The organism is Acetomicrobium flavidum (assembly GCF_900129645.1).
Classification (GTDB): domain Bacteria; phylum Synergistota; class Synergistia; order Synergistales; family Acetomicrobiaceae; genus Acetomicrobium; species Acetomicrobium flavidum.
In genome coordinates this window covers 1,450,001-1,507,671 of the sequence record NZ_FSQZ01000001.1, presented here as the reverse complement: position 1 = coordinate 1,507,671, position 57,671 = coordinate 1,450,001, and the positions used below count along the sequence as shown (strand labels likewise).

The 57,671-nt window shown below is 46.1% G+C and carries 55 protein-coding genes, 2 tRNA genes and 2 rRNA genes (2 of these 59 running past the window's edge); 13 read left to right on the top strand and 46 right to left on the bottom strand.

All coding sequences use genetic code 11. The features are described 5' to 3' along the window. Positions 1-1,575: the 5' portion of a translational GTPase TypA gene (gene typA / locus BUQ78_RS07515; protein ID WP_074199799.1), read on the bottom strand. The gene continues 297 nt to the left of window position 1, outside the view; the window shows 1,575 of its 1,872 coding nt (coding positions 1-1,575); its start codon is at positions 1,573-1,575; its stop codon lies off the left edge, out of view. Positions 1,576-1,784: 209 nt separating this feature from the next. Between typA and BUQ78_RS07510 the strand changes: the two genes are divergently transcribed. The 3 genes from BUQ78_RS07510 to BUQ78_RS07500 all read left to right on the top strand — a co-directional run bounded on the left by BUQ78_RS07510 (position 1,785) and on the right by BUQ78_RS07500 (position 3,785). Beyond that, positions 1,785-2,207 carry a PaaI family thioesterase gene (locus BUQ78_RS07510; protein WP_074199798.1) on the top strand — a complete coding sequence of 141 codons (423 nt, stop codon included), beginning with the start codon at positions 1,785-1,787 and terminating at the stop codon, positions 2,205-2,207. Positions 2,208-2,313: 106 nt separating this feature from the next. After that, positions 2,314-2,994, top strand: coding sequence for a GntR family transcriptional regulator (locus BUQ78_RS07505; protein ID WP_014807488.1), 681 nt, complete (start codon positions 2,314-2,316; stop codon positions 2,992-2,994). 260 nt (positions 2,995-3,254) lie between these two features. After that, a complete protein-coding gene (locus BUQ78_RS07500) occupies positions 3,255-3,785 on the top strand; it encodes a YdcF family protein (protein ID WP_318259578.1) in 531 nt (176 codons plus the stop codon). A 13-nt stretch (positions 3,786-3,798) separates the two neighbouring features. On the opposite strand, the gene BUQ78_RS07495 is transcribed toward BUQ78_RS07500, so the two are convergent. From BUQ78_RS07495 to BUQ78_RS07425, 16 genes are all read right to left on the bottom strand, one after another. After that, the gene (locus tag BUQ78_RS07495) at positions 3,799-5,148 is read right to left on the bottom strand and encodes a replication-associated recombination protein A (RefSeq protein ID WP_084532291.1); all 1,350 of its coding nucleotides are present in this window, start codon (positions 5,146-5,148) and stop codon (positions 3,799-3,801) included. After that, on the bottom strand, positions 5,145-6,134 hold the full coding sequence (locus BUQ78_RS07490; protein WP_404792106.1) for an HAD family hydrolase: 990 nt from the start codon (positions 6,132-6,134) through the stop codon (positions 5,145-5,147). The genes BUQ78_RS07495 and BUQ78_RS07490 overlap by 4 nt, the downstream gene beginning before the upstream one ends. Further along, positions 6,118-6,318 (bottom strand): hypothetical protein, encoded by a 201-nt coding sequence (locus BUQ78_RS10000; RefSeq protein ID WP_143228355.1) that lies wholly within the window; start codon positions 6,316-6,318, stop codon positions 6,118-6,120. Before BUQ78_RS10000 ends, BUQ78_RS07490 begins: the two co-directional genes overlap by 17 nt. A gap of 51 nt (positions 6,319-6,369) precedes the next feature. Continuing rightward, positions 6,370-6,822, bottom strand: a complete 453-nt coding sequence (locus BUQ78_RS07485; protein ID WP_074199797.1) for a hydrogenase maturation protease — start codon at positions 6,820-6,822, stop codon at positions 6,370-6,372. 6 nt (positions 6,823-6,828) lie between these two features. Then, positions 6,829-8,256 carry a Ni/Fe hydrogenase subunit alpha gene (locus BUQ78_RS07480; RefSeq protein ID WP_074199796.1) on the bottom strand — a complete coding sequence of 476 codons (1,428 nt, stop codon included), beginning with the start codon at positions 8,254-8,256 and terminating at the stop codon, positions 6,829-6,831. Between the two features lie 20 nt (positions 8,257-8,276). Continuing rightward, positions 8,277-8,816 (bottom strand): NADH-quinone oxidoreductase subunit B family protein, encoded by a 540-nt coding sequence (locus tag BUQ78_RS07475; RefSeq protein ID WP_014807494.1) that lies wholly within the window; start codon positions 8,814-8,816, stop codon positions 8,277-8,279. A gap of 28 nt (positions 8,817-8,844) precedes the next feature. After that, the gene (locus tag BUQ78_RS07470) at positions 8,845-10,923 is read right to left on the bottom strand and encodes a 2Fe-2S iron-sulfur cluster-binding protein (RefSeq protein WP_014807495.1); all 2,079 of its coding nucleotides are present in this window, start codon (positions 10,921-10,923) and stop codon (positions 8,845-8,847) included. Positions 10,924-10,945: 22 nt separating this feature from the next. Then, a complete protein-coding gene (nuoF, locus tag BUQ78_RS07465) occupies positions 10,946-12,739 on the bottom strand; it encodes an NADH-quinone oxidoreductase subunit NuoF (protein WP_014807496.1) in 1,794 nt (597 codons plus the stop codon). Positions 12,740-12,751: 12 nt separating this feature from the next. Then, positions 12,752-13,123, bottom strand: a complete 372-nt coding sequence (locus BUQ78_RS07460; RefSeq protein ID WP_041459810.1) for a (2Fe-2S) ferredoxin domain-containing protein — start codon at positions 13,121-13,123, stop codon at positions 12,752-12,754. Further along, positions 13,116-13,688: an ATP-binding protein gene (locus BUQ78_RS07455; protein WP_074199795.1), complete on the bottom strand. Its 573-nt coding sequence runs from the start codon at positions 13,686-13,688 to the stop codon at positions 13,116-13,118. The genes BUQ78_RS07460 and BUQ78_RS07455 overlap by 8 nt, the downstream gene beginning before the upstream one ends. Positions 13,689-13,694: 6 nt before the next feature. Further along, on the bottom strand, positions 13,695-14,171 hold the full coding sequence (nuoE, locus tag BUQ78_RS07450; protein ID WP_041460006.1) for an NADH-quinone oxidoreductase subunit NuoE: 477 nt from the start codon (positions 14,169-14,171) through the stop codon (positions 13,695-13,697). A 96-nt stretch (positions 14,172-14,267) separates the two neighbouring features. Next, entirely contained in the window at positions 14,268-15,002 is a 735-nt protein-coding gene (locus BUQ78_RS07445) for a PHP domain-containing protein (RefSeq protein ID WP_084532388.1), read from the bottom strand. Positions 15,003-15,022: 20 nt separating this feature from the next. Then, positions 15,023-15,358 carry a hypothetical protein gene (locus tag BUQ78_RS07440; RefSeq protein ID WP_014807501.1) on the bottom strand — a complete coding sequence of 112 codons (336 nt, stop codon included), beginning with the start codon at positions 15,356-15,358 and terminating at the stop codon, positions 15,023-15,025. Beyond that, a complete protein-coding gene (locus BUQ78_RS07435) occupies positions 15,355-16,653 on the bottom strand; it encodes a [Fe-Fe] hydrogenase large subunit C-terminal domain-containing protein (RefSeq protein WP_318259574.1) in 1,299 nt (432 codons plus the stop codon). The genes BUQ78_RS07440 and BUQ78_RS07435 overlap by 4 nt, the downstream gene beginning before the upstream one ends. A 26-nt stretch (positions 16,654-16,679) precedes the next feature. After that, entirely contained in the window at positions 16,680-17,114 is a 435-nt protein-coding gene (locus tag BUQ78_RS07430) for an ATP-binding protein (RefSeq protein WP_014807503.1), read from the bottom strand. A gap of 1 nt (position 17,115) precedes the next feature. Next, complete coding sequence (locus tag BUQ78_RS07425; RefSeq protein ID WP_074199792.1) at positions 17,116-17,481, bottom strand: transcriptional regulator; 366 nt, start codon at positions 17,479-17,481, stop codon at positions 17,116-17,118. Between the two features lie 223 nt (positions 17,482-17,704). Here BUQ78_RS07425 and glgP point away from each other — a divergent pair, with 223 nt between their 5' ends. From glgP to BUQ78_RS07405, 4 genes are all read left to right on the top strand, one after another. Beyond that, entirely contained in the window at positions 17,705-19,468 is a 1,764-nt protein-coding gene (gene glgP / locus BUQ78_RS07420; protein ID WP_084532289.1) for an alpha-glucan family phosphorylase, read from the top strand. A gap of 30 nt (positions 19,469-19,498) precedes the next feature. Further along, complete coding sequence (locus tag BUQ78_RS07415) at positions 19,499-20,974, top strand: glycogen synthase (RefSeq protein ID WP_318259573.1); 1,476 nt, start codon at positions 19,499-19,501, stop codon at positions 20,972-20,974. 173 nt (positions 20,975-21,147) lie between these two features. After that, on the top strand, positions 21,148-22,422 hold the full coding sequence (glgC, locus tag BUQ78_RS07410; protein WP_074199791.1) for a glucose-1-phosphate adenylyltransferase: 1,275 nt from the start codon (positions 21,148-21,150) through the stop codon (positions 22,420-22,422). A 41-nt stretch (positions 22,423-22,463) separates the two neighbouring features. Continuing rightward, positions 22,464-23,372, top strand: a complete 909-nt coding sequence (locus tag BUQ78_RS07405; protein WP_014807508.1) for a tetratricopeptide repeat protein — start codon at positions 22,464-22,466, stop codon at positions 23,370-23,372. Positions 23,373-23,457: 85 nt separating this feature from the next. Here BUQ78_RS07405 and BUQ78_RS07400 read toward each other — a convergent pair whose 3' ends face one another. Next, positions 23,458-24,210 (bottom strand): 2-phosphosulfolactate phosphatase, encoded by a 753-nt coding sequence (locus tag BUQ78_RS07400; RefSeq protein ID WP_245529544.1) that lies wholly within the window; start codon positions 24,208-24,210, stop codon positions 23,458-23,460. Between the two features lie 71 nt (positions 24,211-24,281). Here BUQ78_RS07400 and ptsP point away from each other — a divergent pair, with 71 nt between their 5' ends. Both ptsP and BUQ78_RS07390 read left to right on the top strand, forming a co-directional pair. Then, positions 24,282-26,003 carry a phosphoenolpyruvate--protein phosphotransferase gene (gene ptsP / locus BUQ78_RS07395; RefSeq protein WP_074199790.1) on the top strand — a complete coding sequence of 574 codons (1,722 nt, stop codon included), beginning with the start codon at positions 24,282-24,284 and terminating at the stop codon, positions 26,001-26,003. Beyond that, on the top strand, positions 26,000-26,815 hold the full coding sequence (locus BUQ78_RS07390) for an alpha/beta hydrolase (protein WP_084532285.1): 816 nt from the start codon (positions 26,000-26,002) through the stop codon (positions 26,813-26,815). Before ptsP ends, BUQ78_RS07390 begins: the two co-directional genes overlap by 4 nt. On the opposite strand, the gene BUQ78_RS07385 is transcribed toward BUQ78_RS07390, so the two are convergent. Continuing rightward, positions 26,804-27,577 (bottom strand): prepilin peptidase, encoded by a 774-nt coding sequence (locus BUQ78_RS07385; RefSeq protein ID WP_074199789.1) that lies wholly within the window; start codon positions 27,575-27,577, stop codon positions 26,804-26,806. The two genes, BUQ78_RS07390 and BUQ78_RS07385, sit on opposite strands and share 12 nt — an antisense overlap. Positions 27,578-27,643: 66 nt before the next feature. Continuing rightward, a complete protein-coding gene (locus tag BUQ78_RS07380) occupies positions 27,644-28,738 on the bottom strand; it encodes an outer membrane protein assembly factor BamB family protein (protein WP_074199788.1) in 1,095 nt (364 codons plus the stop codon). Positions 28,739-28,964: 226 nt separating this feature from the next. Between BUQ78_RS07380 and BUQ78_RS07375 the strand changes: the two genes are divergently transcribed. Continuing rightward, entirely contained in the window at positions 28,965-31,076 is a 2,112-nt protein-coding gene (locus BUQ78_RS07375) for a glutamine synthetase III family protein (RefSeq protein WP_074199787.1), read from the top strand. A 78-nt stretch (positions 31,077-31,154) separates the two neighbouring features. Continuing rightward, the gene (locus BUQ78_RS07370) at positions 31,155-31,649 is read left to right on the top strand and encodes a universal stress protein (protein WP_014807516.1); all 495 of its coding nucleotides are present in this window, start codon (positions 31,155-31,157) and stop codon (positions 31,647-31,649) included. 20 nt (positions 31,650-31,669) lie between these two features. On the opposite strand, the gene BUQ78_RS07365 is transcribed toward BUQ78_RS07370, so the two are convergent. The 24 genes from BUQ78_RS07365 to BUQ78_RS07250 form a co-directional block, all read right to left on the bottom strand. Beyond that, positions 31,670-32,008, bottom strand: a complete 339-nt coding sequence (locus BUQ78_RS07365) for a hypothetical protein (RefSeq protein WP_014807517.1) — start codon at positions 32,006-32,008, stop codon at positions 31,670-31,672. Between the two features lie 24 nt (positions 32,009-32,032). Further along, a complete protein-coding gene (locus tag BUQ78_RS07360; RefSeq protein WP_014807518.1) occupies positions 32,033-32,983 on the bottom strand; it encodes an NAD-dependent epimerase/dehydratase family protein in 951 nt (316 codons plus the stop codon). 205 nt (positions 32,984-33,188) lie between these two features. After that, complete coding sequence (locus BUQ78_RS07355) at positions 33,189-34,532, bottom strand: alanine/glycine:cation symporter family protein (RefSeq protein WP_074199786.1); 1,344 nt, start codon at positions 34,530-34,532, stop codon at positions 33,189-33,191. Positions 34,533-34,744: 212 nt separating this feature from the next. Next, positions 34,745-34,832, bottom strand: a tRNA-Leu gene (locus BUQ78_RS07350). Between the two features lie 37 nt (positions 34,833-34,869). Further along, on the bottom strand, positions 34,870-36,039 hold the full coding sequence (locus BUQ78_RS07345) for a pyridoxal-phosphate-dependent aminotransferase family protein (protein ID WP_074199785.1): 1,170 nt from the start codon (positions 36,037-36,039) through the stop codon (positions 34,870-34,872). A gap of 152 nt (positions 36,040-36,191) precedes the next feature. Next, positions 36,192-36,267: transfer RNA gene (locus BUQ78_RS07340), tRNA-Thr, on the bottom strand. Positions 36,268-36,281: 14 nt separating this feature from the next. Continuing rightward, complete coding sequence (locus tag BUQ78_RS07335; RefSeq protein ID WP_074199784.1) at positions 36,282-36,578, bottom strand: PG0541 family transporter-associated protein; 297 nt, start codon at positions 36,576-36,578, stop codon at positions 36,282-36,284. Next, positions 36,575-39,673: an efflux RND transporter permease subunit gene (locus BUQ78_RS07330; RefSeq protein ID WP_074199783.1), complete on the bottom strand. Its 3,099-nt coding sequence runs from the start codon at positions 39,671-39,673 to the stop codon at positions 36,575-36,577. The genes BUQ78_RS07335 and BUQ78_RS07330 overlap by 4 nt, the downstream gene beginning before the upstream one ends. Continuing rightward, positions 39,670-40,821 carry an efflux RND transporter periplasmic adaptor subunit gene (locus BUQ78_RS07325; protein ID WP_074199782.1) on the bottom strand — a complete coding sequence of 384 codons (1,152 nt, stop codon included), beginning with the start codon at positions 40,819-40,821 and terminating at the stop codon, positions 39,670-39,672. Before BUQ78_RS07325 ends, BUQ78_RS07330 begins: the two co-directional genes overlap by 4 nt. After that, a complete protein-coding gene (locus BUQ78_RS07320; protein WP_074199781.1) occupies positions 40,818-42,185 on the bottom strand; it encodes a TolC family protein in 1,368 nt (455 codons plus the stop codon). Before BUQ78_RS07320 ends, BUQ78_RS07325 begins: the two co-directional genes overlap by 4 nt. Positions 42,186-42,190: 5 nt before the next feature. Continuing rightward, complete coding sequence (locus BUQ78_RS07315; protein WP_074199780.1) at positions 42,191-42,754, bottom strand: TetR/AcrR family transcriptional regulator; 564 nt, start codon at positions 42,752-42,754, stop codon at positions 42,191-42,193. Positions 42,755-42,965: 211 nt separating this feature from the next. Beyond that, the gene (rpsI, locus tag BUQ78_RS07310; RefSeq protein ID WP_074199779.1) at positions 42,966-43,361 is read right to left on the bottom strand and encodes a 30S ribosomal protein S9; all 396 of its coding nucleotides are present in this window, start codon (positions 43,359-43,361) and stop codon (positions 42,966-42,968) included. Positions 43,362-43,440: 79 nt separating this feature from the next. Continuing rightward, entirely contained in the window at positions 43,441-43,878 is a 438-nt protein-coding gene (gene rplM / locus BUQ78_RS07305; protein ID WP_074199778.1) for a 50S ribosomal protein L13, read from the bottom strand. Between the two features lie 131 nt (positions 43,879-44,009). Then, on the bottom strand, positions 44,010-45,044 hold the full coding sequence (locus BUQ78_RS07300; protein ID WP_074199777.1) for a nicotinate phosphoribosyltransferase: 1,035 nt from the start codon (positions 45,042-45,044) through the stop codon (positions 44,010-44,012). A gap of 5 nt (positions 45,045-45,049) precedes the next feature. Continuing rightward, a complete protein-coding gene (gene secG, locus BUQ78_RS07295) occupies positions 45,050-45,283 on the bottom strand; it encodes a preprotein translocase subunit SecG (RefSeq protein ID WP_074199776.1) in 234 nt (77 codons plus the stop codon). Between the two features lie 108 nt (positions 45,284-45,391). Beyond that, on the bottom strand, positions 45,392-45,985 hold the full coding sequence (rdgB, locus tag BUQ78_RS07290; protein WP_084532384.1) for an RdgB/HAM1 family non-canonical purine NTP pyrophosphatase: 594 nt from the start codon (positions 45,983-45,985) through the stop codon (positions 45,392-45,394). 28 nt (positions 45,986-46,013) lie between these two features. Then, on the bottom strand, positions 46,014-46,649 hold the full coding sequence (locus BUQ78_RS07285) for a GerMN domain-containing protein (RefSeq protein ID WP_074199774.1): 636 nt from the start codon (positions 46,647-46,649) through the stop codon (positions 46,014-46,016). Positions 46,650-46,680: 31 nt separating this feature from the next. Then, positions 46,681-48,300, bottom strand: a complete 1,620-nt coding sequence (locus tag BUQ78_RS07280; protein ID WP_074199773.1) for an N-acetylmuramoyl-L-alanine amidase family protein — start codon at positions 48,298-48,300, stop codon at positions 46,681-46,683. Next, the gene (locus BUQ78_RS07275; protein ID WP_074199772.1) at positions 48,278-49,645 is read right to left on the bottom strand and encodes a TldD/PmbA family protein; all 1,368 of its coding nucleotides are present in this window, start codon (positions 49,643-49,645) and stop codon (positions 48,278-48,280) included. Before BUQ78_RS07275 ends, BUQ78_RS07280 begins: the two co-directional genes overlap by 23 nt. Continuing rightward, complete coding sequence (gene ltaE, locus BUQ78_RS07270) at positions 49,642-50,664, bottom strand: low-specificity L-threonine aldolase (RefSeq protein WP_074199771.1); 1,023 nt, start codon at positions 50,662-50,664, stop codon at positions 49,642-49,644. The genes BUQ78_RS07275 and ltaE overlap by 4 nt, the downstream gene beginning before the upstream one ends. Next, positions 50,639-51,556 carry a PHP domain-containing protein gene (locus BUQ78_RS07265; RefSeq protein WP_318259566.1) on the bottom strand — a complete coding sequence of 306 codons (918 nt, stop codon included), beginning with the start codon at positions 51,554-51,556 and terminating at the stop codon, positions 50,639-50,641. The genes ltaE and BUQ78_RS07265 overlap by 26 nt, the downstream gene beginning before the upstream one ends. Continuing rightward, entirely contained in the window at positions 51,557-52,057 is a 501-nt protein-coding gene (locus tag BUQ78_RS07260; protein ID WP_074199770.1) for a chemotaxis protein CheW, read from the bottom strand. It abuts the gene before it with no gap. Positions 52,058-52,072: 15 nt separating this feature from the next. Further along, positions 52,073-52,627 carry a phosphodiesterase gene (yfcE, locus tag BUQ78_RS07255; protein ID WP_014807537.1) on the bottom strand — a complete coding sequence of 185 codons (555 nt, stop codon included), beginning with the start codon at positions 52,625-52,627 and terminating at the stop codon, positions 52,073-52,075. Positions 52,628-52,633: 6 nt separating this feature from the next. Then, entirely contained in the window at positions 52,634-53,650 is a 1,017-nt protein-coding gene (locus BUQ78_RS07250) for a homoserine dehydrogenase (protein WP_014807538.1), read from the bottom strand. Positions 53,651-53,779: 129 nt separating this feature from the next. Here BUQ78_RS07250 and BUQ78_RS07245 point away from each other — a divergent pair, with 129 nt between their 5' ends. Together BUQ78_RS07245 and BUQ78_RS07240 are read left to right on the top strand one after the other, a co-directional pair. Next, complete coding sequence (locus tag BUQ78_RS07245; RefSeq protein WP_014807539.1) at positions 53,780-54,583, top strand: oxygen-binding di-iron domain-containing protein; 804 nt, start codon at positions 53,780-53,782, stop codon at positions 54,581-54,583. A 98-nt stretch (positions 54,584-54,681) separates the two neighbouring features. Next, positions 54,682-55,440, top strand: a complete 759-nt coding sequence (locus BUQ78_RS07240; protein WP_318259565.1) for a methyl-accepting chemotaxis protein — start codon at positions 54,682-54,684, stop codon at positions 55,438-55,440. A 97-nt stretch (positions 55,441-55,537) separates the two neighbouring features. Here the strand turns inward: BUQ78_RS07240 and rrf are convergent. Together rrf and BUQ78_RS07230 are read right to left on the bottom strand one after the other, a co-directional pair. Then, a 5S ribosomal RNA gene (rrf, locus tag BUQ78_RS07235) occupies positions 55,538-55,653 on the bottom strand. Positions 55,654-55,706: 53 nt separating this feature from the next. Continuing rightward, positions 55,707-57,671, bottom strand: a 23S ribosomal RNA gene (locus BUQ78_RS07230) (it continues 1,032 nt past the right edge of the window).

Here is a 57,671-nt window from a genome sequence, read left to right as displayed (position 1 = left end):
CAGTGTACCTCTATGCTGCAGGCTGTCAAGTTGATAGCTTGTAGCTTCACCAGTATCCATGCTCACCATAGATCCACGGTTTCGCCCCGTTATCTCTCCTCGCCAAAGATCATAACCTATGAAGCGGGACGACATTATTCCAAGACCTCTGGTATCAGTCAAAAATTCTGTGCGATAACCTATGAGCCCTCTTGTAGGGATGTTGAACTCGAGGCGCAAAAGACCAGTCCCCAAGTTTTGAACGCTCACGAATTCGCCCTTTCTCCTTGAGATCTTTTCTATGACAACGCCTTGATACTCTTCAGGAATATCTATGATCAGCTGCTCTACGGGTTCCAGCAGGTTGTGTTCTTCATCGTACTTGGTTATCACCTCGGGCCGCGAGACGCAAAATTCCATACCCTCACGGCGCATCTCCTCTATCAAGATTGCAAGGTGTAGCTCGCCTCTGCCCGAGACCTTGAGGCCATCTGGTCGTCCGATGTCCTCAACCTTAAGGGCAACGTTGACCCTTGCCTCCTGAATTAACCTGTCCTTTATCTGCCTTAACGTGACGGGTTTCCCCTCCTTGCCGGCAAAGGGCCCATTGTTTACCAGAAAAAACATCGATACCGTTGGTTCTTCTATGTCCAAAGGTGCAAGTGCTACATCAGAGTTTTCCTCAGCAGACAAGGTATCTCCAATCAATATGTCCTCCGGGCCTGAAATCCAAACCACGTCTCCGGCCGATGCCTCATCAACCTCAACCGGCTTTAACCCCTGCATCATCCAAAGATGGCTTACCTTCGCGATCTCCTGTCCGGTTACATTCCATTCTCCCTTATTTCTGTCAAGCCAAGCAGTGCTCGTCCTTACAATTAAGTCGCCTTTTTTGATCTTCCCCTGAAGGATCCTTCCACACCCTACGCGACCTATGTAATTGTTCCACGTAAGCGTTGTGGCCTGCATGAGAAACGGCTTTCGGATGTCGCCAACAGGTGCAGGAACATAACTTATTATCGTCTCAAACAAAGCGTCCATGCCTTCTCGTTTGTCATGTTCAAGGTCTTTAACGAACCATCCATCAAGACCGGAACCGTAAAGAACCGGAAAGTCTGCCTGCTCATCGGTGGCGCCGAGCTCCAAAAACAGGTCAAAGGTCGCATTAAGCGCCTCCTGCACGTTCGCATTCGGCCTATCTACCTTGTTTAACACTACTATGGGCTTAAGGCCTGCCTTTAGTGCTCGCATCAATACATACCTGGTCTGCGGCATTGGGCCCTCGTTTGCGTCTACCAAAAGCAAAACAGAATCGACCATATAAAGAATGCGTTCCACCTCTCCTGAAAAATCCGCATGCCCGGGAGTGTCTATGATGTTTATCAAGTATCCGTTCCATTGGACAGAACAATGCTTAGATCGTATCGTTATGCCGCGTTCTCGCTCTAATTCGTCGCTATCCATGATGCGTTCTTCGACTTTTGCATTTTCTCTGAACAATCTGGTCGCCCGAAATACCGAGTCCAACAAGGTTGTCTTGCCGTGGTCAATGTGAGCTACAATGGCCACATTGCGTATCTTGGAAATATCGTTCATGGTGCAATTCATTCCTTCTTCCCAAAACAGTCTATGTCCGACCCCATCGGTTCGAACAGAAGGATATTATACAACAATGGGCCAAGAAATACTGCCAAAATCAGTGAAACTGTATAAAACTGCCTTATGTGTTGGTGTTAAACTTGGCGCTATAATGATTAATATCCTGATGCAATTTGTAATCATTATAACCAAATGGGGGTCAATTCATGAGCCTAAAGGTTTTACCCGGAACTCCTTCGTGTTTCGTTTGCGGAGATAAAAAAGAAAACTCCAGGTCTCTTGAACTTAATATCTGCTGGGATGAGGATGACGAACATACATCCATATCATTCGTTCCAGACGGCAGCTGGTGCGGTTATGAAGGAATCGTTCACGGGGGAATTCTGGCAGCGATATTGGATGATGCCATGGCCTGGGCGATCAAAGCGCTTGATGACAGAACATATGTAACTGCAAAAATGAACGTCACCTTCAAAAGGCCGGTTCAGCTGCAGAGGCATTATAGTGCCAGTGGGTTTTTGGACAGAAAGGAAGAACGTAGGGCATACACTTCGGCACTCATACAAGACGAAGATGGAAATACCTGCGTAGAGGCTAAAGCCGTTTTCGTGCTGACAAAGGCTATATAGTTTTTACATGTTACATGCCTTAGTAATGTTTACAAACAGTGATTTACAAAGCGGCAAGGATTAAGTATACTTTGTGGAAAAACACGACAACTAGGAGGTCAATTTCATGGCAGATAATCCTTTAACGCCGGCAGAGAGCACCGATTTGAGACAAATAGTGTATAACAAAATAAGGGATGCAATAATAATGGGCATAATTAAGCCGGGAGACAAGTTATCCGAGACTGAACTGGCCCAAACATTGGCCGTGTCCCGAACCCCCATAAGAGAAGCCATACGACAATTAGCACAGACAGGCATCGTAAAGCTCATCCCAAGAAAGGGTGCTTTCGTGACACTCCCGACGGAAAAGGACGTTAACGATCTTTACGAAGTTAGGATTGCATTGGAATCAATAGCAGTAAGAAACATCTGCAAAAATCCGCCTAAGGAAAAGCTCCTTTCCTTTAGGGAATATTTTTTATCGGTAGACGAGAATACCGATTCAAACGAATTTCTAGAGCAAGATACAGCCTTTCACTATTTTTTGCGCATGTCCTGCGATAACCGCTTCTTAAACCAATTTTTGATGGAAACTTTCGACCTCATTCAGCTTTACAGGCACTACTCGATAATGGGAGTTAATCTAAAGGAGTCCGCCATGGAACATGTAAAGATTATTGATGCCATCCTAGAAAGAGACGAAGAAGAAGCAACGCGACTGCTCCAGAAACATCTGGAAGGGGCTCGGGACGATTTGCTTTCCTTTTTGAAAAGCGATGCGTTTGATCTAAACAAGCTAATTTAGTAACTAATCCGGTTAAATTTGACATGCTTTTTGCTATCTATAAAATAGCCGGCGCTTTCGTGGCGCCTCCGGGAATATTTATAACGCTAATCATCATCGCTTGCCTTTGGGCATTAAGAAGGCCAAGAAAACCCTTGCTTTTTATTTATCTATGTATATTAGCATTATTTTTTTATTTTATAAGCATACCATTCACGACAAGATTGTTATTGGCTCCTTTGGAAAATACGACCAAACCGTCACTGCCCGAAGGTAACGCCGTGGTTGTCGTACTAGGAGGAGGGCAACGGCGAAGCATCGATCCGGCAAAACTAGATCCCTCTCCCCATAGCCTTGTGCGCCTGATCGGGGCTTTGGAATTGTCTATTGAATTTAATTGGCCCATCATAGTTTGCGGAGGTTCTTATTCAGGCGAGATACCGGAGGCAGTTGCAATGGCCAACAAGGCAAGAAGACTTTTTCCTAATATAACGATTTATGAAGAAGCACAATCCAGGACGACGTGGGAGAACATAAAAAATACAATCCCGATTCTGAAATCCCTTGGCGTCAAAGATGCCATACTCGTAACACACGGTTATCATATGTTCAGGGCGATCATGACCGCCAAGGAGATGGCTCCAGAAATCAATTGGTATCCGTACCCCGTGGGAGAATCAAGAGATCTCGTACCGCTATCTTTAATGGACTTTTTGCCAAAGGCATCGGACTTTCAAATTAATAGCATTGCATTGAGAGAATATCTCGGAATAGTTGCGTATAAAACCAGATTACTGCTGAGATTGACTTAAAGAATAAATATGCCTATCCACGATCCACGTCGTCTTTTTGTGAGAACCTCTTCCAGAGGCCTTGCAACCTCTCCACGATAATCCTCTCGTGACCTTGATTGCCAGGAAAATAAAAACGTTTGGAGGAATTCATATATTTTTGTGGAACCCAATGTCGCGGGTCATCATGAGGATATACATACCCTTCACCGTGAGATTTCAAATGCAACGGCACCTCTTGGACATTTCCCTTATTCAATTCCTCAAGTGCCAGATCGATTGCCCTGTAGGCGCTGTTGCTTTTTTCGGCACAGGCAAGATAAATGGCACATTGGGATAATATAATCCGTCCCTCGGGCAAGCCGACATGATCCACCGCGCCTGCAGCGGCCTCTGCAAGAACGAGGGCAAAGGGATCCGCCAACCCAACATCTTCAGAAGCAAATATCAACATCCTCCTAGCTATAAACCTGACATCCTCGCCGCCTGCCAACATTCTTGCAAGCCAGTAGACGGCGGCATCGGGATCTGAGCCTCGCATACTTTTTATAAAAGCCGATATAACATCGTAGTGCTGATCTGCTGCCCTATCATACCTTTGTAGGGACTTGGGTGCAAGCTGTCTCGCGTCTTCGAGGGCGATCTTTTCCTTTCCGACTGCAACAGAGGCAAGCACGACTGCTTCCAAGCGCAAAAGGGCTTGTCTCGCATCTCCGCCTGCAGTCTGTGCGATAAACGATATCAACTCGTCACTGACATTCAGGTCAAACATGCCAAGACCTTTTTTCTTGTCGTATATGGCCCTTCTTAAGATGCGCTCGAGGTCTTCCGCAGTGAGGGGTTTTAATTCAAATACGATGGCACGGGAAAGGAGAGTTTTATTTATCTCAAAATAGGGATTTTCGGTCGTGGTGCCAACAAGTATCAAATCGCCTCTTTCCACGGCAGGAAGCAAAACGTTTTGCTGTTGTTTATTAAAATGATAGATCTCATCGATAAAGACCATTGCCGAATGACCAGTGCTTCTCTTTATACCTTTAGCCAAATCTACAATTTCTCGAAGTTGTGACACCTTGGCAGTTACGGCGTTGATCTCGAGCAACTTTCTCTTTGTAACGTTAGCCATGACCCTTACCAACGTAGTCTTGCCCGTTCCGGGAGGCCCATATAATATGCTGTTTGGAACCTGACCGGCTTCCAGTAATCGCCTTAAGGGCTTGCCCTCGCCCAACAAGTGGCTTTGTCCTACGAATTCCTCCAAGCTTGTGGGGCGAACCCTTTCAGGCAAAGGAATCTCAAAGACACTCCGAAGATCTCGGCCTCCGCTGGCTTTGCCCGTTGAATCAAACGATTCCTCAAAAAGCTCCTGTTGCTCTTGACTCATGAAGAAATCTGCTCCTCCACAAGCGTCAGGTCTTGTCCTGGATTGCCGGATAAGACCAGGATATTCTTGGCTTCGTCATCTTTTATCACGCAAGCCAGGGGAAAACGCGCTTTTAAAAAACCCTCTACCGCTTTATCCAATGGCTCCCAGAGAAATTTAGGCTCTAATAATGGAGACCTTCTCCATAGATCCGCTTCGAGCTTACCATCTGGAACAGAGAAACCGCCAATTCCCCAGCTTGCAAGTCGTACGATAGTCTCGAAAAAATCTTCCTTAGGCAATCTAACGGTCAAACTGAAGGCTTTCTCTAGCCAACGCAACCCTCTTTGTTTTACTACAGGCTGATATTCCCATGGCACCAAAGGGAGGGGGTTTTTCAATATATCCACTAATTCGAAAACTTCGTTACACGCTATATCTGCCCACTCTCTCCATGGTTCGTTGGCCCTTCTGACAAGAATGGCCCTCATGCTGGCTCTCCTTGCTCCTACAATATCATATAAAAAATCTCCAACCGCCACGCACTCAAAAGGCGTTTTACCGAGCATTTCGGAGGCCTTCAAGAAAACCCGAGGATCAGGTTTAAGCAAACCATCATCTCGCGTAATCACAACAGATGGCAATTTTATAGATGCCACTTTTGCGGCAAGTTCAACGCACTGTCTTGTATTGCGGCTAACTATAGCCCAGGGGATGTTGTGGCTTTCAAGCCAAGATATTAACTCCAGCGATCCATTAACGGGCCTAGCCCTTTTTGCGCCTTCCATCTCTATGTCGTATATAGCTTTGTAAATTAATTCACGTCGTGCTTCCGGGAGTTTGGAAGCTTCCTCGAGTATCATAACCCTTTTTCCGTCAAAAAAACGTTCGTAAATGGGCGAAAAATCTAAATCAGTTTCAGCCAAAACGCCGTCCCAGTCGAGTATAAAAGCACTTTTATTTACGGGATGCCAATAGGGACCATCTAGATTAAACAAGTTGCTCACTCCCATAATATCGAAAAAAAGATACTACAAAACCCCGCAATGCCGTGCCAAGAAGGCCTTGACCCGATCCCCACTTAGTGGTGGAGGCCTCCCCGTCCTTAGCCTTGGTGATCACGAAGATCTCCTCAGCCGGACAGGAGTTAGCCTCGATCGGATGTTGTGTTGGCTCAAGGCTCTTCGCCATAGCACGAACACCGCAGGGTTTTTGTAGCTATATTATAGCACATAAAGCTTGCTAAAAAATATGTGCAAAGTATTTTTTGAAGCTCTCCAGTGCATTGTTCATTCTTTCCAAACACAGCTTGCTTAAAGAGTCTCCAAAATCGAAGTTAGCACCTGAAATAGTTATCATGATCATCTTGGGCACATTAACATTCATTTGCATTGCCAAATGCATAATCCACCCCGGCGTGCAAGTGTGAAGGTTCAAACCATCTAGATCGGCAGAGGGCAGGACCTCGCATATACGAAAGCCTTCGGGATATTGTTCCACAGAAGCATCGACGAAGATGGCCAGATCTTTTCCCTCCAGCTCCAACACGACTTCTGGGAGAAGTTGTTGGCCTATCCAGGTCGTCACTTCATGTCCTTCATCTTCAAGCCACTGTACTATCGCTTCTGCTCCGACAGGCCCTACCCCGTCGTCCGTTCTAAAGGGATTCCCGTAACCCAACACGATCACGTTCATTAGGCTTTAGTCCCTCGTGACTTCCTTTAATATTTCGCCCGTGGGTCCGACTAACTCCAATTTCAAAGGCATCTTCCCTACGGCATGGGTAGAACACGATAAACAGGGATCATAAGCACGAATGACGTGCTCCAGTCTGTTAAAAACGCCCTCCGGGACATTTGTGCCTGTAATGTATTTCTTTGCGACCATCTCTACGCCTTTATTCATGGCAAAATTATTATGACCGGTAGCGACAATGAGGTTCACCTTTGTAATGACGCCGCTTTCGTTGACCTGATAATGGTGAATCAATGTTCCCCTTGGAGCTTCTATCACGCCGATGCCTTCGGGATTTATTTCTTTAGATGTAACGCGAAGGTCGCTTGAGGTGATATCAGGATCGGCCAGCAGCTGCTCTATGCGCTCCAAACCGTAAAGTGCTTCTATTAATCTAGCATAGTGATAATACAAGGTATAAGGCACTATGCCGTCCTCACCCATCTCCTTGTAAAGGGCGAACTCCTTTGACGCTTCCGGAGTGCTCACGGCATCAGCCGCGTTCAACCGGGCAAGCGGCCCAACCCTGTAAGACCCATGAGGGAAGCCCAGAGCCTTATAGAAGGGAAACTTCAAATAGCTCCAAGGTTCTACATGTTCGCCGATATGGTCCAGATAATCCTTCGGATCAAATTGATCCAAAATCCTGCCCCTTGGAGCCTTAATGCGTACTTCACCGTCATAAAGTTCCAGGTATCCGTCACGGACTAACCCCATATAGGCCGTATCCAGCGTAGCAAATTCCTTTAATTCTTCGCCACCTTCTTGCAGATAATCCTTGATCAACTTGATGGCTTCCATAGCGATGGATTTCATTTCGGGAAGCTGAGCAGCTATGGCATCCCGCTCTTGGGGAGTCAAGCTTCTGTTGACCCCTCCTGGAATGCTATGCCAAGGATGTATCTTCTTGCCACCCAGGGTTTTTATTATTTCCTGCCCAAACTTGCGGAGCATGATGCCCTTCTTTGCAAGCTCAGGGTAACGATCTACCAACCCAGCAACATTTCTTATCTTAACGGGCGCATCGAAACCCAATAGAATATCCGGGCTGGACAGATGAAAGAAGCTTAGGGCGTGAGATTGTACAATTTGTCCCATATGCATCAATTCGCGGAGCTTGTGGGCTGCAGGTGTTATCGTAACCCCCAGAATCTCGTCGCACGCCTTTGCTGAGGCAAGGTGGTGAGACACAGGGCAAATCCCACAAATCCTAGGGGTGATTACGGGCATCTCCCTGAAATCTCTTCCATGCGTAAAGACTTCAAAGCCACGGTATTGAGTCACGTGAAAGCGCGTCTCGCGTACATGCCCGGACTCATCCAACATAACCGTTATTTTTCCATGTCCTTCTATCCTAGTTACAGGGTTTATCTCCAGCTTAAAGACCTCGGTCATGTCCATTTCCTCCCCTTATTCTAGTCATAGCGCATCATTTCTGAGGGAACCTTAGGAACTCGTCCAGCCAATAACTCCTTGAAAACGTAGTAAATCGTATCAGCATCAGGGGGACATCCAGGCACATAGACATCGACTTTCACTTCGTAATCGATCGGCAATGCCCTCGGAAGCAATTCTGGAATGTCTTCGCTTGGAACAATGCCTTGAGGATTAACTGTGCTTGCAGTTTCAATGTATCCCTCTCTTAAGACGACATCCTTGGGTATGAAGTTGCGCATGCAGTTAATACCGCCAAACACTGCGCAGTCACCCCAAGCTACCAAATACTTGCAACGTTCCCTCATCTTTTTGGCCAGCTCTACCTCTTCCACATTGCCCAGCCCGCCGGACAGTACTCCTACATCTATATTCGGAATATCCTTTGCATCTACGATGGGTGAAAAGAGTATTTCCACATTTTGAAACAAATCTATCAGCCTTTCATCTAAATCAAGAAAGGACATATGACATCCCGCACAAGCTTCTAACCAAAATGTAGCCACCTTTGCCTTGGCCATGGAACATTTCACCTCCCAGTGAGACTGTTTACAAAGTAACAATACGCGCTTCGCTGGCCCGTAGTTGCGATTTAAAGATTTCCTCGCAAGGAGATACCTCAGGCCTCTCTAACTTAACTCCCAACTTCTTCGCGAATTCGTCCATCACGTAGTGAAGGCTTTTAATCTCTCCCTTTGGAGGAACGATGGTGTTGAGCTTCCTGCGTTCACCTTCGATAGTGCAGAAATGACCGCTTCGCTCATACCAGGCCGGTGCCGGCAGAAGGATATCAGCCAAATTGACCAATGGCCTTACCTTAAAGGGCGTCTGCACGACTACGAACCTCGTCGCAGAAATAGCAGCTAAAATTTCCTCCTCTTCGGGCACCATGGCCGTGGAGAAAACATATAGAAAATCTCGCCTCTCGCGTCCAAGCCAAGGATTCTCGCTAACTACCGTATTGCGGGCTCCAAGGCTATTTGCGCTAACCAACAGGGGCACTACTCCCAACCCATCCTCAAAGAAGGCTTTGGATGCTACCGCCAAGTTGCAGGCAGCCGTTACCAATTCATGCGACTTGGTTGCCCTTCCCCCAATGATAAAAATTGGCCTTCTAGCTGATATCAACATCAATGCAACCTCTTCGGCAATCTTGGGATCTAGCCCCATGGCCCTGGCGCTTTCCTCGATTGACTCCCGATAGGAAGATAGGGCCTTTCCAGCTCCAGCCTCAAATTCCCCAAAACTGGCCATGTCCGATGGCCCTAAGCTTATCTTGCCTATGATCTCGGCCAGGTTGGAGAGGGCTTTGGGCACAGCCTGCCCTTCGGGTAATCGGATATCCAAATCAACCAAACCGGGGAACGGAGAGGGTCCGTAAGACAGATTCATCAACTTCGCATTTCTGTGAAGACATGCTACACGAATATAGCTCGCCACTACGGGAGCCTCTTTCTGCGGATCGGCAAACATGGTAATTATGAGATCGCTATCCAGAATGTGATGTGCCGCAGTGAATGGTCGTACTCCCTGCTCCCTGAAGGGCATGAATCCCTTGAAAAATCCGCGAATTATATCGCCGTCAAAGGTGTCGATATGCTTCATCTTCAATGCATTTCTGAAGAGTGCCGAAAAAAGCGTCAGCTCTTCGTCGGTACATAGGCTCGACAAGATAGCTCCAGCTTTCTCTTGATCGTAAGCTTTCTTAAATTCTGCTGAAGCCAATGCAAGGGCTTCTTCCCATGTAGCTTCCCGGTAAGAGGCCCCTTCGCGGATCAAAGGAACTGTAACCCGTTCTCTTTCCGTAGATTCCGGCAACCACCAACGACCCATATGACACAACTGGCCGCCATCAGGTTCCTCAACGCCCGTTCCTTCAACCCTTACGATGCTGCCCGTACGTACGTAAGTCTTTATCTTACAGCCAACTGCGCACAGAGGGCAAACGCTCTCTACTACGGCATCACATTCACTGCGCCGTCCTCTATAGGCAAATTCCCTTATCGTGATAGTCCCCGTGGGGCAAGATTGCGCACAAGCCCCACAGTTGACGCAGGTATCGCTTTCTCGAAGCCTCTTTCCTAGATCAGCGATCACCTTTGCCTGCCAACCCCTGCGCTCTAGATCCAATGTATGGGCTCCAACGATCTCCGAACAGGTCCTTATGCATCTTTGACACAAAACGCACCTGTTGTGGTCCATCATGAGATTGGGATCCGTGGCATCCACCTCAAAGTCCTCATAAAGATATGGAAACCTCACTGAATCCATTTCATGCTCTATTGCCAATCTCTGCAATTCGCAGTCGCCGCTTTGTGAGCAATACATACAAAAGTGATTTCTTCCGGCAAACAGCAATTCGAGGATCTGACGCCTATAATCCTTTAGCTTCTCGTTCTTGGTAACAACGACCATGCCATCCTGAGCCGGAGTGGTGCATGACGGCAACATCTTGGGGTTACCCTCCAGCTGGACCACGCACATCCTGCAGGCGCCTATGGGAGTCAATCCCTTCTGATAACAAAGCGTCGGTATATATACGTCGTTTTTATTTGCCACATCCAGTATAGTGTCTCCCTGGACTCCCTTGCACACCTTACCATCTATGGTCAAAGTTATCTCTTTCATGCCAATATCCTCCTCCGCCGGCTTATACTTTTCCGATTGCACCAAATGGGCATACTTGCATGCAAGTCCCGCATTTGATGCATTTTTCTTGGTTGATCAAATATGGCGTCTGTCGATCGCCGCTAATGCATTTAACTGGGCAGTTCCTGGCGCATAAGCCGCACTTTCGACATTTTTCGGGATCCACTACGTACTTGATCAATGCCGGACAAATTTTCGCTGGACAACGCTTGTCTTTTATGTGAGCTACATATTCGTCTCGGAAGTAACGGATGGTCGTAATTACCGGGTTAGGTGCAGTCTGTCCCAATCCGCAAAGCGAAGTCTCCTTCACCATATGGGCCAGCTCTTCCAATTTGCTCAAGTCATCCATCGTGCCTTCACCGTTACATATCTTCTGCAGCATCAACAACATTTGTTTAGTGCCCTCTCTACAGGGAACGCACTTTCCACAAGATTCGCGTTGAGTGAATTCGAGGAAGAACTTGGCAACGTCAACCATGCAGGTGTCCTCATCCATTACGACCAAACCACCGGAGCCCATGATGGCGCCTGCAGCAGTAAGGGATTCATAATCTATCGGCAGATCCAAATGCTCCTTGGTAAGACAGCCGCCCGATGGGCCACCGATTTGAACGGCCTTAAATTCCTTTCCGTTCAATATCCCTCCACCAAGCTCGTATATTATTTCACGGATCGTGATTCCCATTGGTACTTCGATAAGGCCGGTGTTGGTAATTTTACCCGTCAAGGCAAAGATCTTGGTGCCCTTCGATTTTTCTGTTCCCATGGAGGCAAACCAATCTGCCCCGTTCAATATAATCCTTGGAACGTTGGCCCACGTCTCGACATTATTTATGTTCGTGGGCTTGCCCCACAGGCCATGCTGTGCCGGAAATGGCGGCCTTGGACGAGGCATGCCGCGTCTGCCCTCTATCGACGCCATCAAGGCGGTCTCTTCCCCGCACACGAATGCGCCCGCACCTTCCTTCAGATGCAAATGGAACGAAAAATTCGTCCCCATTATATGGTCGCCAAGTAGCCCCATTTCTTCTGCTTGAGCGATAGCTATTTTCAGCCTCTTTATGGCAAGAGGATATTCGGCCCTGCAGTAAATGTATCCCTCGTCAGCCCCTATGACATAAGCCCCGATCGTCATACCCTCTATGACGGAATGTGGATCTCCCTCGAGAGTGGACCTGTCCATGAAGGCACCAGGGTCTCCTTCGTCGGCATTGCATATCACATATTTCTTGTCGCCGGAAGCCTTTTTGGCAAATTCCCATTTCAATCCAGTCGGGAAACCTGCCCCTCCTCTTCCTCTCAAACCTGATTTTTTGACTTCCTCGAGAACTTCTTCAGGGGTCATCTCAAGAAGCGCCTTGCCCAATGCCATATAGCCATCTCGAGCTATGTACTCTTCGATCTTCTCGGGATCTATATATCCGCAGTTGCTCAATACAATACGATGCTGCTTACTATAGAAAGGAATGTCCTTGTAATAAGGAACCTTTTCCATGTCCTCAGGCACGGTATAAAGAAGGCGTTGCACTATGCGTCCCTTATAGAGATGCTCTTCCACTATCTCGGGCACATCTTCCGGAGTAACCCTGCAGTAAAAGGCACCTTCGGGATATACCACTACAACCGGACCCATTTCGCACATGCCATGACAACCGGTCTCAACCAACATGACTTCCCTGTCCAAGCCTTTCTTGGCCAACTCTTCCTTAAAGGCTTTCATGACGCCCGGTGCGCCGCTGGCAGTGCACCCAGTTCCCCTACAAACCAATACATGAGCACGATATATAGCCATGATCAACTCCCCCTAATCCGTTCTTCCAATGACTTTTTCCCAAACGATGTTGCCATTAATCAAGTGCTCAGCGATAATGCGCGACACATCTTCAGGTTTAACGTTGCCATAAGTCACTCTAGGTTCCCCGGGCCTTATTATGTCGACAAGGGGTTCGTACTGACACATACCTATACAACCCGTCGTTTCGACAGCTACGTCTTTAATCCCACGCTTATCGAGTTCGTTTAAAATGGCAGTCAATACTTCTCTGGCACCTGCTGCTATCCCACAGGTACCCATCCCCACTATTATCTTTTTCTTACCGCCTGACCGTGCTGAAGTAAGATCCTTAGCCTCTTCTTTCAGTTTCCTGAGATCCTCCAGATTTCTGATCTTAGGCAATACCATCGCCCCCCTCTTTCCCATGCAACAAGCTTATATTTTCTTGAATATATTCTTTAATCCACAACACAACCTTTGGCGACTTAAGCAGTTCTCTGTCTTCTAGATATCCCAACAAGTCTGCGAGATCTAAAGTGAATGATCTATCATCGACCTCATAACGAAATATCCATCGGCACTGAGGCCACCCCATTATCAATGTAGCGATCGTAGACGCTATGTCTCCAAGGGGTGGGCAATCAATATGATCCTTCCTGAATCCTGCTTCGACAATGGTGCCTTTCCCTCTTTCGGATGTAATTTTAAAAAAACCCTCACATGCAAGGGCCGCCTGTTTCAAAAAGGGAATCCCTAAACCTACCCTGCGTTCCTTTCGAGTGGTAGTGAAAGGATCTTCCACCTTTTTCAACAGATCTTCATCCATTCCGAAACCATCATCCGAGACACGTAAAACTATTAACTTCTTGCTGTTGTCAATTTTAAGCTCTACGAGAACCTGGCGGGCTTTAGCCTTGGCCGAGTTCTCGGCTATGTCCAAAATATACTGAGAAAGGTCTTCAAGCATAGAAAATTATTGATATTTGTCCAAGATCGCCTGGATCTTGTCGGGAGTCATTCGTCCATGGGTGTCCTCATCCACCATCATGACCGGCGCAAGGCCACAGGCACCCAAACAGGCCACCGGCTCTAGGGTAAAACGCAGGTCATCAGTGGTCTCGTTTTCTTCGATGCCAAGCATCTGCTTAACCTTTTCGAGTATCTGCAAGCTACCCCTGACGTGACAGGCAGTCCCACGACAAACCCGTATGACATGGCGTCCCCTTGGCTTCAAATGAAACTGGGCATAAAACGTAGCTACCCCATAAACTTCGGCCTTAGGCATTTTCAGCTCTCTAGATATCGTGAGCAACGCCTCTTCCGGCAAATAACCGAGCTCCCTTTGGACCTCCTGCAATATGGGGATCAAACCTCCCTGTTTGCCCTTCCATGGAGCCACTATCTCTTTAACCTTTTCAACCACATCCACAGTGCTCAAAGCCACGATCATCACCACCATTAAGGAATATTTATGACAACTATAAATTTCTTCCCTTCCATTTTGTGATGGATATCATATTCCCAAAAAAGAGTCAAGAGCAATCTGTCACGACCAGGGCCACATCACCATCCTTTTGTCTTGCGAATGAAGCGCTAAGGCAATTTCGTCGAAAGAAGGCCTCTTTAAAAGGACCGCAGTTGCGTGTTGCCTCTTTATGTCGCTTAAACGATGTGCATCTGAGGATCGAATAATCGTATAGTTCAAAGCTTGCTTTTTCCAAAACAGAGCCTCCTCAGAGGTCAGCCTAGCCGATAACTCCACAGCATCGATCTTTAGATCGGGGGGAATTATTCCCAAGACAGCCAGATACGAATAAGCCTGCCTATCTATATGCGCTAAAATGGACATTCCGCCCCTTCTCCTCACTTCTTCAATGATATCATCCACAGATGCGTCTATGCCTTGTATCAAAAGCGTATCTACTTCATTTAGTATATTATTATCTTCATCAATTATCATCTGAAAACCGAATAAATCAGGATCGTTTTTTATTGGAGCAAGCCTTTCCCATACCCACTCCTGAAAAAGTGATGCTTCCTCAAAACCAGGAAACAAACTGACAGTATGTATGTCCTCGCGCGATTGAACCTCCAAAGCAGGCAGCACCGTTAAAGGTTTACCCTTAGCCGCTTCGATCACGGCCAGCGAATTTGCTGTAGCATTATGATCGGAGATGGCTATTATATCTACCCCCTCTGCTAGGCACTTTTCGACTATCTCCTTGGCGCCCATTTCAAGCTCTGCACATGGAGACAGCACGGTATGAATATGCAGATCCATCCAATAAAGTTGCATATCTTTTATTTATTTAGACCAAGCTCGTACAGCTTTCCGCATAGCTTAAAGGCGTCCAATTGCGAAGAGGCCAGTGTGATATTTTCCTTTGAACAGCTGTCGATGAGCTCCTGAAGGGGCTCTCTTCCCGACGCCAATATAACAAACGTAATATCCTTCAATACGGCTACGGCTGCCACGTTGACGTGATTTTGAATGGTAACCCATACTGCCCCATCAGGAGCGGTTCTCATTATGAAGCTTAACAGATCGCCCACGACCCCCCTTTCGACTTCCTGGTCTCCATTGCCCTCTACGTAAACCGTCAATCCCAACTTCTCGCATATTTCTTTGACCTTCATGATTTTCCCTCCGAAGTCATCGTATGTACCAGCCTCTTGGAAAGCTCATAAATTTCCTTGGACAAATCGGCAATACGTTCCTTTAGCCTAAATATACAGTCATCAGGCGAACCTTCTCCTCTTATTATGTCCTCGGCCATAACCCTGCAGGAAGGCCGGCCGCAAGTACCGCAATCTAGGTGAGGGAGTTCCGCATAAACGGCATGCAATTGTTTTAACCTTTCCATGGCCCTCGCCAAGTCCTCTCCCAAGGGCATCTGCTCAATGGGAACTATGCATTCCCGCAAAGACCATATCTTAGCTTCATATATGGACTCCAATTTATTTTGATACTCCTCATTCATATCGAAGGAAACCTTGATGTTGTCGATCTTTATGCGGCTCAAAAATCTCGATTCGGCATTGCCGATTCCACCGATGCACCCTAAATCGCATGCTCTGGCCTCGACATAATCAATGCCTTTGAGCTTCCCCAGCTCCATCTCCTGAAAGAGGTTAATGACATTGCGTAGGCCATCTACTTCAAGCGTCTTTATCGGCCTGCTTGAAAAGTTTCGTACATGCATTGACTCCCCACCCGTCTTTGCCCACACAACCCAACGCGGAGCCTGTAGGGGAAGATTGATCGTCACCTTCTTTGAAGGATCTCCCGATCCGATCAGGACTTCTCGAGCGAGCTTGGATGTGGAAATGGCAAACTCCGCAGAGCTTATGTCCCTTCCTACCGGCGAACGCACCATAGCAATGCGGGCCGGACAGGACGATACCAGGGTAACGGGGTCGCGCCTTCTTGTCCGCGCTCTCCACAAATCTATACTGGTCTCTAACGGAGATTCGACAGGTACCAAATGCGGTATTAGCTCATGGAACTTAATTTGAATCAACCGGACTACGGCCGGACAATAGGTCGAAATTAGCGGTTTTGCCGTATCGGGCAAGCTGCATATAGCCCTCGCCTCAGCCAAGGCTGTCACATCGTATGCCGCCTCATATTCATCAAATATGGGTTCAAATCCCAGTTCGAACAACGCCTGTGCCGTTAGCTCGGGGACCGGCGGCCATGAAAACTGGGCGCAAAAGGAAGGGTCTGTCACCACCACCATTGGACGTTTGCTCAATACATAATCCCATTCATCTTCTTCCAACAGTAAGGCCCTATGGGGACACCGCCTGATGCACTCGCCGCAAGCGATGCAAATTTCGCTCAGGATGCGCACCTTGCCCTCTATCACCCTCATCGCTTCTGTAGGGCACGATTTAATACAATTTACGCACCCCCTGCATGAGGGTTCCATTATTTTAACCCCGTGAGCCAAGAAACTCACCGTCCTTTATTGAGGTATATCACCGCGCGCAGCTTAGTGCCCTTCCCTGGGGCAGTATCGATATATAATTCATCCGAATTTCTCTTGATGTTTGGCAATCCCATGCCTGCACCAAAGCCCATCTCTCTTATATAGTCAGGCGCTGAAGAATATCCCTCCTGCATGGCTAATTCCAGGTTTTCAATTCCGGGACCTTCATCTTCCGCCATAATGGTCACCTTGTCCTCCTCGACCTGCAGGCGCATCACCCCACCACCGCCATGGATTACTATGTTCATCTCGGCTTCATAAACCACAACTGCCGCCCTCCGGCATATCTCGGGAGCCAAACCCAAAGACTTAAGGGTTTCCTTAAATTGTGTTGCCGTCTCGCCGGCTGCCAAAAAATCGAGAGGCTTAACTTGTAATTCCAAAACCAGTGGTTCGCTCAATTTAATTCGACTCCTCGTGAACTATAGGACAGGGCTTTAATCCCGCCTGATAAAGTACCCCGCAAGTCTCAAACATGCTCATTTGGCAAAGCAAAACCGGAATATCCAGTTTTTTGGCAAGGGTAACTGCCTCTTCCAAGGGACGTTTATTCCTTACAAAGACGATCCCGGTCATGTCCAGCATTGTAGCTGTCCTGATTATTTGAATATTCGTCAAACCGGTTATCAAAAGAGCGCCGGCAAGGGCAAAGGCAAGTACATCGCTCATCAGATCCGATGCAAAGGCATATTCAACTTCTTTTTCTATGGACGCTGTATCGAACAGTCTACGCGCTTTCAAAATGGCCTCTATCTCGGACATCTTCATTATATTTAACCCCCTGAAGGTCGATAACAAAGTTACGTTAATAACTATACCATATCCATTGCAAGCATTGGTATTAATTTTTCTCGAAAGATGTTCTTGCATAAGAGCCTGATGAACGGCATGTAGGATTTAGGATGCCACATGATATAATTAAAAATTGGTTGGCAATGAGGAAGTGTTTATAATTTAGAATTTAAACTTTAGATGGAGTGAAGGAGCGAGAATGAAAATGAGCAACCTGCATGACAAGGGCTCTTTAATGAATTATAATATAGGCGTTGGTTCATCTCTCATAAAGCTCATGGAAATGGATCCAAAATACAGGACCATAGCTTACTTTTCCATGGAAATAGGGGTAGAAAGCGACATCCCCACCTATGCCGGTGGGCTGGGCATTCTAGCCGGTGATGTCCTTAAAAGTTCTGCAGACTTAGGTGTTCCAATAGTTGGCATTACCCTCCTCTACAAGCATGGATATTTTAAACAGCGTATAGACGAAAATGGAAGGCAAGTGGAAGAGCCCTATCAATGGAACCCAGAGGAAAAATTGACGCTGCTTCCCAACGAGGTCAACGTAGAAATAGAGGGCAGACCTGTCCATGTTCGGGTATGGGTTTACGAAATAGTAGGTCAATCGGGGTATATTGTTCCTATATACTTTCTCGATACGGATTACGACAAAAACACTCCAGAGGATAGAACCTTTTCTTGGTACCTTTATGGTGGAGACTTGAGGTACAGGCTATGTCAGGAGATGATCCTGGGGATAGGAGGCCTTAGAATTCTGCGAGACCTCGGCTACAATAATATAAATACCTTTCATCTCAATGAAGGACATGCCGGATTTCTAGCGCTAGAACTTTTAAGAGAACAGGGATATGTGGACTTCGCTAAGATCAAGGAGCAAGTAGTATTTACATCTCATACCCCGGTGCCGGCAGGTCACGATTATTTTCCCTTTGAGCTAATAGAAAAGACGATGTCGCCCGTATTCGTAGATTACTTGAAGCAAATGATGCCGAACGGCGGGGTTTCGATGGTAGATTTTGGCCTTAAATACAGCAGGTTCATTAATGCCGTATCGAAAAAGCATAGAGAAGTAAGTAAGAAGCTTTATAATACGGAAAGCATCGATTACATCACAAATGGTGTGCATTCTGCGAGTTGGACATCCTCGAACATTCAGAAGCTCTTCGACGAGCACATGCCTGGATGGAGAAACGACCCTTCAAGGTTGGTTATGGCGATGAAGTTAAAGGACGACGAACTATGGAAAGAACACCAGGCAAATAAAATGTTCCTCTTCTCGAAGATCTTGGAAAGGACCGGAGTTGAGCTTGATGCCGAAATCTTAACCATAGGCTTTGCTCGCAGAGCAGTGGCTTATAAACGCGCAGACCTTCTCTTTAAGGATATAAATAGGTTAATAGACATTTGTTCAGGCAAAGTTCAGTTGATCTTCTCAGGGAAAGCCCATCCTTCCGACGAAGAAGGAAAGGCCATGATACAGCGCGTCATAAATTTCTCTAAAGAATTATCCGGCAAAATACCCGTCATCTTTCTTGAAAACTACGATATGGAGCTGGCAGGTTTGCTCACGGCAGGAGTCGATGTATGGTTAAATACGCCCTTAAGGCCTCGTGAGGCCTCAGGCACAAGCGGAATGAAGTGCGCTCACAACGGGGTGCTCAATCTCTCCATATTGGATGGCTGGTGGGTAGAAGGATGGATAGAAGACGTAACTGGGTGGGCGATAGGGCCTGAGCCCACGGAGGTAGAGCTCACGCATTACGACGAATCAAAGGATGCTGAAGCCTTATACAAGACCCTTGAAGAAAAGGTCATTCCGCTGTACTATCAACATCGTGATAGATGGATCTCTATGATGAAAAATAGCATTGCCTTAAATGCAAGTTACTTCAATACCCACCGGGTCGTGAGGGAATATTGCGAAAGAGCCTACAAGGTGTACCAAAAATATTACTAAACGTCAAATTATTAAATGGTGATCTCGATAATGAGCTTGCCTATTGACAAGATCAAGGTTCTTCATATCGCTTCAGAGATGCACCCGATTGTCAAAAAAGGCGGATTGGGAGATGTAGTCGGCTCCCTGCCCAAGGCGCTAAGAGAGCTGGGCATTGACAGCAGAGTGTTCTTGCCGATGTACCCCAGCATAGATGAAAACGTCAAAAGAACTTTTAAAAGGATGCCTTACAAGCTATACCTACCGTTGGAATGGCGAGTGTTTCCAGCGTTCCTGTGGAAGACCGATGTCCAAGGAGTACCCGTATACCTGCTCGAGATCGAAGGGGTGCCATTTCCGGCTGATGTATATCCAAGCAATTTGAATCTAAACACGATAAAGCCTTTCTTTCTCTTTTCGCTAGCCGCACTGGAGCTTGAAAAATCAGCGAGGTGGCATCCTCAAATTTTTCACCTTCACGATTGGCCGACGTCACAAGTGGCGATAGCTTTAAAATGGCATATGTATTACTCATCCTTTTCCAAATCATACGATACGGTCTTAACCATTCACAACTTAGCCCATCAGGGAATCATACAGGAGACTGACCTAATGCCTTGGGGAATATCCAAGGAAGCTTTCTCCATTGACGGACTGGAGTATTACGGGATGATCAACCTTTTAAAGGGTGGCATAATAGCATCTGATGCCATTACGACCGTGTCTCCAAGGTATTCCTGGGAGATTCAGACGAAAGAATATGGAATGGGCTTGGATGGAGTTTTGAAGAAATACAACAGCAAGTTAAGGGGAATATTAAACGGCATCGATTATTCCTATTGGAATCCCATGACAGATCCGTTCCTTCCCGCTCATTACGATATAGACAACATATCCCCCAAAAAGGAATGTCGAAAGGCGCTCCTTGCCCGGTGCGGATGGGGTGAAGACCATCTCCCCGTCTTGATTTATATAGGCAGATTAGTAGAGCAAAAGGGGATTGATTTGCTACTCTACTCCATCGAATCCATTGTTGGCCATGGATGTAGGCTGATAGTAGTTGGAGAGGGAAATGAAGTTTATGAGCAATCCTTGAAAGAGGCTTCCGCACAGTTCCCTGCCAATGTGTTCGTTAAGATCGGATATGACGAAGAATTAGCCCATCTCATGTACGCCGGTGGTGACATGTTGATAATGCCCTCATATTTTGAACCCTGCGGGTTAATTCAACTTATAGCCATGAGGTACGGTACAGTTCCAATATGTCGAGCCGTCGGCGGACTTGCCGATACGGTCATAGATGCCGATACCGCCCATGACGGAACAGGCTTTTTGTTCAGCCATTACAGCAGTGAGGCCCTTTTGCATGCCATAGGCAGGGCCCTTGGTGCCTGGAATTCCCCCGAACTATGGAACCAAATAGTGCGAAACTGCATGAGTGCAGATTTCTCATGGTCAAGATCCTCCAGGGAATATGCCAAATTATACCTAGAGTTGTTGGGAGTATCGGACTTCAGAAGTTTCTGATGTTCAACCGCTAATAGATATTTATGCATAAGGCAATCATCTCTCATGGGTTGTAAAATCGTTCATACAGGCCAATAAATTGTAGTTTTGGTTTTATTGTTTAGTTGAATGCTGTGTTATTTTCAAATATAATTAGGATTATTAATCAAACTAAGTCAGCGGAGGTGACTTTTTTGATCTATGGCAAGTATGGAAGAGTGCTGGGCATTGTTCTTGCGGGAGGTCGGGGGCAACGACTTTCTCCATTGACCAGACATCGGGCTAAGCCAGCCGTACATTTTGCCGCCAAATACCGAATTATAGACTTCGCCTTGTCCAATTTGGTCAATAGCGGCGTATTTTCCATCTATGTCCTTGTCCAATTTCGCAGCCAATCGTTGAACGAACACATCGAGAGGGGTTGGCAATTCGGAGGAGCGCTCAGGGGGAGGGATTTCTTCATAACAGTCGTACCTGCACAAATGTGGACCGGTGAACACTGGTATAAGGGAACAGCTGATGCCGTATTCCAAAATTTACACCTAATTACCATTTACAATGCCGATCGCATATGCATATTTGCTGCCGATCACGTATATAAGATGGACATAGAACAGATGATGCAAAAACACATGGAACAAAAGGCCGATTGTACGGTGGCTGCCTATGAAGTCCCTTCATCGGAGGCGTCCTCTTTTGGTTGTCTTGAGACGGATAAGCTAGGATTCGTCACTCAATTTCTTGAAAAACCCAAAAACCCGCCGGAGATACCAAGTAAACCTGGATTTAGCTTTATTTCAATGGGAAATTACATATTTGAGAGAGAAGTACTGGAAGAGGCATTAGTCGAGGACGCAAACGATCCAAACAGCAGCCACGATTTCGGTAAGGACATATTGCCAAAACTCCACAAAAGCCATAAGGTATTTGCCTACGATTTTCAAAGCAACGTTATTCCCGGAAACGATAGGCCCTATTGGAGAGACGTTGGAACGATAAAAGCTTATTGGCAGGCACACATGGACTTATTAAAGGCGGAAGCCGATTTAAACTTATTTAATCCTCAGTGGCCAATCAGAACTGTCTCTTACGCTGACCCTCCCGGGTTTACGTTCTCCGTTAACGACTGCTCCAGCCACATAGAAAGCACCCTTCGTGCAGAGGGAAGCCAAGTTTTAGGTGCCACGATAAAAAAGTCTATATTATCCAGAAACTGCATCATAAAACCCGGAGCTGTTGTAGAGGAATGCATAATAGGCCGAAGCGTGATCGTGGGAGAAAGATGTAAATTAAGGAGAGTCATTGTAGACGCTCAAAACGTTATTCCTCCCGATACGCAAATAGGTTTTAACGAAGCTGAGGATCGAGCAAAATATCATGTAGATCCTTCTGGGATAGTTATAGTGCCGATGCCGGCAATACAACTTAGGGCAAAGGTAAGTTTCCCCTACCCAGATTCTGGAATTTAGTGTAAACTATTTGGGTCAAAATTTTTATAGGAGGAAGACGCATGTCGAAGGAGAAACATGATCGAAACGATGAGGTAAAACTACTTTTGGATATGGCCAGCGCTACGGAGGACGATGTAGAGGCAGAAAAGTTGGCACGTGAGATCCTGGAAATCGATCCATCCAATATGGAAGCCAAATTAATTTTAGCTGACGTCGCAATATCCAACGGTGATATGGAAACAAACCGTAAATACTTAGGTCAAATCATCACTGAATGTGAAACAAAGTATGGAGATGTGCACAAAGACAGCCCTGTTAGCGACATTTACGTCTCAGCTTTAGAGAGAATGGCCTTCTCGCTTTCCTTTGACGATCGCCATGAGGAGGCTTTATCTGTCGCGCAAAAGTTACTGGAGATCGATACAGAGGAACAGACCGCTGCCAAAGACATAATCTATCGTTCATTACTCATGTTGGATCGTTATAGAGAAGTTCTGGAAATGATATGCAGCGAGCGTACACATACCCCCGTTGCATTGCACGCTAAAGCGATAGCATTATATTCACTAGACGGAATAAGCTCAAATTCCTACGAAGCCTTGATCGATGCAATTGAGGCTGATCCTGATGCTCCCTTCTACGCCCTGGGCATCTGGGAAGAACCAGAGGAACCTGACGAGAGCGAGATCGATTCCATGTTAACGGCTCTTTATATAGTGGAACCCTGGTCCAAATCGGACAAGTTGATCGACTGGCTCAGCCATATGACGATCGTCTTCGGTTTTCTTACCGAACGGCTTTCTGACGAATTCCTGGATTACTTGGAATCCAGCGAAGATGGTCCTCAAATCCAAGAAAAGCTCAATGAAGCCAAGGCTACCCTTAACAAACTGATAAAGTTGAAAATGGCAAATGACGAGGACCTGTCTGACATGGATAAAGTGGTATTTGAGTCATTCCGGATGTAATAAAGCATAGAAATAAATAAAATATCCAAGCAAATATCCCCTCTTAGACATGATGTCTAAGAGGGGATATTTTTAAGGTTTATATTCATACAATAACAGCCTTTAGGCCGTTCCACAGAGTTAGCCTTGGCACAACTTCGCTTTTATTCTGACATGACGCATACACTACGTCATTCCACAGTCCCAACTCTTCAAGCCTTCGCGCATGCTCAGCATCCTTAAATGCCTCAAGCAGGTCGCAATGATAATGCTTCCAAATTGCCCAGGCTATCTTTCCTCCGTCGTTCAAGTCGATCCTTTCTGTCATCTCTTTCATTGCATTTACCATTAGGCCAGCGCAAGCAGTATCGTCTACCATGACCCTATTATGCCTTCCTGCACATAGGATACCTATGTTATTGCCGCAGCGCAACGCCGCCTTCAATGCCGCAGTCGCATTTCTTGCACAACCTATGAAGACATTATTAGAGTATGATGATGCATAAATTAAAGCTTTGGTACCATTGGTAGTCGTCATGATGGCCCCATCGTAAGTCTCAAGGCAATAACGGGATAACTCGAAAGGGGAATTCCCGCAATCAAAGCAGGGCGGTGGAAGGCTATTGCGCTCTCCCATTAAAAGCCAATTTTTGCCGAGCATTTTTTTGAGGGAATATGCTTCCTCAACCTCTTTTACAGGAAGGATCATTTTCCCGCCGCGCTCAAAAAAGGCCGTCATCATTGTAGTAGCACGAAGCACATCTACCACAATCCAGGCATCGACATGTTCAAGCTCTCCAGACGGGCTAAGCATGACAATCAATTTAACAACCATCATCTCCCTCCTCTTCACTTTCATATTTATTTTGTCATCCTTTGGAACATGATACAATTAGCATAAAAAGAATATTAATACTGGGAGGGCAATCTATGTCAGAACAAAGGGCATTAAAGGGCAAACCTCTTTCTCCAGGCCTTGCATGGGGTCGTTCTTTCTTATATGAAACAATACCCTTTATGCAGAGGAATATAAAGATCAAAAAGGAAGATGTCGAAAAAGAGCTCGACCGTTTAAAAGAAGCCCTAAAGAAAACAAAGGAGTCGCTTCAAAAACTCAAGGACAGCGTAAGACGACGCCTAGGCGAAGAAAAGGCAGGCATCCTTGAAGCGCATATGCTTATGCTAGAAGACCCAATGTTTGTAGATGAGATAAAAAAGGCAATAGAAGAGGGGAACTCTGCCGAGGACGCCGTATTCACTGCCACAGAAAAAATCAAAGAAATGTTCGAGACAATCCCTGACCCTTACTTGCGCGAAAGGGCAGCAGACGTAAAAGATGTGGGAAGCAGATTGTATAGAACCCTACTTGGAGGTAAGGATATTGCACAATTAGATACCAATGAACCGATAATTGTCGTTGCCAATGATCTTGCGGCTTCAGAGCTAATAGCCATTTCCGAGAATAACGTGGTAGGTCTTGTGTTGTCGCAGGGCGGCCCAACTTCTCACATGGCCATAATCGCTAAATCATTGAACCTGCCTGCCGTATCAGGAATCGATATAAGCTTAATATCGGATAACTGTCTGTTGATCGTTGACGGAATAAGGGGAGAGATAACGATTAATCCTTCTTCCGATGTGCTCATGCAGACCAAAAATAACATTGAGAAACTGCAACGTGAGCAGGAAGAAGCATTAAGCTTGAAAGATCTCCCAGCTGTAACGCCAGATGGACTAAGTATAGAGCTGTGGGGAAATATTGCCCATCCCGATGAGGCCAGTGCGGTATTGTCATCAGGAGGAAGCGGAATAGGCCTTTTCAGAACAGAGTTTCTATTTATGAATAGAAACACACCTCCCAGCGAGGACGAACAATTTGAAGCTTATCGCAAGGTTTTAGACGAGATGAAACCACACCCAGTCGTTATAAGGACCCTAGATGCCGGAGGAGACAAGGAGATACCCTACCTGAACATTCCAAAGGAGGATAACCCCTTCTTGGGATATCGCGCAATACGTATCGGTTTAACGGAAGAACAGCTGTTGATAACCCAACTTAAAGCTTTAATCAGAAGTTCAATCTGCGGGAATCTTTACATAATGTTTCCTATGATTTCCTCCCTGTGGGAAATACGAAGAGCTAAAACATTAATCCAAAAGGCAGCAAGCCAGCTAGACGATAAAGGAATGAGATATGGAAAGTTTAAGGTCGGCATAATGATCGAAATACCTTCTGCGGCCATTATGGCAGAAGAGCTTGCCAAGGAAGTGGACTTTTTCTCCATAGGAACTAATGACCTGACACAGTATACATTAGCGGTAGATAGGGGAAACTCCAAAGTCTCACAATGGTATGATCACTTGCATCCTGCGGTCTTAAAGCTAATTGCCATGACATCTAAGGCTGCGAAGACACAAAAGATAGAGCTCGGCATATGCGGAGAGATGGCAGGAGACCCCTTTGCCCTTCCCGTCTTGCTGGGGCTTGGGTTCGATGAACTATCCATGTCGCCTCCTGCAATTCCAAAGATTAAAAGGTTAGTGCGAAAATTTCAAGCAGAAAGGGCTAAACAAGTCGCACAAATGGCGCTTTCAATGAAAGACGCAGATGAAGTTCGTCAATACCTGAATGAGGTGATGGCAAAGCTATGAACAAAGGCATAAAAAAGATATCAGAAAGCATTCCGGGAAGCTTTGGGGATGGCAAAGTGTTAATCCAGGGGTATATCGTCTCGGATGCAGCACCGCTTGTCGTTTTACTACATGGTGTACATGGTTGTGCCAATTTGTCCGAAGGAAACAAGTACGCCACATTGGCACGATTGTTAGCGGAGAAATCCATTAATGTCCTCGTCTTGGAGACAAGCAGAAAAATAAGAGACAGGGAGCGCTTTGGAGACGACAGGGGCAGGTGGGTTAGGGAGGCCTTTGATGGCAAGACTTATGCCATGGATTTATTTGACGTTGCAAGCGCCATTTCGTTTATTAATCACAACATAGGTAAAACTCAACTTTGGCTATGGGGGTTTTCACTTGGTGGATTACATTTTTTAATAATAGCAGGCAATAAGCACGATGAAATTTTGAGAAACGCTAACATGAAAAACCCTCTGCCCGAGCTTCCCGACATCCAGGGGTTGATACTTTCCGGAAGCGGTGATGAGATACGTCCGGAAAACGAAACGGCCATAAGCGAGCCCATACTCAACTCTCTCCCAGAAAGACATATGCTCTTAGAGGCAGCCAGGAATACCAGGGCAAAAAATGTATTCGCCTTCTACGGGAGCATGGATGAAACATTCAGCGAAGAGGCATGCAGGCGACTGTTCGACCTCGCTCCGACAAAGAGGAATTTCATCGTCCTAAAGGGAGCGGACCACTCCTTTAGAAGCATAAACGGAGTGCCGTCAATCGCTCCGCTGGTAGATATGGTAAATTACATAAGGCCGCATTTACTGAAATAACCAAGGCCACCCTGGGAATATGCCCAGAAATGTAAGAATTTCTCTTCCAAAGGATAGGGATAGCAACACGCCTGCGGCAAGGAAGGGTACAAGGGGGAGATGGTCTTTTCTTTTGACCCTTTTGCGCGCCAACAGTATTACGGCTGTTAACCCTCCAACCATAAATCCGAGGTAGAGAGCAAGACCCCCCATCCATGTGCCCATTATCCCCCCAATGGCAACCGCGACTACCACGTCGCCTGACCCCATTCCCCCCTTGCTTAAGAGCGCTATGATCAACAATAAAAGGCCGCATGCGCAAGCTCCCATCAGGCCAGCTATAAAGGCATGCATGCCCCCGCAAAGTCTAAGAGCTAATCCTAGAGCCAAAAAGGGGAAAACCAACCAATCGTAAATATAACCAGAGTATATATCGGTCAGCGAAGAAATCAGTAAACAGCATAGCGCTATGGAGGATAAAAGAAACGAAAAACTTGGCCCATGAATCACTGATGCTGCAAACAGCGACACACCCATTATGACTTCAACCAGAAGATAGCTTATTTTAATAGGAGCCTTGCATACCCTGCATTTTCCTTTAAACATTAGATAAGAAAAGACAGGGATGAGATCAATAAGCTGGAGCGTCCTGCCGCAAGAATCACACACAGAACGCTCCTTTCCCCACCACCGTTTGCCTTGTATAGTTCTCGTAGCTACGACGTTTAAAAAAGAACCAAGCGCCATACCTAGCACTAAGCTTAGCAAATTAAAAGCCAGCATTTAATCTTCACCGTTTCAATTCGTGATGCAAGGCAAGAATAATGCCTCATGAGCAAATGAATCAGATCACTTTATGGCATATACGCTACCACGCATAGTTGCAAAAACGACCATACCCTCGCCTAAAGCCGGATCGGCTACTATATCACCGTTAGACTCATATTTCCAAAGTAAATTTCCCTTTAAGTCAACGGCATATAGATTAGCATCATTGCTACCAAAATAAAGCACTCCTCCTGCATGGACCGGCGATGAACCTATTGGACCGCCAGCTTCAAAACTCCAAATGACATTTCCTGAGTCTGCATTTACTGCGTACAACTTGCCGTCCTGTCCGCCAATGTAAAGTACCTTATCCACATATGCAGGAGAGGAGCCCAATGGAGCGCCTACATTTTTATGCCATATTGGTATAACACCTTTAAGTTTGACCGCATGCACATAACCATTATCCGTAACGTAATAAACCCTTCCGTTAGCGTATAAAGGAGCTCCTCTCATAGGACCCTCTGTATTGCCTCCCCATCGTTCGCTACCGCTTTTTGGATCAAGAGCATGAAATCGACCGCCAAAGCTTCCGACAAATACAAACCCTTCAGCAAAGGCCGGCATGTTTTGAAATCCCCTATAGGCCTTTACCTGCCATTTATGTTTGCCGTCTTTAGCGTTTATCGCGTAAAAGCTGCCGTCATTGCAACCTACATATACCGTATTGTCGGAAATCGCAAGCCCCGCAAGTATCGGACCATCGACTTTAGTGCTCCAAATCGCCGATCCCGTGCGCTTGTCCAGAGCATACACCCTTTGAGCAAAGGTCCCTACGTAAACCCTGTCTTTATCTACGGCAACAGAACCCAAAATAGATCCGTCGCACTGAAATTTCCACTTCACGCTTCCGTTTGATATGCTCAAAGCGTAAACCTCTCCGTTATGATTTGCCGCATAAACCATGTTCTCATCCACGATCGGGGCACCCGTCACCTTTGATCCCGTATCGAATTTCCAAGCAAATATACCACGTGGCAATGTCTTTATTGGAAAATTGCCGGTGTTTTGCAAATCACCCCTTGCCGGATATGCAAAGGCGCTGGCAGCACAACTTAATACAAAAAATAAAGAGATGCACAGCATCATAATCATCAAAGATCTTGATCTTTTCATGATTGATTCCCCTCCTTTGATTAATAATCAATTTAAATTATACTCCATGGCGTTCTAAAGTCAATGAACCATATATTGACTCTATCTTATTTTCATTATACAAAAATAGATTGATACATTAAAAATATTTTCGACGATCAATGGCAAAAGTCTTTTAGACATCTTGCGCTAGGGTGCTTATATATGCTATATATCAGCTTTATGGTTATCCTGCAGGAGGTGGTTCATGTTGGACAGGCCCACATCTTATTTTGGGCGTTACGTATTCAGTGAAAAGGTAATGCGAGAACGCTTGCCCAAAAATGTATTTGAACAGCTCACCAATGCTCTAAACGGAGGGCCGCAAAAATTAAACATTCGAATAGCCGACGTAGTCGCCGCGGCAATGAAGGAATGGGCGACATCGCTTGGTGCAACGCACTATGCTCATTGGTTTCATCCAAGAACAGAACTGACTGCCGAAAAACATATGGCGTTTCTATCTGTCGATGAGAAAGGAACACCCCTAGAAACCTTCACTGGAAGTGAACTCATTCAGGGTGAACCTGATGCATCGTCTCTTCCGTCAGGAGGTATGAGAAGCACCTTCGAAGCACGAGGTTATACGGCATGGGATCCCACAAGCCCGGCTTTCATAATACCGACCGAAAAAGGCGGGACGCTTTGTATTCCCTCTATATTCCTTTCCTGGGATGGCACCCCGTTGGACATGAAAATGCCACTTTTAAAGGCAATAACGGCCATAGAGGAGAGATCCCTGAAATTAATGCGACTCTTTGGCAACAGAGGCGTGCGATGGGTTAAGGTCACCGTAGGCGCTGAGCAGGAGTTTTTTTTGATAGACGAGACATTGGCCAGGAGACGTCCAGATATAGTCCTGTGTGGCCGTACGATTTTGGGTTGCCCTCCTCCAAAGGGCCAACAATTGGAAGATCATTATTTTGGTGCAATCCATCCCAGGGTATTGGCCTACATGGACGATGTGGAAATAGAAATGCATAAGCTCGGTATAGCCGTGAAGACAAGGCATGACGAAACTGCACCATGTCAGTTCGAATTTGCGCCACAATTTACCGAGGCAAATCTAGCAACTGACCAAAACCAAATAATGATGACTCTAATGAAAAGGATAGCTCGCCATCACAATTTGCGTTTGCTGTTACACGAAAAGCCCTTTGCCGGAATAAACGGCAGCGGCAAACATACAAACGTATCGCTTTTGGACAGCGAAGGTTTTAATTTATTAGAGCCATCAAATAATCAACGCAGAAATGTGCAATTTCTTGCTTTTTTGGGAGCCTTGATCTTGGGGGTATCAAAATATAGCTCCCTGCTTAGGGCATCTGTCGCTTCCCCCGGCAATATGCACAGATTGGGCGGATTTGAAGCACCTCCCGCGATAATGAGCATCTATCTCGGAAATACCCTCACAGACGTTTTAGACCGCTTAGAGGAGGGCTTTCCCGAAGAGATCCCGACGAGCGGGATGATGGATTTGGGATTAAACAAACTGCCGTCCATTAAAAAGGAAAACTCCGATCGAAACCGCACTGCTCCGCTTGCATTTACCGGCAACAAGTTCGAATTTCGTGCAACGGGGGCATCCCAATCCATCGCAGGGCCACTTACTATGCTACTTGCCATATGGGCTTGGGGCATTGAAGAGATAACAAACAGGATCGAAAGTCGACTTGGCAGCAGCGATATCACTGACGCTACCCTTGATGTCCTACGTGGTGTAGCGAAAGAAAGCGCCAATGTACGATTTGAAGGGAATTGTTATGACGAATCATGGCATGAAGAGGCTGTCCGGAGAGGACTTCCCATCGCAAATACGACGCCGGAGGCGTTATCATATTACCTGATCCCGGAAAACAGAGAACTTCTTTCGAATTTGGGGATAATGACGGACAGAGAGATCACCGCCTACTACGAGACACGCCTCGAGCAATACATAAAGACCGTCGACGTAGAAATGGCCGTTATGGAAGATATGATACGTAGAGGAATATTGCCCAGCATATCCAAACAAATCACCCAGGAGGGTAATGCTTTCGAAAGGGCAATAAGCTTATACGATGAAGACTTCGAGTGTTGGAGAGGACAAATAAGGTCTCTATGTGAAACCAAAGAGCAATTAATTAAAAAACTAAAAGAACTGGGTCAATTTCGTAAGAAGATCTCAGAGACAAACCTCGATGAAAGTGCATCGCTGATGACACATGACGGTTTAAAGCTGATGAATGAAATTCGTGCCCTAAGCGACGCAGCGGAGGCATGGATAAGCGATGACATTCAACCATATCCGCCGTACAGGGATTTACTTGTGATACAATAGATTTAGGTATTAAATATGTATTACTGTTTTTCGCTTCTTTCATGCATTAGATTTTAAAATATTCCGTGAGGAGAATGTATGAAAATACTAAAAAGCGGGGTGATGATACAGATGGCGAGAAAGATCCTTGTCGGCGTTGATTTAAGCAAGATGTCGGAATCATTGATAGCCTATTCCCACAGCATAGCACATCGACTTAATGATGAAGTGATATATATTCACGTACTGCCACGTCTTTCTTCTCTATGGAGGGGTTATGAGCCCTGGATCCCGCCCCAAATTGGAGATGAAGTTAAACAAATAGCTCACAAAAAGATATCTTATTGGATTCAGAAGGCAGAGGATCAGTTCAAAGATCTACCTGTACATGAGCACAAGATCCTGATAGAAGAAGGTTCTCCCGGGGAAGTCATAATTCAAAAGGCGAAGGAAGAGAACGTTTCTCTCATCATCGTTGCATATAAGGGACATAGCACGATGGAGCACATCTTAATTGGAAGCACCACGACAACCATTGCTCGCCATGCTCCATGTTCAGTTCTTATTTATCGTCCTGGTTTTGAGATAATGTAATTGCCTAGTAGCTTAACATGTCAACGTTTAACGCTCTTTAGCCTTTGCGATATACCTTCTTCATCCTCGAGCATTTGGATGATATCCTGTGCCGACATCTCCTCCAGATAAATTGCCTCTTCCAGGCTGTCGGCAATATCCTGCGCAACGTCGTCTAAAGAAGCGCTTTCATTGATGGCAATTTGATCCCAAAATACGGGGGGCTGGGACTCAAAAAAATTACATACTCTCCTTGTTGCCAGCTCCTCGTCGAATTCTTCAATGAGGCCACCCTTACTTAAAAATTCCTCCCTCAAACGCGGCACCATTGCCTTGGCAGCCCTTTTGGCAAGATCTTTTTTTATTCCTTGCATAGTCATTTAAATCCACCCCTAAGTTCAGGTTTACTTCATCGCTCTGAAATAATTTACTGTCATTTCTAAGCCATCGCGTAAAGAAACGGAAGGTTTAAACCCCAACTTGTCCTTGGCTTTATCGATGTTCAAAAAAGTCCTGTATAGCTCTCCTTTTCTCGGCTCGTCGTGTATAGCTCTTTCTTTAAAGCCGATTATGCTGCTTAACAACGAATACAATTCATTGACTGAAGTTCCCACCGATGTGCCTATATTGAAGGCATGATCGTCTATGGAGGAAGGAAGAGAAATGCTATCCAATTGTCGCAGAGAAAGAAGGTTTGCTCTTGCCACATCGCCCACATAAACGTAATCTCTAACTTGATTGCCATCGCCATATATTGTAGGAACTTCACCCCGCAACATTTTATTAGAAAATATTGCAACGACACCGGCTTCTCCAAGCGGATCCTGCCTGGGGCCATATACATTGGCGTATCTGAGGGCTATATAGGGAAGTCCAAAAACCTTGTTGTAGTAGTATAAATAATACTCAGATGACAGTTTACTCACGCCGTAGGGCGAAAGGGGACCTTTAGGATGAACTTCCGGCACCGGCAAGACCTCAGGTTCGCCGTAAACGACACCGCCAGATGATGCGAATATTACCCCCTTAACTCCTCTTTTTACCGAACAGGACAGGATATTGAGAAAACCATTTATATTGACCCTGGCGTCATACATTGGGTCAACAACTGATTTTCGAACGTCAATTTGAGCTGCGTGATGACACACATACTCTGGACGCTCTTTCTCAAATACTAACTCTAAAGAAGGATCACATATATCGAGTCTGTAAAATACAGCATTTGGGTTAAGATTCTTAAGGTTGCCCTGTGAAAGGTCATCTACCACAACGACCTTATGTCCATCGTCGATAAGAGCATCTGAAATATGAGATCCAATAAAGCCAGCTCCCCCCGTTACTAAAATGGTAGACATGAATAAAACCCCTTTCTTTTTTCTTGATTATAAGTATAACTGCTTCGGGAAATCCTATCCACTACCCTTTAAAGATCCCACGGTCTTAGGATAATATTTAAGCAGGAAAGACGTTACGTCTTTCCTGCTTAAATATTACTGCTATCGCGACATAAAGGACCAATTTAATCCATATACACCTTTCTACAGTAGCCTCATCAACAATTTATTTTTCACATTCAGAGAATTTTTCAAGCTCTCTGGAAACGACTTTAGCCAATCCCAACAACGCAATAAGGTTAGGTATGACCATCAAACCATTAAAAGTATCGGCCAACTCCCATACCAGTTCCACCTTCAAAGTAGCACCCAAAACTATAAAAAGCATGACTAAAATCCTATAAGGCGTGAGACCTTTTAGCTTAAAAAGGTAGCGTATGTTTGCCTCACCAAAGTAATACCACCCCACGACAGTAGAAAAGGCAAAGAAAAATAAACATATAGCCACAAAGGTGTCGCCAAAGGCACCGAAGGCACTCGTAAAGGCCTTCTGCGTGAGGGCTATACCCGTTGTTTGTCCGTCGAGTACGCCTGTAGCAAGAATGACGAACACTGTCATATTTACTACAATGAACGTAGCCACAAATACGCCAATCATAGCGGCCAGACCCTGCTCGGCAGGATAACGCACCTTCGCTACCGCGTGAGCATGTGGCGTAGAACCCATTCCTGCTTCGTTGGAAAATAGGCCTCTGGCCACCCCGTATCTTACAGCTTCTTTGACAGTCGCACCTATCAAGCCTCCTGTGGCAGCCCTGGGATTAAAGGCACCGACGAAGATCATCTTAAATGCCGGAATGATCATATCCAGGTTCATAAATAATACACAGAGTCCCCCAACAATATACAGTACAGCCATTATAGGAACTATTTTTTCCGTAAAAGAAACAATTCGACCAATTCCTCCAAAAAATATCAGGCCGCCCAGTATGGCTAAACCTATTCCCACATACAGGCTAGGAATGTTAAAGGCCTTTTCAAAGGCATCACTTATTGAATTTGACTGCACCATATTGCCTATGAAACCTAGAGCTACAATTATGGCAACGGAGAAAAACACGGCAAGCTTTCTGCTTCCAAATCCGCTGCTTATATAATAGGCAGGCCCTCCGACCACTTGGCCATCCAAATCCTTTTTCTTATACACCTGCGCAAGTATCGCCTCGGCAAATATGGTGCCCATTCCAAAGAAGGCGCTCATCCACATCCATAAAATGGCACCAGGCCCACCAGAAACAATTGCTGTCGCTGCCCCAGCCAAATTACCTGTGCCCACCTGGGCAGCAATTGCAGTTGCAAGAGACTGAAACGAAGACATACCTTCCTTTCCTGCCTTTTCACCAAAGAATTTAATACCGCCAAAGACTTGATTTAATGCTTTTGTAAAGTAACGAACTTGCACGAATCTTAAACGAAATGTATAATAAATACCTGTTCCACATAGCAAGAAGATCAACACATAATTCCATAAAATACTGTTGATGAATTTTATGATGTCAAGAACATCCACTTGCCGCACCTCCTACATACACAATACATAATACATTTACTACAAAATAGTATGTGATAAAATGATCAATGTCAAGCAAATAGTATAATGTCTATATATTCTGATATCTTAAATGGATACATTAGGTAGAATTCCAAAAACGAATTGCATATAAATAGAAATCTCCCCCTTAATAATGGTAAAGGGGGAGATTTTTAAGAGCACCTTATCTTTGGTGCCGGGGGCGGGACTCGAACCCGCACAGTACCAAGTACCGGTGGATTTTGAGTCCACTGCGTCTACCTGTTCCGCCACCCCGGCATCGCGAAGTAAAGATACCACAAGATTAAGCGCGCGTCTAGATCTGATTGATACTTTCTTCTATCAAACCCCTTTGCAAAATGCCCAATGCCCTACCTAGCTCCAACTTAATTCCATTTCGCACCGCAGTCCTTTCTATAGCTGCAACAGCTGATATCAATATGTGTTTATCTATATTTCCCATATGGCCCATCCTAAAGCCTTTGCCTGCATAATTTCCAAGACAGCCAGCTATATAAATTCCTTCGTCAGCCGCTATGGCTCTAAATTTGGCATCATCAATGCCTGCCTCTTCGGGATATAAATATACCGCCAAGGTCGGGGCCCTAAAGGCTTTATCGGCAAGCACGGAAAATCCCATGGATGAGACGGCTTCGTCGACCACAGCAGCTTGCTTCTTATGGCGAGCATATCTTTCTTCGAGGCCTTCTTCCTTTATTATCTCTAAAGATTGTTTCAATGCCCATATTAAATTAATGGGAGGCGTACCCCAATATTTAGACGGATCTTCCATGACCGGCAACCACTTCTCGAAATCCATGTAGGAATCTACGATGGTTCCAAGGGATTTACGTTTGTCCAAAGCTTTCTTGGAAGCCCAAAGCAAGGCCAGCCCTGGAGCCACCCCAAAGGCCTTCTGGGAACAGCTGATCAATACGTCAATTCCCATGGTATCCAAGTATTCTTCTGCGCCACCAGTCGCTGCTACGCCATCGACGACAAAAAGGGCATCATGTTCTTTCGTAATTTTTCCTATCTCAGCTATAGGAGCCATGACGCCGGTCGAAGTCTCGACATGGGTTGCCGTTACGATATCGTATTTTTTCTTAGACAATTTACCTTCTACATCCTCGGGCGTTACCGACTTTCCCCATGGAGCGCTGATGACATCTACTTGCAATCCGCGACGCCTGCATATGTCCACGTACCTGTCGCCAAAAAAGCCGTTCGAACATACTAGCACTGAATCGCCTGGCTTAGATATGTTAGCCATGGCCATTTCCATGGCCAGAGTCCCCGAACCTGCGATGACAAATGCCTGGCCATCGCACCGCCAAAGCTCCTTTAAATCCTTCACGACGCTTCTAAAATCCTCAATAAATTGGGCATCTCCGAAGGCTATCGTCTCTCTTCCCATCTGATCTTGAATGGATCGTACCACTGGCGTAGGCCCCGGTATCATCACAAGCTTGTGTGGCTTAAGCATGCTGTTTCTACCTCCTTCGCATATGGTACCATATGGTACAGCGTACACCTAAACTATAACCCTTTTTCGATTATAATTCCAATATTCGATTCTAAACCTACATTAAAAACAAACGGGAGATAGCCAAGCTTATCTCCCGCTTTCTTACATATTGGAGCCGGCGGGCGGACTTGAACCGCCAACCTGCTGATTACAAGTCAGCTGCTCTGCCTGTTGAGCTACACCGGCACTGGCAAGTTAGATTATACCATAAGCTCCCCGTCTTGCACGAAAGCACGCAAACCTGCATTATGTATTGCACGACGCTGTTTCATCTTTTTTAGCTCCTCAACCACATACCACGCCTTGTCAGCGTTATCTACGACCAATATGGCCCAGTTCTCTCCGGGCCAAACCGCATCGCCCCAATGGGTACGACAGCCGCGATGATGGCCCAGTACGTGCCTCCAAACAGTATATCCATCTACCCCTAAGCTATCGAGCAGATCAAGGATTTCAGGCGCAATGCTTTGGTTACAAAATATCCAAATGAATTTCATCGGGACAATCCTCCCTTTGCTTCGGCAAACCTGGGTTTGCGGCGTATCTTCTCTTCGACTAGGCTATATACCACGGGCACCAGTATCAGGGTAACTAACGTGGAAAAGCATAAGCCGCCAGACACCGAAATAGCCAATGGCCTCCATATCTCGGCGCCTTCGCCTCGGCTTATTGCCATGGGAAGCATACCAAATATGGTGGTTAGAGTGGTCATCAATATAGGGCGCAACCTTCGTTCTCCACCTTCAACCAGGGCCTGATACATAGTGTACCCCCTTGCACGAAGAAGGTTTACGTAATCGACAAGCACGATGGCATTATTGACCACTGTCCCGATCAACATTATTATACCAAGCAACCCCATTAGCGATAGATATTGGCCAGTCAACAACAACCCTCCAACTGCGCCCGTTAAAGCGAAGGGCACACTGAACATGATGACAAAGGGGTCCAAAAAGGCCTCATACTGCCCGGACATGACCATGTAGACCAAGATCATGCCAAGCAATATCAAGAATGCCATCTGTCTAAAGGTGTCACGCAAGTCCTCCACGTCACCGCTTATATCCGTTCTAATCGGAAGATTAAGTTCTTTAAGGACGTTTTGGACGTCACCAGCAACTTGGCCTAAAGACCTGCCTTCCGTATCCAACTCTATGGTGATATATCGCTGTCTGTTCTTTCTGTGAATTTCCGGAGGACCGGCCTCTTCGCTTAGCTTAGCTACGTTTGTAAGCCGTATCATCTCCCCGCTTACAGAAGGCACAAGCAACTTATTTAGCGTATCCCACGAATGTCTCTGTTCGGGATCAAGTCTAAGCCATACTTCGTAATTGTCCGCTCCCTGCCAATAGTCTTCGTCGAGTTGAACACCATAGTAATAGTCTCTCAAGGCATGGGCTATATCGCTCGTCCTAACGCCCAGTAATGCGGCTCTTTGTTTGTCCACATCAACCCAAACCTCAGGCCTGCTCGTCTTTTGAGCGACTTCGACATCGACAGCTCCAGGAATTTGTTCTATTTTCTTTTTCACCATATCCCCAATTTGAAGAAGCTCGTTTATATCGTCACCATAAAGCTCAATGACAATGGGTTTGGAGCTTCCGCCAGTCATTATTGGTGAACTTAAGCCGGAGCTTACAGCTTCAAAGCCGGGTTTATTGTTCAAGTACTCCCTGACCTGGGATGCCACTTGGAAGCCGGACCGTTTCCTTTCTCCCTTTGGAATCAGTTCAATCCCAACGTTTCCAGTGTTTGACGATTCACCGCGTAAAGCGCCTATTCCGCTTCCCGAACTTCCTCCGTATATAAATACGTTTTCAAGCTCCGGGATATTGTTCATAGCATAGGTCATTAATTCCTTAGCAACCCTTTCCGTTTCCTCCACCCTGGTGCCTTCGGGCAAACGGAAACTTACCCTGATGCTTCCGGTATCCGATTTCGGCACCAATTCCGTACCGATTACGGAAAATGCCCAAATGGTAAAAAATACGCAAAGCCCTGCCAAAGCTATTACTTTCTTCCTGTTGCGCAAAGCCCAATCGATAGTTAAAGCGTAATAATGCTCAAGGATTGCCAAGTAGCGCTTAGTATAGCGATGTATAAAGAACTTATCCTCGCGCGTTTTAAAGGTCTTGCTTCCTACCATAGGTATAAAGGTCAGAGATACAACCCAAGACAGGGCAATGGAAAGCGACATGACCACTGACAACGAAGAAAAGAATATGCCAACTAACCCTGTAATGAAAATTAGCGGAATCAAAACCGCCAGAGTAGTCAAGGTAGATCCCATCAGGGCACCGCCAACCTCACCGGCTCCAAGCACGGAAGCGATCTCACGCTTCTCTCCTTGCTCTATATGATAGATAACTTGATCTGTCGCAACTATGGCATTATCGACAACCATCCCGCTGGCAACGGTAAGTGCCGATAGAGTCATCAAATTAACTGTGTATCCCATTAATCGCATAACGATAAATGTAGCGATCAGCGAAAAGGGTATAGCACCACATATGGCAAGGGTACCCGGCATCCTGCGCAAAAACACGTATGTAACTATGAATACCAGGATTATTCCATATAACAGGGTTGAAGCTAACTGGGACAATGAGTTTAAGATAAACTTCGACTGATCATAGCCTATAAAGTAATCGACATCAGGAGGTAAAATGGTGCTTTTTATCTCCTGAAGACGAGTTTTTACCCCGTTGATAACCTGAACGGTATTGGCATCGGTATTTTTTGTCACCATCATGACCACGGAACGAGCACCGTCAGACCATCCAAAGGTGGTTGGCTCCTGATAGCCATCCACGACTTTAGCTACATCCTTAAGGTAAATGGGTTTGCCGTTGAAGGTCCCAACGATCGTATAACCCATATCGCTAGGAAGCTTAAACCTTCCAGGCACACGTATCTGGTATTCCATCAACCCTTCTTTAAAACTACCTGCCGGCAAATTGTAGTGTTCTTGTTGTAATATGGAATATATCTGCTGAGGCGAAAGGTTGAACGCTTTAAGCTTCTCTGCATCAAACAATATTTGGATCTCGCGGCGCTCCCCGCCGAAGACCGAGACGCTTCCCACACCTGGAACCTGTTGAACCTGTTTAGTAACGTCATTGTCAACCAAGTGATACAAACCAGGGAAAGTTGGTCCAGCTTTGAAGATCACCAACATTATGGGCATCGCGCTTGAGCTGACCTTGATGAGTATGGGGTCATCAGCATCGTCAGGTAAGTTTCTGCGTATGACATTTATCTGGTCGCGAGCATCGCCCATCCTCGCATCCAAATCTTCCCCCCATTTAAAGCGAAGGACCACTGCAGAGACACCGTCGCTGGACGTAGAGGTCAGCTTGTCAAGCCCCTGGATAGTTGCCATGCGATCTTCAACCTCTTTCGTGACCTCCTGTTCGACGTCGCTAGCAGCAGCTCCTTGCCAAGTCGTGATGGCAAGTATAATGGGCGGCTCATATTCCGGCAAAAGATCAACTCTTATGCCAATTAATGACACGCCTCCGATAAGCAGTACCGCAAGAAATATCATCAGCGTAGTGATTGGCTTCTTTACGGCAAATTCCCACGGAGTCATTGACTGACCACCTCCACGGGCATACCGTCGCCTAATGCCTGAACTACAGGCGATATGACGCTATCGCTCTCGGCAACGCCTTCAACTATCTCTACGAGATTGCCGCTTTCTATTCCACGTTTTACGAAAACCTGTTTTGCCTTTCCATCGGAACCAACGATAAAACAATACCACTCTCCCGTTCCGGCCAATTGTTTGACCGCTTCCCTGGGAAGGGCTATTCCGTCATGTTTTCCTACGATAACTTCAACTCTCGCAAACATCCCCGGCTTTAACATCCCCTTTGAGGGCAGCCACACCTCAAGGTCTGCAGTCCTCGTAGTAGCATCGAGCGTCGGGCTGAGCCTGCTCACGCTTCCATCAAACGAAACGTTCGGAAATGCATCAACTTTAACATGTGCCAACTGACCAAGTCTGACCTTGGGATAGTCATTTTCCGTAATCGTTCCCTTAATTTTTACTGTTTCCTGTCGTGAAATTACAAAACATGCACTTCCAGGGCCGACGGTATCACCAGGATCTATATTCCTTTCCGCTATCACACCATTAACTGGTGAAACTATATCGTGGTAGCTCATCATGACCTGTAATTGTCTCAATTGAGCTTCTGCTTGTTCCAGCTGCCTTTGAGACTGATCTAATTTGGCCTTGTCAACTTCGTATTGTCCTTCTATTTGGTCCAGTTGTTGGCGACTTATAACTTGCTCTTGATATAAATTTTTGTAACGGACGTAATCCTTCTCGGTAGTTTGAAGTTGACTTTTTGCTTGAGATATGGAAGCTTTTGCCGCAGCAACCGCAGCCTTTGCTTCCTCGATCTGCCTGCGAGTCAAGCTATTGTCAAGCCTTGCCAATAGCTGACCTTGTTTTACCTGATCACCGATGTCTACAAAAACATCCAGTACAGTCACATTGCTAGTAACTTTAGAAGCCACGATTGCCGCTTCCTTAGGCTCGACCCCACCAACGAAGGTAACTATATCCTCGAATTTCATAACAGTCGGTCTTACTACCGAGACCTTTATGCTCTCTTGAGGTTTTATAACACCACTTTGATCCTTAGCCTTATTTTTGTTGAATAGACTCGTACCTACTATCGCTACGACAGCCAGAGCGACAGCCACTATGACGATTGTTTTGGTCTTCATCTACTTCCCTCCTCGCCTTTATCAACACTGCTTTCTTGGTCGCTTGGCATAAAATCTTCCTCTGAAGCACCAATGGAATAAATGAGATCGCTATAGGCTGCGTAGGCATCGTACACCGCATTGACGAAACTAGTATTGGCATCCGTGAGAGCAGTTCTGGCATCTAAGACATCTATATTGGTGCCGACTTGTTCGACATATCGCCTCAAGGCCATGCGATAGTCTTCTTCGGCCGTTTTAACCTGATCTTCGGCAACATGTACCCTTTGCAAGGCCGATTCCATGTTCTGCCACGCAGTGGAAACCTCCAGGCGAATTTGATTTCTAAGGTCATCTATTCTTGCAAGCAACTCTCTGGCCATTGCCTTGTTCTCTTCTATTTTGTTCTTTATTTCTCCTCTATCGTACAGCCTCCATGAAGCTATAACGGACAAGTTCCAGTCGTCTTTATTCGGGAAGAATTCATCTTCGTAATAGGAAGTCTCTCCCTGAATATATATATTGGGCCTTGCTTGCCCAGCTGCAGCTTTGGCTAACTCCTCTGCTGCCTTTCTGGAGTCATCAAGCGAAACTATCTCCGGGCGCTTTTGCAATGCTGTTGCATAAGGATCTATCTGGGGCAACGACAGACGCGCTTCTTCCTTGGGAGTAATTTCAGGAACCTGCGAAAAGGAAAGGGACACGCCTACAGCTTTTTCCAGCGTATTTAAAGCCACGCGAGTGCCATTTTGGGCTTGAATCAAGTTCAGCTCAGCTGTCGACACATCTACCTGAGTCCTTAAAACTTCGTTTATAGCTATGACTCCTTGGTTATAAAGTGACTTCGCTTGCTTTAAGTGCTCCAAAGCCAAATCATAGCTTTCCTGGGCCACCCTAAGTTGTGCCCTCGCCCTTTGCAGATCATAGTAAGATTTTCTGACATCATTTTCGACGGACTGTCTGGTGCGAAGCAGATCGGCTTCCAATGCCTTACGATTTAAAGTGGCAGCTCTCAATGAGGCCTCAAAGCTATCGCCGCTATATAGCGTATGCGTAAACGTCAAGGCGGCTTTATACGTATCGCGAAACTTAGGTTCACTAAGACCTCCGCTATAATCATGCAGATAGGTCAAACTTGAATCGAGCTTGGGTGCCAATTGAGAAGCACTTTGAAGCTCACGAGCGCGGGCCTGATTAACCTGTTCCTGGGCAGCTTTTAACAGAGGATTCTGCGCCTCAGCAATGGCGATTAAGTCTGCAAGGCTATATTGAACGTCGGACTTAACTTCCTCTCCCCAGACGCTTTTATCCAAGGCAAGCACCAGAAATAATAAACAGCATAAAGCAATCATAAACATAAATCGTCTTACAATGACATTTGGCAATTTATCTAGTCATCTCCTTTCATAACCAAATCGACTATATGCTCCCAACATTCCTTTGCTTCTTGAGTATCCATCACACTACCCTGACATGATAAAATACCGAGCATCGTTAGACGTAGTAACAGACATATCGAATCCATCTCTCCTTTATCTAGATTCAAGCGCGAACCTTCGTCCATTGATATTTTCATGTAGTAAGAAGTGAGGTCTTTGGCAATCCTCTTGAATTCTTCGCGTCCTCTTTTAGCCTGAATAAGCAAATCCATCCATATGAGCGTGCTCTCGGGGTCTTTATCAAAAACGTCGAGTATTAAATTTCCCCTTTTGCGAAAGAACTCTGCTGCATCTGTCACATCATAAGTCTCAGATTTAAAAAGCTCCTTAACTCTTTCTACCTCCAGAATTAAGACGGTCCGATAAAGCTCAAATTTATCGCTAAAATGCCAATACAGAGATCCCTTGCTAACTCCAGCGTCTTTAGCAATGGAGTCTACGCTCGTTCCATGATAACCATATTGCGCAAACAAGTGTCGTGCTGCCTTAATAATACTTTCTTTGGTATCTTTCACCTATTAACCTCCCGACCATTCAGTCTAGAAAGTAAGGATAAATGTTTTGCTCCATTTTGTAAAGATGCAAATACGGAGTTTCCAATTTCAAAACATTTAAAAAAATTTAATCAAAAAGCCAATTATAAGTTTGACCAAAACGAAAGACGGAGGCAAAAGCCTCCGCCTTTAACTATTACCGCTTTTGTTTAAAGCTCAAAAGGCTAAGGAATTATCGTTTAGAGTACTGATAAAGGGCCCTTGCCTTCCTTCTGCCAAACTTCTTTCTTTCCACCATCCTCGGGTCTCGTGCTAACAAATCTGCTTTCTTTAAAACCGGCCTAATTTCCGGATCTAAAGCAAGCAACGCCCTTGCTATTCCAAGCCGTACAGCTCCAGCTTGGCCGCTTAAACCTCCACCTTCTGCTTTAACGATAACATCAAGCTTACCTTCCATCCCGGATACCTTAAGAGGCTCCAAGGCATGAAGTTGCCACACCTGCCTTGGAAAATACTCTTCAACGCTTCGCCCATTTATTGAAACTTGCCCTTCGCCCGGACGAATCCGTACCCTAGCAATGGATTCCTTCCTCCTGCCTGTGCCCCAGTAATATATTGATGACGGCAAAGAATTCTTCCCCCCTTTATATCAAAATTTATCTCGTACGACGTTTAAAGCCAATCATCGTCACATAAATATACGGTGACTAAATATCTAAAATCTCTGGCTTCTGAGCCTCGTGAGGATGATCAGGCCCTGCGTATACCTTTAATTTTCTGGCATATTTCAACTTGTTGCGCGGCAACATACCCTTGACCACGATCTCCACGAGACGTTCCGGGCTTTTTTCCAACATAACGCGGTAGGGAACAGATTTAAGGCCACCTTTATACCCGCTATAGCTATGTATTACAGACTGATCGATCTTCTTGCCCGTCAGCTTCACGTTGGCAGCATTAATTATGATCACAAAATCCCCCGTATCAACGTGTGGGGTATATTCCGGCTTATGTTTTCCCATCAACACATGAGCCACGCGCGCAGCAAGCCTACCCAAAGGAATGTCAGTAGCATCGACGAGATACCACTTTCGCTGTTGTTCTACGTCCTTCGGCCTTGCCATAAAAGTTTTATATCCCTGCATCTAAGTTCCTCCTTCGATTACATTCATGGTAAAGAACACATAGCATATAAACAATGTCCGACTTTCGGGCAGCGGAGTTATTCTATACAACCTCATCCATCGATGTCAAGAAAGATGCACATTTTACACAATTACAGAAACCTCTTAAGCCTAGGATTTTCCTCTATGCCGGGCAACCTACCCCTTTTTGCTATAGGAGTTCCATCGATGACCTTAAGGTCCATGGTCATATCCCTGGGAGTTGCATGGGCTATATAGCTTCCAACGCCAAATATATCTGCACCAGCCTGGGAAAGCAATCTTATTTTCTCTGGGTTAAGACCACCAGAGGCTACAATACGAACATGGGAAAAGCCTTCCATATCTAGCCTCCAACGGACCTCCTGAACTAGAGAGGGAGACACCCCTCCTCTTTCACCTGGAGTATCCAGGCGCACGCCGTCAAGCTTTTTCCTTAAAGCCCTTGCCACTAAAAGTGATTCTTCCGCTTCATCCTTGAAAGTATCGACCAATATTATTCTGGACTCTTGCTCCGGCAAAACGCTATCGTATAAAATGGCAGTCTTAACGGTATCACCTATTATGAGCACGGCAGCATGAGGGATGGTGCCCTGGGGCTCAGCTCCGGCTAACTTGGCTCCTAGTATACAGCTAGCGCCCGTACAACCTCCTGCGACCAAGGCAACCCTTTCCATGACAGGCGCAACCGCAGGATGAACATGACGAGCACCGAAACACAACACAGGCTTTCCATTCGCAGCCTTAACACATTCCCTTGCAGCTGTAGCCCATCCACTCGAACTTGCCAAAAAACCCAGGATGACGGTTTCGTACATCCCAAAAGCACCATAGGGTCCATGGATTCTGCATACTACCTCTTTTGGCGAGAAGGACATGCCCTCTTCAAGAGCGTACACTTTCACGCCTTTGTCCTTGAGCAAGGACAACACTTCTGGCAATCCAGCAAAGACGCCTGCTTCCTTGGAAAAGATCTCAGCCACGACGGGGACATCAAGGCTTCCGTTTTCCTTGAGCAAGTCTCTGGTCTTCACAAAATAAATATCGGTAGTATATCCGGCCATAATTTCATCATGATTTGCGCTATAGAACTTCCTTGGGAGCAACTGCAAAGATGTCACATCATCAAAGTATTCGATATTTTTCATTTTTATCACCTAGCGCTCATGAGCACCAATACTAAAGACGTAATCATGAACAACGATAGTAAAAGAACGGTTATCTTGCTCAATCCAGATAAGCGCTGCCATTGACCGGAGGACATGTCTGCCTGCGTCCCACCACCAAAGACGCCGGCAAAGCCGCTTTGTTTCCGACGCTGTAACATTATAACTCCCATCAAGGCCACAGAAACTAAAAGATGCAGGCAAGCTATGACCACAAACATTCCTCGTGCCTCCCATTAAGTTCAATTATTTAAAATCTGCAGTCTACTTTTTACAAAAAGGCCAGACTTGACACAGCCTGCAAGCGGACATGAGACATACTCGGAAAGCTATTTTAACACATTTTGACTCTTAAGCATATCGCAAAGAGCTTTTATCGCGATGTGCCTGTGCGACAGGCCGTTTTTTTCTTCAATATCCATCTCGGCGAAAGTTTTGTCACAACCACAAGGCATAAAGATTGGATCATAACCAAAACCATTACATCCCCTTCTAGTTTCAGCTATCCTCCCGTAACATATGCCCTCTGTAAGCCACACTTGAGACATATTGGGCAAAACCAAGGCCATTGAGGCTACGAAACGTGCGCCACGATCTTTTATTCCCTTTAATCTATCCAATACCAAGCCAATCCTAGATTCATCATCACCTGCTATCCTGGCAGAATAAATACCGGGCCAGCCACCTAAGGCCGGCACCTCAAGCCCGCTATCGTCGGCCAAAGCAGGCATATGAAGTGCCTTACTCCACGCTAGGGCTTTAAGCAAAGCGTTTTCAAAGTAAGAGGTCCCCGTCTCTTGAACATTTATATGTTCAACTTCAGGGCCAAAAATTAAATCCACGGAAGTTCCCTTAAACTGGGTAACTATCTCCAGATATTTGTCCCTATTTTTACTTGCAAAAACAACTTTGATCTTCGACAATTGAAGTTTCCTTTCATACATACATATGTCATGACTTGGGTGCCAATCTCCAAGAAACCGTCAAATCAACAGGCTTAGTCAATGTGGCATCTTTGCCCTCTGCTAAAAACTTGACTTCTTTTATTGGATCAAAATTTTCTATGACGGTGCGAAGTAGGGCTGTCATGAAAAGCAAAGCCCTATCTCTGTCAAGTTTTTGCAAAGAAGAATAAAATGATGCATTCATGTCAAGATACAACATCTCACCATTACGAAAGACATGGAGCACACGGCTATTTCCGTCTACAAAGCCTTTTGAAGCCATGAACGATATCCACTGCTCTAAGGTGGCACTAATATTTTCTTCCATTATGCCGGGCACTAATTTATAACCGGTAACGCTCAAGGAACCATCTTCGGGCAAAAAGACTTTCACTTCATTTATGTAGCGCATATTAGAGACAGGGACTACCTGGGTGCTCTCAACTTGAGTGGACATCTCTCCTGAAATGTTAAATTTTTTGCCGATCAGTTTAAGGATTAATCCTGACCCATAATATCCCAACCCAAATAATATAGCAATTAAACAAGCCCAAGCGATAATACGATATGGCAATGGTGCTTTTTGGGGAGTTTTATTTTGCTCCTTGTCTCGCCTTCGCGGCAACTCGCTGCGTTTTTCCATGGGAAATGATCCCTCCAAAACAACAATCTCCCTACATGTTGCGCAAATATGACTCTATACCATCTGCCAGGCTTTCGGCAAGCTTTTTCTGATACGTTGGATTAGCCAAAAGGGAAGCCTCAGCTTTATCGGTCAAAAAACCCATCTCGACCAGCACTGCAGGCATAGCTGCTCCTCTAAGGACAAAAAAGGGAGCTTGAGCTACCCGTCGCATATTTAATCCCCTATTGCTACCAGCTTTGTATAGGACCTCCGCAAAGGACATGCTTTGTTCAATCTTCACGTTTTGCTCCATATCGCCCAAGATCTTGAGCAAAAGCTTGGTCCGTTTGTCTGCGATGCTATTTACATCTTCTGCCCCCTCGCCCAATTCTCTGTTTTCTATCAACGCCAATTGCATTGCATCTTTATCGCTTGGTAAAGCCATTATATAAATCTCTACCCCTTTTGCGCTTCGACCTGCGGGCAAGGCATTGCAATGCAGGCTCACGAATAAATCTCCATCCCAATCGTTGGCAAGTTTTGTCCTTTCATCAAGTCGCAGATATATATCCTGCGAACGTGTCATTCTTGTCTTAATGCCACGACTTTCCAGGACATTGGCAAGGAGCTGGCCCATCCTCAGATTGATATTCTTTTCAACAACACCGTTGCCCCTAGCACCAGGATCTTTCCCTCCGTGACCAGGATCTATTACCACCAATCGCGGTTTTGTCCCCCTAGACGTAGTTACATTAGAACTGCCCTGGGGGTTACTGGGCAAGGGTACATCGTTGCTATCGTCTTTTTTTGCAATTACGTCATTTTTCAGGCCATTACCATTTCCAAAAAAGTCAACAACATATCTAGGCGGTGAGGGCAAGCTAAAATAAGCAATTTTTTCAGCCTGATGTTTTATATTAATTATTGCCGCTCCATCTTTTTGGCTTACCGAAACAGCTGGAAATGACGCATTCTGCTCAATATTTTTGACTTGATCCCCTAAGACAGCACCATCAAACTTTAGCACTAACTCCCCAGGATTTTTATCAACTGAAGGAGTTATATTATTTGACAAATCTATGACAAGCCTAATTCTATCGTCCCATTTACCCCACCTTAGCCCAACTATCTTACTCGCAGCAGTCTTGATGTTCCCCTTATCGGCAAAGGTGCTAGCGCTACTTTGAACGGTCATTTCATTAGCGGATACAGCGGGCTTATCTGCAGATGCATTGGCCTTACCCGCCCACTTCAGTGTTTTACCGTCGTTAACAATAGGCTTCAATATTTTCAACGTCGTATTCGCTTCCATCCACCAATGGCCATCTTTATAAACAGGAATGAATGGCAGGGGGACTATATCGTGCCCATTCCTCTTGGCCACTGCGGCATTCGGCACCAATTCCAGGGTATTGCTTCCCTTTTTGGCAAGAAAATGCTTTGCATCGGAGTTGATCTCCAGCTTAAGCATGGTTGCAACGTCATCTATGGGAACCAAATTATGTCCATCCTCATTTAAAACCGTAACGCCGCCAAGATTTTCAACACCATGCCAGAGGATCCACTTTTCGCTGGCATTACAACTGTCATTAACACATATAACTGCGAAAAGAAGGATTGCAAAAAGAAACAACTTTTTAATGCTACTATACACCTGCCGCTGTAACATCTTCAATCACCAAAGAAGGAGATCCCACACTCCCATAAAATTTTATGTCATTTCCGACTTCTATCACGTGAAAAAGGACATCATAAAGATTACCCGCTATCGTCATTCCTGACACGGGATTTTCGAGCGCACCCTTCCTAATGTAAGCTCCCTTAATGCCCAGAGAAAAATCGCCGCTTACAGGATCAAACGTATGTAGTCCGAGTAAGTCTGTAACATAGATGCCGGAATCAACTTTATTCAAAAGGCACTGCAAGTCTTGTGTCCCCGGCAAGATGAATAGATTAGAAGCTCCTACGCTGGGCAACGAAGCAGTACCTCGAACGCAGTTGCCAGTCGAAGGCACTCCATCCATCTTTGCATGTTCTATATTATATAAAAAACCATTTAGGACACCACCTGAAAGCAGGGTTGTCCTCTGGCCCGGGGTGCCTTCGCCATCGAAGATGTAACTTCCCATACCTCTATTTAGGGTTGCATCATCAATCAAGTTGACTACGTTTGAAGCTATTTGACGACCCAGTTTGCCGGAAAGCAATGACCTGCCCTTATGAACGTTATCAGCCAAAAAGCAATCTTCCAGCAAAGACACGAAAGATGCCGATGCCATACTATCCAACACCAAAACATACTTAGCGGTCTTCAAATGCTTGCCGCCTAAAGTCATGCGAGTTCTACAAACTGCTTGTCTGGCTATGTTAAGGTAATCCAGATCGAGGGCATAGCGTCGTTCATCTCCAAAGCCTCCCATTTCCATCTCATCGCCATCACTCATTATCACTACGACATCGCATCTTGCCACTGTTTCCTTTTGCCACTCACAAAAACCTTCGCTGGATAAATAAAATGTCTCCTCGTAACCTTCTCCATAAAAAGCTTCCCTTACGGATTTGACGCGTTTATCAGTATTACGTGCTTCCTCCGTTAAGCAGGCGCATATCTTTGATCCCCGATCAAAGCTCAAGCCCTCGGCTATGAACGGATCAAATATATCTCTGTCCTCAAAGGGAACACCTTGATTGCGATTCAGTTCTACATAAGGATTTGGATCGTTGTTTTTGCTATTATGAACAGCCCATTTAACAACCTTGGATAATGCTTCTTTAGCCAACAAGTTGCAGTAAGCAATGCCCTGCCTGCCTTCTTCATCGATGACGCGCAATCCCAGGGAAACAGCCTTACCCCTGGAATCTTCTTCCAAGTTGCCGTCGATGAAGGACAGCAAAGACGAGACATCAGCTTTATATAATATGTCGGCTCCTGTTATATATTTATGGCCCTTCAACTGGTCTAAAGTCCAAAAGGCAGCAGATTCCACCAAATCCCTTTCAGGCAAACCCATCATTTATGCAATTCCTCCAATATGACCTTTGCAGCCCTTTCGACATCCTCAAAGCTCACGTCGCGATGTGTAACCAGCCTTATCTTCTTCGGGGTCGGATTGAATAAAACGCCCCTTTGCTTGCATCTTTCTGCCAGAAAGGCGACATCTATAGTGTCTTTTACTTCGAAATATACCATATTTGTTGGCTTCGATACCTCCGCTATCTTAACGCCTCCATCAGCTAACCTATCCCTTAATATCCTGGCTTTTTCATGATCTTTGGCCAAATCAGGATATCCTTTCAATGCAACTATGCCTGCAGCGGCAACAACTCCAACCTGGCGCAGCCCCCCTCCAACACGTTTCCGCCAATGCCTTGCCCTTTCTATATAGCTTTTATTGCCGCATATTACAGATCCCATAGGAGCCCCCAATCCCTTCGATAAGCAAAATTGAACGGAATCGACAAGTTTGGCGTAAGTTGCCGGCGCAACATCCCACGCTATGGCTGCATTGAACATCCTGGCTCCATCAAGGTGCACAAAAAGCCCTTTGCTTTTTGCCAAATCAACCATAGAGGCAAAGATTTCGGGAGATATAGCAACCCCTCCGCACGCGTTGTGAGTATTTTCCAAACACAGCAGTTTTGCGGGAGCATAGTGGACATTTTTCGGCCTACAAAAAGATAATACTTCCTGAGGTTTAGGAATCCCCTCGTCATCGTTAACACAGAGAGGCACAAGTCCTCCCAGGGCGGACAGCCCGCCGCCTTCATTAACGTAAATATGGCTATTCAGTCCAAGTATGACTCCATCACCACGCGTACAATGGGTAAGCAGCGAAACCAAGTTTCCCATGGTTCCGGAACAGACAAACAGAGCCGCTTCATGTCCCATCATCTCGGCCGCAAGCCTTTCCAGCTCAATGACCGTTGGATCCTCCTGATAAACGTCATCTCCCACTTCGGCCTCCGCCATTGCCTTCCTCATCTCGGCAGAAGGTTTAGTTACGGTATCACTTCTCAAATCGATAAACGTCATGATTCATTCTCCCCTCAAAATAGGATTTTTCGCCACGGGTCTTCGTCGGCATTATCGTCCTCCTGCCGGCTAGGAAAAATAATTCTTCGGGTATTATGTCATCCGGTACGTCGATGCCCAGTTTTACCTCAGGCCTCATCGATCCATGAAAGTCGCTTCCCGCTGTCGGCTTCAGCTTGAACTTTGCTGCTATCCTCAAAAAATTAAAAATCTCATCTGCCCTATGATGGCTCGAATAACACTCAAGCCCCCACAGTCCAATATCTTTAAGCTTCTTTAGCAATAATTCAAAGCTTTCAGGGCTCAAATACATTTCGCCAGGATGTGCTAAAACGGGCAATCCGTTTACCTGGCGGATCAATGTTATACAATCTTCTGGTGTAAGTGTTTTTCTTGGGACATAAGCAGGAGCTCCTCTGCCAAGATATTTTTCGAAGGCCTCTTTGACGCTAGATACATATCCCTTCTTTAACAATGCCTTGGCTATATGGGGCCTAGCTATCACTTCACCTTTGGATTCGACCTCAATATCATCCAGGGTTATCTCTAGCCCCAACGACCTCAGCTTCTCGCAGATTGCGGCGTTTCTCTCGTCTCGGTATTTTCTTATCCTTACCAAAGTGTTTTGAAAAGATGAGTTCTCATAATCTATACCATAGCCCAATATGTGAACACTGCAGTAATACTCTGCCGAGAGCTCTATACCGCGCAATCCGGCAACGCCACCAATAAAACAGGCCTGCTCAAATTCCACAAGGCCATTTGTGGTATCGTGATCGGTAAGCGACAACAAGGATATACCCGTTGCCCTTGCCATTGATACTAGATCCGAAGGGGATAGTGTTCCGTCGGAGGCAGTGGAATGAACGTGCAGATCGATCAGCATTCCCATTCAATCAAGATAACTTCTGATATCAAATATGGAAGCTACATCCAAAAGAACTATTAAATCTCCTTCTTTAGTTCTAATGATACCTTGAAGGTATTCTTTAGAGATTGCAGAATCAATTGATTCCGCACTTTCGATCTGATCTACGTTAACAGTTCTAACTTCACGAACAGAATCGACAAGGATACCAAATACGATATCCTCCTCCTCGATAACGACTATCCTCGACTCGCCGCGACGTTCAATTTTTCCTCGGTTCATCTTCACTGCAATATCCATCACGGGAATTACTGTGCCTCTCAAATTTATAACCCCACATACATAGGCCGGCGCATTTGGAACCCTAGTGATGCTTTCCGGAATACGTACAATCTCCTTGATCTTAGAAACCTCGATGGCGTAATGTTCCTCAAAAAGATCGAAGACCAATAAGGTTTTCTCCTTGCCGTTCTTGGTTTCTTGAGAGGTATCCTCAACTGTAGAAGTACTTTCTTTGACTGCCATTTTCCTCGTCTCCCCTTATCTTAGATCCCAAGATTCTTGATGAAACACCATTCCATCCAATGAGAGGATGCTAATTGCTTCCTCATCGATCAAAGCTAAAGAAGCAGGGTCTTTGCCTTTGGGCAAACTGACCGATCCTGGATTTAAAAAAATTGTCCTTCCGTCACGCGCTAACGAACACACATGAGTATGACCCATCAACATCAAATCTGCTCCAAATGACAATGCTAGACTTCTATCTCTTTCAAAATCCGTGCCATGAGAGGCAAGTATGAGTTTATTGTTCCACCACATGACCAAATAGGGGTTCGCTATTGGCCATTTCAACATAACAGCGTCGATATCTGCATCACAATTTCCCCGCACAATCATGACTGGAATATCCGAATCATTGATCTCTTCTGCCAGTTCTTTCGGCATATAGCCTTCGGGAAGGGGATTTCGAGGCCCGTGATACAACACGTCGCCAAGATGAACGATCATATTTGATCCTTTCCAAATCTGTCTCGCCTTCCTCCAGGCCGTTACACTTCCATGAGTATCAGAGATTACAGCAATTTTGGAGGACATAATTACCTAACCTCTCTTGATGGATAATACATCCCTTAAAAGGGAATATGCTGTTTCTTTAGGTCCAGAGCTGGAGCCGCTTATGCACACTTCTCCTATAATATCGGTCAAAAGCAACGCTCCTATAGAAAAGCCTTCCAAATAAGCTAATGGATGATTCAAAGATAGGATCTCAGGTCCAACGGAAATGTCTAATCCATCGGAATTGATTTCAATTCTCGACACTAGCTTCAGCTTGCCGCCTTTTCTTTTTGCTTCCTCGATATTTTGCATCGTCACGTTTCGAATCCCGTTGATGGACACCTGTTTTATATCGATATCCAAAGACATCATGCTCTTTGCCACTATCACAGTCTTGGCAGCAGCCTCCAGGCCATCGATATCGAACCATGGATTTTGTTCAGAAAGGCCACGCCTTTGGGCCTCCAACATGGCCTCATCGAAACTGCTTCCCATCCCCATTACGCTCAAAATATAGTTGCAAGTGCCATTAAGTATCCCCTCAAACCTTTTGACGTGACAACCGGGAAGGCCCTCTCGGACAAGGGAGAAGAGGGGCGTACCGGACAATACCGTTGCCTCATATAATAAGCTTACTCCCCTTTGAAGCGATCCCTCCATTAGTTCATCGTAGTATAAGCTCATTGCTCCGGTGTTTGCCGTAACTACATGCTTTCCCCTCTCAAGGGCTTTTTTTATGATGGTTCGCGCCGGTTCCCCAAGCTCAAAATCCGAGGGAGTGCACTCAACTAATACGTCATAATCCAGGTCTTCCAACATTTCGTCAGCATCATTTAAGATCAAGCCGCCTTCATGCAATAAGGCATCTAACCTTCCCGTCAAGGCCTCCCATTTCAGCAAATTATCCACATCGATACCATAGGGATTATATATACAGCCTCGACTCCTCGTTGCCACCCCCACTAGCGAAATCGAAGCGCTTGCTGTGATATTTCTTTTTCTGCTTAGCAACTCACAAAAGGACCTTCCAACTCTTCCACATCCAAAGAGCAAAACTCTCAAGACAGTGCGCCTCCTCCCCTACTTGCCTTTCGAGGATGATCATAAAAGCAAAATCATTACATTTTTTATATAAAGAGTGTATCATAATATTCTGATATTTATAACACGCCTCGTAAAGGGGGAACATGAATGCCACAAACAAGTTCATTCAAGCTATATGATGATGGAAAGGTAATTTTTTATCTGCTGGGATGGGAAGAGACGGAAGACGAGGGTTCTGTGCAGACTAACCAATATTTGTTGATAAGCGGCGATGAGGCCGTCCTAATGGATCCGGGTGGCGCTCACGTATTTCCAAGGGTTTTAGCAAATGTCTCTGAGATTATTAACATAAACAAGATAACTCATATATTCTACTCCCACCAAGATCCCGATGTATCTTCGGGGGTAATTCTATGGCTTTCCATGATAAATAAGGTCAATGTGCACATACCTGGTCTGTGGATCAGGTTTTTGCCGCACTTCGGCGTTTACGACCAGCGAATGGTATCGCCCATACCTGACGGCGGGGGCGAGTTGGTGCTCAAAAATGGCCATAGACTGGAGATGTTACCTGCTCATTTTCTGCACTCAACCGGCCAGGCAACGCTATACGACCCCGTGTCCAAGATACTTTTCTCGGGCGATATAGGAGCAGCCGTGTTCCCGCCTGGTAAAAGATATCCAATTGTAGAAAACTTTGAAAGCCACGTTAATTATATGAAGGGCTTTCACGTGAGGTACATGGCCTCCAATCAAGCGTGTCGAGCTTGGGTTAACTTGGTTAGCGGCAAAGATATAGAGGCAATCGCTCCCCAACACGGCGCTGTAATTAGGGGCAAAGACATGGTAAAAGACTTTCTAAATTGGTTTGGAAATCTCAAGTGCGGTGTGGATATCATAAACGAAATTTATTCCACTGGGGGGAGAAGGGCGCTCTCCTCGCGAAATTAAAAAAGCGCAGGTGAAAGACTATGGCACAACGGGATGTTATTAAGAGCTTATCTTCCTCTCATTTTAGTTTTATGCTCATGCATTCATTCATGAGCCAAATGGACGAAGTACTGGTAAGGCGTGTCGAACACACCAAACAAGAGCTTGCGGGCATCGCCAACCAATTCTCGAACTTAAGCTCTCAATTCAAGGACATGGTCGAGCAATTCGCAATAAGCAGACAAGAGGCGGATAAAAACGTCTCCACTATACAAAAAATGAACGATGAATTAACTACGGATCTTCAAAAATCTGGAACAGATCTAGAATCCATGAACAAAAAGGTCAAAGAGACCATAGACACAACATACGCCACCTTAAACTCATTCTTAGAGATCCAACAAATATCGAAGGAAATACAGAGGATTGCGAAACAGACAAACCTGCTGGCCTTAAATGCCTCCATCGAAGCAGCAAGGGCTGGAGAACACGGACGAGGGTTTGCGGTGGTCGCCAGTGAGGTCCAAAAACTGGCAAGCGAATCCAAAAGCGCATCAGAGGGCATTTCGCAAAGAATCGAAAGCATTTCGCATTCAGTCGAGGAGTCAATGCAAAGCATATCGAAGATAAGCCAAATGTTCAATGTCCTACAAAGCTCTTTACAAAGTTTCTTGAATTTTTTGAACATGAATAAATCTTTTTTGGAAAACCTGTCAAAGTTCATTTACCAATCCGAAGAAGAACTTCAAAGCAGCTCTTTGCAGATGACCAACTCGGTAGAGATACTATCCCAGGCACAACAGCGCTTTGAGGCTATGAGCAACATCATTTCTTCAATTGTCAAAGCTCAAAACAACTTAAAAACCATCTCCCTTTAACTTCCCAACACAAAGGCAGGAAGCACAGCTGTGCTTCCTGCCTTTGTGTTCCTTGCGACATATCAAAATAACCGGCATCAAAATAAAAAAAACAGGCACATGGCAGCGACCTACTCTCCCGCGGGTACCCCCCGTAGTACCATCGGCGCTGGAGGGCTTAACTGCCGGGTTCGGCATGGATCCGGGTGTTTCCCCTCCGCTATGGCCACCATGTGCCTGTTTCAAGCCTTTTACTCAAAAACTACAAGGGAAAGAGGAAAGTTCATTAGGACAAGGCCTCGGTGTATTAGTACCGGTCAGCTGCACCCCTCACGGGGCTTCCACCTCCGGCCTATCTACCCTGTCATCTACAGGACACCTTACCTGGCTTACCCAGTGGGGGGTCTCATCTTGAGGGAGGCTTCCCGCTTAGATGCCTTCAGCGGTTATCCTTTCCGAACTTAGCTACCCGGCTCCTGCAGCTGGCGCCACAACCGGTACACCAGAGGTTCGTCCACTCCGGTCCTCTCGTACTAGGAGCAGCTCCTCTCAAACCCCCTACGCCCGTGGTGGATAGGGACCGAACTGTCTCACGACGTTCTAAACCCAGCTCACGTACCGCTTTAATGGGCGAACAGACCAACCCTTGGGACCTGCTACAGCCCCAGGATGCGATGAGCCGACATCGAGGTGCCAATCCCCGCCGTCGATGGGAACTCTCGGGCGGGATCAGCCTGTTATCCCCGGGGTAGCTTTTATCCGTTGAGCGACGGCCCTTCCACTCGGAACCGCCGGATCACTAGGACCCACTTTCGTGCCTGCTCGAGCTGTCGCTCTCGCAGTCAAGCCACCTTATACCCTTACGCTCTTCAGGCGATTTCCATACGCCTTGAGGTGACCTTCGCGCGCCTCCGTTACTCTTTAGGAGGCGACCGCCCCAGTCAAACTGCCCACCTGACACGGTCCCGCTTTCGCGGTTAGAACCCCAGCACGTCAAGGGTGGTATCCCAAGGGCGGCTCCACTGAGGCTGGCGCCTCAGCTTCACAGCCTCCCACCTATCCTGTACATGACGTACCGAAATTCAATGTCAGGCTACAGTAAAGCTCCACGGGGTCTTTCCGTCCCACCACGGGTAACCGGCGTCTTTACCGGTCCCACAATTTCACCGGGTCTCTCGCTGAGACAGCGTCCAGATCGTTACACCTTTCGTGCAGGTCGGAACTTACCCGACAAGGAATTTCGCTACCTTAGGACCGTTATAGTTACGGCCGCCGTTTACCGGGGCTTCAGTTTGGAGCTTCGCCAAATCGCTTTGGCTAACCCCTCCCCTTAACCTTCCGGCACCGGGCAGGTGTCAGGCCCTATACATCGGCTTTCGCCTTTAGCAGAGCCCTGTGTTTTTATTAAACAGTCGCCTGGACCTGGTTTCTGCCACCCGCCTCGGCTAGCCCTGTAAAAGAGTTCACCTAACGCGGGCACCCCTTCTCCCTAGGTTACGGGGTCAACTTGCAGAGTTCCTTAGCGAGAGTTATCCCGTCCACCTTCAGTCTGCTCAACCAGCCCACCTGTGTCGGTTTAGGGTACGGGCACCCTGGTTCCTCCCTAGAGGCTTTTCTTGGCAGTGCAGCGTCAACGCCTTCGCCTTATAATTAAGGCTCCCCATCAGGTCTCGGGGTTAACGAGCTTCCGGATTTGCCTGAAAGCTCCCCCTACTCCCTTGGACTGGGCATTCCATCGCCCAGCGCGCCTAGCTCCCTGCGTCACCCCTTCGGTACAAACGTTGCCAAGGTGGGGCCGGAATGTCTACCGGCTGTCCATCAGCTTCGCCCTTCGGCTACGCCTTAGGCCCCGCCTAACCCTGGGCGGATTCCCTTCCCCAGGAACCCTTGGGCTTCCGGTGAGCAAGTCTTTCACTTGCTTTAACGCTACTCATACCGGCATTCTCACTTCCTGCCAGTCCACCGCACCTCACGATGCGACTTCGACCCGACAGGAACGCTCCCCTACCATCCAAAGACCTAAGTCTTCGGATCCGAGGCTTCGGTCGCGAGCTTAGCCCCCTACATTTTTGGCGCAGAAGCGCTCGACCAGTGAGCTATTACGCACTCTTTCAAGGATGGCTGCTTCTAAGCCAACCTCCTGGCTGTCTAAGCTCTTCCACATCCTTATAACACTTAGCTCGCGTTTGGGACCTTAGCCGTCGGTCTGGGCTGTTTCCCTTTCGACCGTGAAGCTTCTCCCCCACGGTCTC

Coding starts and splice junctions, on each gene's coding strand:
- BUQ78_RS07510 (WP_074199798.1), top strand. CDS start 1,785: ATGAGCCTAAAGGTTTTACCCGGAACTCCTTCGTGTTTCGTTTGCGGA.
- BUQ78_RS07505 (WP_014807488.1), top strand. CDS start 2,314: ATGGCAGATAATCCTTTAACGCCGGCAGAGAGCACCGATTTGAGACAA.
- BUQ78_RS07495 (WP_084532291.1), bottom strand. CDS start 5,148: ATGAGTCAAGAGCAACAGGAGCTTTTTGAGGAATCGTTTGATTCAACG.
- BUQ78_RS10000 (WP_143228355.1), bottom strand. CDS start 6,318: ATGGCGAAGAGCCTTGAGCCAACACAACATCCGATCGAGGCTAACTCC.
- BUQ78_RS07485 (WP_074199797.1), bottom strand. CDS start 6,822: ATGAACGTGATCGTGTTGGGTTACGGGAATCCCTTTAGAACGGACGAC.
- BUQ78_RS07480 (WP_074199796.1), bottom strand. CDS start 8,256: ATGACCGAGGTCTTTAAGCTGGAGATAAACCCTGTAACTAGGATAGAA.
- BUQ78_RS07475 (WP_014807494.1), bottom strand. CDS start 8,816: ATGGCCAAGGCAAAGGTGGCTACATTTTGGTTAGAAGCTTGTGCGGGA.
- BUQ78_RS07470 (WP_014807495.1), bottom strand. CDS start 10,923: ATGAAAGAGATAACTTTGACCATAGATGGTAAGGTGTGCAAGGGAGTC.
- nuoF (WP_014807496.1), bottom strand. CDS start 12,739: ATGGCTATATATCGTGCTCATGTATTGGTTTGTAGGGGAACTGGGTGC.
- BUQ78_RS07455 (WP_074199795.1), bottom strand. CDS start 13,688: ATGCTTGAAGACCTTTCTCAGTATATTTTGGACATAGCCGAGAACTCG.
- nuoE (WP_041460006.1), bottom strand. CDS start 14,171: ATGATCGTGGCTTTGAGCACTGTGGATGTGGTTGAAAAGGTTAAAGAG.
- BUQ78_RS07445 (WP_084532388.1), bottom strand. CDS start 15,002: ATGGATCTGCATATTCATACCGTGCTGTCTCCATGTGCAGAGCTTGAA.
- BUQ78_RS07440 (WP_014807501.1), bottom strand. CDS start 15,358: ATGAAGGTCAAAGAAATATGCGAGAAGTTGGGATTGACGGTTTACGTA.
- BUQ78_RS07435 (WP_318259574.1), bottom strand. CDS start 16,653: ATGGAACCCTCATGCAGGGGGTGCGTAAATTGTATTAAATCGTGCCCT.
- BUQ78_RS07425 (WP_074199792.1), bottom strand. CDS start 17,481: ATGAAGATGTCCGAGATAGAGGCCATTTTGAAAGCGCGTAGACTGTTC.
- glgP (WP_084532289.1), top strand. CDS start 17,705: ATGAAAATGAGCAACCTGCATGACAAGGGCTCTTTAATGAATTATAAT.
- BUQ78_RS07415 (WP_318259573.1), top strand. CDS start 19,499: ATGAGCTTGCCTATTGACAAGATCAAGGTTCTTCATATCGCTTCAGAG.
- BUQ78_RS07405 (WP_014807508.1), top strand. CDS start 22,464: ATGTCGAAGGAGAAACATGATCGAAACGATGAGGTAAAACTACTTTTG.
- BUQ78_RS07400 (WP_245529544.1), bottom strand. CDS start 24,210: ATGAAAGTGAAGAGGAGGGAGATGATGGTTGTTAAATTGATTGTCATG.
- ptsP (WP_074199790.1), top strand. CDS start 24,282: ATGTCAGAACAAAGGGCATTAAAGGGCAAACCTCTTTCTCCAGGCCTT.
- BUQ78_RS07390 (WP_084532285.1), top strand. CDS start 26,000: ATGAACAAAGGCATAAAAAAGATATCAGAAAGCATTCCGGGAAGCTTT.
- BUQ78_RS07385 (WP_074199789.1), bottom strand. CDS start 27,577: ATGCTGGCTTTTAATTTGCTAAGCTTAGTGCTAGGTATGGCGCTTGGT.
- BUQ78_RS07380 (WP_074199788.1), bottom strand. CDS start 28,738: ATGAAAAGATCAAGATCTTTGATGATTATGATGCTGTGCATCTCTTTA.
- BUQ78_RS07375 (WP_074199787.1), top strand. CDS start 28,965: ATGTTGGACAGGCCCACATCTTATTTTGGGCGTTACGTATTCAGTGAA.
- BUQ78_RS07370 (WP_014807516.1), top strand. CDS start 31,155: ATGAAAATACTAAAAAGCGGGGTGATGATACAGATGGCGAGAAAGATC.
- BUQ78_RS07365 (WP_014807517.1), bottom strand. CDS start 32,008: ATGACTATGCAAGGAATAAAAAAAGATCTTGCCAAAAGGGCTGCCAAG.
- BUQ78_RS07360 (WP_014807518.1), bottom strand. CDS start 32,983: ATGTCTACCATTTTAGTAACGGGGGGAGCTGGCTTTATTGGATCTCAT.
- BUQ78_RS07345 (WP_074199785.1), bottom strand. CDS start 36,039: ATGCTTAAGCCACACAAGCTTGTGATGATACCGGGGCCTACGCCAGTG.
- BUQ78_RS07335 (WP_074199784.1), bottom strand. CDS start 36,578: ATGAAATTCATTTGGATATTTTGTAACCAAAGCATTGCGCCTGAAATC.
- BUQ78_RS07330 (WP_074199783.1), bottom strand. CDS start 39,673: ATGACTCCGTGGGAATTTGCCGTAAAGAAGCCAATCACTACGCTGATG.
- BUQ78_RS07325 (WP_074199782.1), bottom strand. CDS start 40,821: ATGAAGACCAAAACAATCGTCATAGTGGCTGTCGCTCTGGCTGTCGTA.
- rplM (WP_074199778.1), bottom strand. CDS start 43,878: ATGCAGGGATATAAAACTTTTATGGCAAGGCCGAAGGACGTAGAACAA.
- BUQ78_RS07300 (WP_074199777.1), bottom strand. CDS start 45,044: ATGAAAAATATCGAATACTTTGATGATGTGACATCTTTGCAGTTGCTC.
- secG (WP_074199776.1), bottom strand. CDS start 45,283: ATGTTTGTGGTCATAGCTTGCCTGCATCTTTTAGTTTCTGTGGCCTTG.
- BUQ78_RS07285 (WP_074199774.1), bottom strand. CDS start 46,649: ATGGAAAAACGCAGCGAGTTGCCGCGAAGGCGAGACAAGGAGCAAAAT.
- BUQ78_RS07280 (WP_074199773.1), bottom strand. CDS start 48,300: ATGTTACAGCGGCAGGTGTATAGTAGCATTAAAAAGTTGTTTCTTTTT.
- BUQ78_RS07275 (WP_074199772.1), bottom strand. CDS start 49,645: ATGATGGGTTTGCCTGAAAGGGATTTGGTGGAATCTGCTGCCTTTTGG.
- ltaE (WP_074199771.1), bottom strand. CDS start 50,664: ATGACGTTTATCGATTTGAGAAGTGATACCGTAACTAAACCTTCTGCC.
- BUQ78_RS07265 (WP_318259566.1), bottom strand. CDS start 51,556: ATGGGAATGCTGATCGATCTGCACGTTCATTCCACTGCCTCCGACGGA.
- BUQ78_RS07260 (WP_074199770.1), bottom strand. CDS start 52,057: ATGGCAGTCAAAGAAAGTACTTCTACAGTTGAGGATACCTCTCAAGAA.
- yfcE (WP_014807537.1), bottom strand. CDS start 52,627: ATGTCCTCCAAAATTGCTGTAATCTCTGATACTCATGGAAGTGTAACG.
- BUQ78_RS07245 (WP_014807539.1), top strand. CDS start 53,780: ATGCCACAAACAAGTTCATTCAAGCTATATGATGATGGAAAGGTAATT.
- BUQ78_RS07240 (WP_318259565.1), top strand. CDS start 54,682: ATGGACGAAGTACTGGTAAGGCGTGTCGAACACACCAAACAAGAGCTT.